Raw genomic sequence first — 57,671 nt, forward strand, 5'->3', positions numbered from 1 at the left:
TTATAATTACTTGCATAATTTTGGAGTTGGCGTTGCTACAGGGATTGACCTTTCCGGCGAGGTTGATGGCATTGTTCGCTGGCCAGAAAATAAAAGCTGGACAATGCTCGATTTCGATATGAATTCCTTTGGGCAAGCGGTAGCGGTAACACCTATACAACTGGTAACGGCTGTTTCAGCAGTTGCTAATGGCGGCAATTTGGTTAAACCCTATGTGGTTTCCAAAATATCTAGAGATGGCAAGGTAATCGAAGAGAAAAAACCGCAAGTAATAAGACAGGTAATATCGCCTGAAAGCTCTCGCTCTACCACTGGAGTGCTGGTTCAAGCGGTTACAGGTGGCGAAACGCGCCTTGTTGATGTTAAAGGCTATCGAATCGCTGGCAAAACCGGCACTGCCCAGATTGCGTTACCCACTGGCGGTTATAGCCCTGATATGTACATCGGCTCTACCGTTGCATATGCACCGGCAGACAATCCGCAATTTCTAGTATTGGTGCGGCTGGACAATATCAATACTTTTGGTTCCAATACGGCGGCGCCGGCGGTTCAAAATATTGTTGAATTTTTGTTGCATTATTACAACATACCACCGACTGAACCAATAACAACCGCCAACCAGAAACCTTAACCAGTTTCTGCTCCTTCTCCCGACAACCACCCGCCCGTAATAGGGCGGGATACATTTTATCCCGGTATTTTACCGGATTTAAAGATTATTTGTTAAAAGTAGTACCAAAGTCATGAAAAAGGGATTGACTAGAGCTTGAATCCGGGTAATAATTGGATGACAAATCCCATAGAAGCGATTTATCCCAAGATTGCACGGTCGTAGCTTATCTGTTAAAATCGGCAAGCCTTTTACTATTCACAAACAGGTTCATTTGAACCTCTTCGTTGTTTATGAGGATGCTGAATTAATAAATGAAAAAGCTACTCACATTGCTTGATTTGGTACGAGCTACGGGCGGCAAACTATATATGCCAGTACCGGGGTTGAATCAATTGGGCGGGAATCTATCTGACACTTATTTTATCGCCAACTATCCTGATACAAGCACTTTAACAAGCGAAAATTTGGCTTATTCTAAAGTTGTTTACGATAGCCGACAGGTAGTTCCCGGAGCGCTATTTGTAGCGTTATCCGGTGAAAACACCGATGGTCATAATTATATTGATGCTGCTATTACAGCAGGGGCTTCTACTTTACTGGTACGGAGTAATTGGTTGGATGCTCAGGAGAATTTGCCAGCAGTGCCTGTCGTAGCGGTAGCAGATACGCTCAAATCTTTCCAGCACCTAACTGCTGAATGGCGGGCGCAATATTCCAAGCTTAACGTAGTTGGAATCACCGGCAGCGTTGGTAAAACTAGCGCCAAAGAATTGGCTGTAGCTGTGCTTAACCAGCGATACCGCGTATTTAAATCGCCAAAAAGCTATAACAATGAATACAGTTTGATGCCGGTACTACTGGAATTGCAAGAGGAATATCAGCAAGCGGTTATTGAAATGGGTTGTGGCTGGGAATTTGGCGAATTAACTCGCGTTTGTGCCGTTGCAAAGCCCCATATTGGGGTTGAATTGGGTGTTAGCCATAGTCATGTTGGGCGAATGGGTAGCCTCGAAAACCTTGCCAAAAACAAAGCAGAGTTGGTGCAAAGCCTACCGCTGGACGGTTGGGCGGTTCTGAACGGAGATGACCCTCTTGTGAGGGCAATGGCAAGTCAAACTCAGGCTCAGGTTTTCTACTACGGGTTTGACCCTTCATTCGACCTATGGGCGAGTGAAATTCAAACCAATGGTTTAGAAGGTATTGCTTTTACTGCTAACTACAAAGGTTCAAAACGTTTTTTACAGTTACCATTTCCGGGTCGCCATAATGTGTACACTGCCTTGGCGGCTACTGCAATCGGGCTGTTGTGTGGGCTAAATTGGGATGAAATTGAACAAGGTTTGAAAGACACCAATGCCCAAATACGATTGTTGGTGAAACCTGGTCCGAACGGTTCAATCATAATTGATGATTGTTACAACGCCAGTGCTGTTTCTACAATAGCAGCTCTTGATTTACTGTCAGATATACGAACTCAAGGGCGCAAGATTGCGCTGTTGGGTGATATGCTCGAACTGGGCTATTACACCGAGGAGGCGCATCGTCTTGTAGGCAAGCGTGCCGCTCAAGTAGTGGATACACTGGCGCTAATAGGTGAGTTCTCTCGCTTTACCGCTGAAGAAGCGTTAAAAAGTGGGTTGGATAAAGCACAGGTTATTTTCGCAGAAACCAAACGCGAAGCTACTCAAATGTTACGGGACCTATTACAACAAAACGACTATTTGCTGGTAAAAGCCTCACGTGGGATAGCCCTTGAAGAGGTGATAGCCGGATTGTTAGAAGGTCATTCATGAATATGGTTAATGATTGGAGTTCGCAGGTTGGTTGGTTTCTCGGTATGCAGCAGTATGAGGTGATAGTAGGGCAAAGTAATCCGGGTAAGGGGCTTGAAACCCCTGTAATGATTATAGGCTTATTGTTGAGTGCGCTGGCATTTCTAGTTTCATGGGCAATTGGCAAGCCTTTGCTGGTGTGGCTCAAAGCTAAAAAAATTGGCAAGCGTATTCGGTTAGAAGGACCTGAGTCGCACATGGTAAAGAGCGGAACGCCAACCATGGGCGGGTTAATGATAATCGGCTCGATTTTAGTTGTTACGGTAATTTTCAACCTGCTACCTACCGGTAGGCTTTCGGTGTTACTCCCAATCGGGATGTTGATTGCTTGCGGAATACTCGGCGCAATTGATGACATGCTCAGTTTGGTCGGGCGTGAGGAAAGTAACGAACCCGTAGTGGGCGAAACTCGCTGGCAACGCCGTAAGCGAGAATGGTTGGCAAGGCGTGGCTTAACCGCTCGGTTTAAACTGGCTTGGCTGCTGTTTATGTCTTTGGTAGCGGCATTAATCCTATTTGGTCCGTTGGAATTGCAAAAGGTATATATCCCCTTCGTGCGCGAACCGCTATCGCTGGGTTGGGTGTATGTACCGATTGCAACCATCGTGATAGCCGGAATGGCAAATGCAGTTAACCTTACCGATGGGCTTGATACCCTTGCAGGCAGCACCAGCGCAACCGCTTTTGTGGCTTACGCAATTATCGGGTTCTTGCAGGAGCAGCCACAGGTAGTATTGCTTGGCTTCACCGCAGCGGGGGCTTGTCTGGGCTTTCTATGGTACAACGCTCATCCGGCGCAGGTCTTTATGGGTGATACGGGTTCGTTGACGCTGGGAGCGCTATTGGCGATTCTAGCTTTCCAGACTAACCAATGGCTATTGTTGCCTTTGATAGGTGGGATTTTCCTCTTAGAAATGGCATCGGTAGTTTTGCAGGTCGCTTATTTCAAATGGACAAACGGAAAACGCTTGTTCAAAATGGCTCCCTTACACCACCACTTTGAAAAAAGCGGTTGGTCTGAAACTCAGGTAACGATGCGGTTTTGGCTGTTTGGCTTGGTAATGGGGATGATAGGGGTAGCGTTGGCGCTATTGTGAAAATGGAACTTAAAGGCAAAAAAGCGCTGGTAATGGGCTTAGGATTACACGATGGAGGGCTAGGGGTCACGAAGTTTTTGGTGGCACAAGGCGCTGAAGTTACCGTTACCGATTTGCGTAGCCTTGAAGTGTTGCAACCAACTCTCGAAAGGTTAGAGGGACTGCCCATAAAGTATGTATTCGGTGAACACCGCGAAGAAGACTTTCGCAACGCCGAATTGGTTATAAGAAATCCGGCAGTTCCCCTCGAATCTTCCTATTTGAAGATAGCGCGAGAAGCCGGTGCCCAAATTGAGATGGAACTTACGCTCTTTTACAAACTATGTCGCTCACACAAAATTATAGGTGTGACCGGTACAAGAGGTAAAACCACTAGCACTCTATTGCTTGGCACAATTATGAAGGAATGGCGTAGCGATACAGTGGTGGCGGGTAACTTGCGAGTTTCCGCGCTCAATAAACTGGATGAAATCGGAGAAGATACTCCGGTGGCTCTGGAAATTTCGTGTTGGCAATTGGAAGGGTTTGGAGAGAAGGGTATTAGTCCTTCATATGCAGCGGTAACCAATTTATCGCCCGATCACCTGAACCGCTATCGTGATATGGCAGATTACGCTAACTCCAAGCGCTGGATTTATCGGAATCAGGCTAAAGAAGGTGTCGTATTTCTCAATCTGAATGATGCGATGGTTCGCACTTTTGCCGAAGATGCGCCCGGTAAGGTAGGTTGGTTCGCTTTTAACCCTTTGCCTGAAGATAAAGCTGGAACATTTCTAAGAGATGAGGTAATTATCTGGCGAGATTGGGACGGTAACGAAGAAGAAATCTGTTCAAGTAATGCCTTGAAACTACCCGGCGCACATAATCTGATGAATGCTCTTACGGCAACTGCGCTGGCAAAAGCGGTGGGCGTGCCTGTTGCGGCAATCCGGCGCGGTATTGAGAATTTCAAAGGCGTACCGGATAGGCTAGAGTTTGTAAGAGAAATCCACGGTGTTCGTTTTATTAACGATACCACCAGCACTTCTCCGGCGGGGGTATTGGCAGCTTTGGAGGCGATGCGGCATAGCGAAAACAGCGACATTGTATTGATAGCTGGGGGTGCGGATAAAAACCTTCAATTTGAAGGTATGGCTACTGCGATTGCCAATCCACAAAACCGGGTTAGAGCGATAGTGTTGCTTAAGGGGAGCGCGACTCCACTCTTGCAAGAAGCGTTGGCTCAGGCAGGTTTATCAGAAAAGCTTTTATATGGACCATTTGATGATTTTCCTGCGGCAGTTACGCTGTCAGGAGAACTGGCAAAAGAGGGTGGATTGGTGTTGTTATCTCCTGGTTGCGCCAGTTTTGGGCTTTTTATACATGAGTTCGAACGTGGAGAGCGATTTCGCGAAATTGTAAGAAGACTTTAAAACCAATGATTACAACTGATATAACCAAACCAAATCAAAATAGAGCTTTGGTCAAATCCCTGACCGGCGGCAGACCAGACTACTGGTTGTTGGCGTTTGTAGCGGTTATTGTAACTTGTGGGACAGTAATTATTTATAGCGCCAGCTTTGTACAAGCTGTAAATACTGGACCGGATTACAACTCTGCCGCAATATTGTTCAAGCATCTTACATGGGTTGCGGTAGGTTTGGTTGGTCTTATTGTAGCAGCAAAAATAGATTACCATTTCTGGCGCAAGTACAGTGTAGCCGCCATGTTCGGTGTGGTGTTTCTATTGCTGATGGTATTGGCATTACCGGAATATTTTGCCCCGACTACTTATGGCGCAAAGCGTTGGATAACCCCGCTTGGGGATGGCTCTACGATTCAATTCCAGCCTAGCGAGTTTGCCAAGCTAATATTGATTATCTATGCCGCACATTGGTTGAGCAGCAAAGGCGACAAGGTTCGCACGTTCTGGTATGGGCTATTTCCTTTTGTCATTTCTATTGGGATAATAATTGGGCTAGTCGCAGTCGAACCCGATTGGGGTACTTCACTAGTAATCGGCTTCATTGGTTTGGCAATGTTTTTTGTAGCGGGTGCAAACCTGCTGCACCTGATTATCGGTGGTAGTTTTGCTGGGGTCGTTATAGCTGGCATTATATACCTGATAACAATTACTTCACCTTGGCGACTAGAACGAATTAAAGACTATCTCGACCCACTCGCAGATATTACCTCCCACACTACGAAGGCGTTGATGGGTTTAGGCTCAGGTGGCATATTTGGTGTAGGTCTTGGAGCAGGTCGCAGCAAGTTTTATTGGCTGCCTACCCAATTTACAGATAGTATCTTCGTGGTGTTGGGTGAAGAATTGGGTTTGGTTGGTGCCGGGACGGTAGTAATACTGTTCGTAGCGTTGGCGTGGCGAGGTTATAGTATTGCTGTGCATGCGCCGGATGGCTTCGGACGACTAGTAGCGTTAGGTATAACTAGTTACATTGTTTTTCAGGCATTTTTAAATATTGCGGTGGTATCTAACCTTGTACCGTTTACGGGCATACCGTTGCCCTTTATCAGTTATGGCGGGTCATCGTTGGCTATCTCGATGACTGCAATCGGGCTTTTGTTGAATGTTTCTAAGCAACAGGTGGATAACCCTCATATTCTTGAAATGGCTTTGCAGCGAGAGCTTGAGCGCAAACAACGAGATTTGTTGCGTGAGCAACGCGCGGCAGCGAGAGAAAGACGCGAAGCGCAACAAAAATTGCAGCAAACGGTAATTTCTGAGCAAGAAAATCAAGACCTTGAAACAGCGCGGAAAGCTTGGGAAGCCCGTACTGCTCAGGAAAAAGCCGAAATAGCTTGGCGCGAACAACTTGAGACAGAAATGGCAAGACAGAAAGCTGCGGAGCAAGAACGCCGTGATAACCAACGGTTGGAGCAAAAGCAAAATTTGCCAACGATAGCCCGTAAATCCTTTTTGGATTTTGAATCCCAGTCTGATAAGCCGCAAATAGGGGGCGTAAAGTTGCATAAGCCCCGGCGTGATTGGGCTAAAGTTTACAATAATCTGGCGCGGCGCAATAACAGCGCTGACGACTAGGGTCTTAGGGTCCCAATTAAGATGACCGTAAGCTTTTTATGGTTAATTGTAACGGTTTTGATCGGGGTCTTTACAGTTCGAGGCTATGCACGTGGTTCCTCCCGTGAATTCGTGTGGAGCTTCGCCCTAGTGGTGACCGCTTTCATCGTGCCGGGTGTACTGGACATTTTAATAGGGATAGTAAATGTTATTGCACAATTTATCAGTGATAGGGTAAATGCAGTAGCAAAAGGTACGGGCGCTTTTCAAGCCAAGCTCGACAACAATTTCAAAACGGGTTTGCAAACCGTATTGTTCCTTTTGTTGGTCGGCTTCTCCTATCTGTATGGGCGTAAAAGACCTGTGCCGGTTCCGGGAAAACCTAATATTTTACGACCACCTAGCGAAAAAAGTTTGCTGGGGGCGGTGGTAGGGTTTTTCAACGGTTTGTTCTTTTTAACTTACATATACAGCAATATCACTAAAATTCTGGGTAAGGATTTACGGCTAACTTTTCTTGATAACGTAAAAATAGCCGTACCCCAGATTGGCGGTAACGGCGCTCCTCAGCTTGGCGGAGGCGAGATTAAGCTTAAGGAAACGGGCGAACGCTTCCCACTTCTTGCTTGGTTGGAATATCTGCCGCTTATAATGGGAGGGTTTTTGCTATTTTATCTAATCTTTGTGGTGTTTTCTAACCCGCCCACCAACAAAGAAGGCGGCATTGATTTTGTAAAACTATTTCTAGGGCTTGCAGGGGCTACTATGATACTGCTGATTGGGATAAACGTATTTTTGAGGAAATGATAACTTTGTTGGGATTAGATAAACTCGATACCAGCCATGTTTTTTTGCTTGGCATAGCAGGCGCAGGTCAGTACCCGTTGGCGGAAATGTTGCTGGATATGGGTTGTAAAATCTCAGGAAGCGATCTGAAACCGGGTGTGAGCGGTGAAAAACTGCGGCAGCGTGGCGTTACGGTATATGAAGGTCATGACCCTTCTAATCTGCAAGATGCCACCTTGCTGGTAATAACGGCGGCTTCCAATGACAATAACCCTGAACTGGTGGAAGCGCAAGCACGCGGTATTCGCACTTTAACAAATGCACAAATGGTAGCCATAGTGGTTAACTCCAAACGTTGCCTTGCTATTGCTGGTACACATGGCAAAACTACTACTACTAACCTAGTTGCCGGGTTAATGTCCAGAGCCGGGTTAGAGCCAACTTTTTACATTGGAGGCGTTTCAAGGGATTTGGGACGTTCCGGTGGAGTGGGTAAAGGCGAATTTTCGGTGGTAGAAGCGGACGAATATGCCCGTCGTTTTCTTGAGTATCACCCTGATGCTGCTCTTGTAACCAATATTGAGGCTGACCATTTAGATTATTACGGCGATTTTGAGAACCTGAAGGCGGCTTATCATAAATTTGCCACGCAAGCGCGGCGTTTGTTCTTTTGTGCCGATGAACCTAATGCTCGTTTGCTGGGTGAGCAATTCCTCAAGGAACGCGGTTCAGGGGTCTATTTTTACGGACTGGATGGAATGGCGGACTGGCGTGCTGCCAATGTTGAGCCTAATTCGTTGGGTGGAAATGATTTTACGCTATGGCAAGGCAAACAGATGCAGGCGCGGGTTTCTCTGGCATTGTCCGGTTTGCACAATGTGCGAAATGCAGTGGGCGCGTTGGCGATGTGCATAACCGTTGCGCCACATGTGCCGCCCACTAAATTTTGTGAACTGATTTCGGAGCTTCAGGGTACTGCCCGCCGCTTTGAGGTAAAGGGTGAGAAAAACGGGGTGGTAGTGGTGGATGATTACGCTCACCACCCAACCGAAATTGCGGCAACACTAGCCTCTGCTCGTCAGCGTTATAGCGGTAGGCGGTTGGTAGCTCTTTTCCAGCCACACACCTACAGCCGCACCAAAGCGTTGCTTGAAGAGTTTGCCGGCGCATTTTCACTGGCAGACCGCGTGGCTTTGATGGAAATTTTCCCTTCTAGGGAAACCGATAATCTGGGTGTTTCCAGCGTGGACATTTTAAGTCGTATGCAACATCCCGGTAAGTTGGAGCAAGTTCTTACACATCTGAATGCACATGCCGCTTTGAAAGAAATTCTCCAGCCGGGAGATGTGCTGTTGACGCTTGGGGCGGGGGATGTCTGGAAGGTTGCAGACGGGCTGTTATGAGCTTTGATTTTCAAGGCGCAAAACTGGCTCTAGAGCGAGTGTTAGGTAAGAAACTGGTATTGGGAGAGCTACTTGCCAAACATACCTCTTATCGAATCGGTGGCGCGGCGGACTTCTTCGCTCGAATCACCCGTGAAGATGATATGCTGGCGGTGTTGCGGACTTGCTGGGAACTGAGTGTTCCGTTGCTGGTGCTGGGAAACGGCAGTAATGTGCTGATAAGCGACCTAGGCTGGCGCGGGATGGTGGTTGAGAACCGAATGGCGGAAATTACTATTAACCCACAACCGGACGAAACCGCTGTACTAAAAGCCGGGAGCGGCGCATTACTGGGTAATGTAGCGCGGCGCGTGGCGAAAGAGGGTTGGGCGGGTTTTGAGTTTGCCGCTACAATTCCGGGCAGTGTAGGTGGCGGTATTGTCAGCAACGCCGGAGCGCATGGCAGCGACCTTTCAAAAGCGCTGAGGCGCGTAGAGGTTGCCACTAGGCAGGGTGAGCGTAAATTGTTTGCCCATGAAGAATTGGGAATGTCATACCGTCATACCCGCTGGCGCGAACATGTGGGTATGGATAAAGCGGCAATAGGCGAACCGGGCAACGAGTTGATTCTATGGGCGGAGTTTGAATTACGTAAAGGCGATTCAAGCAGTCTCAAAGAAATAATTGATGAAATGACGAACTGGCGGCGCGAAAAACAGCCGCAAGAGCCAAGTGCGGGAAGTGTTTTCAAGAACCCGCCTGCTCCTTTCCCGTCTTCTGGCAAAATGATTGAGGAAGTCGGACTCAAGGGTAAGATTATCGGGAAGGCGCAAATCTCGCCACGCCACGCGAATTTCATCGTCAATCTGGGTGGGGCGCAGGCTTCCGATGTAATGGCGTTGATAAGGCTGGCGCAAAAACTGGTTAAAGAGAAGTTTGGCGCAGAACTAGAACTGGAATTGGAGATATTGGGCGATTGGGACACGCCTTTAAATTAATAACATGAGCGAAGAAAAACACAAAATCAGAGTCGGTCTAATATTCGGCGGTAGGAGCGCAGAGCATGAAGTTTCGCTCAATTCTGCCAAATCTGTTGCGGCGGCTCTCGACCCTGAAAAATATGATATTACCCTGATTGGCATTACTCTTGAAGGTAACTGGCTTTATCTGGGCGAAAGAGGGGCGCGTGAGGTAAATCCTGCTCGTTTAATGGCGGAAGCCACTGCCGGAGCGTTGCCCGTTACAATCGTGGGCGACCCTACCGTAAACGGCTTGGCAACAATTGAGCAAACCACTACAGGATTGTCTGTGTCTTTCGGTAAGGCTTTATCTGGCGGTTTGGACGTGGTGATTCCTGTTTTGCATGGTCCTTATGGGGAAGATGGCACTTTACAGGGCTTGCTTGAAATGGCGAATGTGCCTTACGTGGGACCGGGGGTGCTGGCTTCAGCGGTTGGGATGGATAAAGTGGCGCAGCGCGAATTGTTCCGCTCTGCCGGGATTCCCGTCATTGATTATGTAGCGTTCAAGCGGCGCGAATGGGATAACCCTGAAAAGAAAGCCTCTCTTTTGGAGGAACTTGAAGAAAAAATCGGCTATCCCTGTTTTATAAAGCCTGTAAATATGGGTAGTAGCGTTGGTATAGGTAGAGCTACTAATAAAAGCGAATTGACGAACGCAATAGATAACGCTGCTCGCTACGACCGCAAGATTATGGTTGAAAAAGGGGTGCGCCCCCGCGAACTGGAGGTAGCGGTACTGGGTAACGATGTGCCGTTGGCTTCGGTGGTAGGCGAATTGGCACATAGCGCTGAATTTTATGACTATAAAGCCAAGTATATTGATAGTCAGGGCATGCAGTTTTTTATTCCGGCGCAAATTCCGGAAGAATTGAGCGAACGTATCCGTACTCTGGCAATAAAAGCATATCTGACGCTGGATTGTGCCGGTATGACTAGAGTGGATTTCTTTCAGGATAAGGATAGCGGACAGCTTTTTCTCAATGAGGTTAATACTATTCCCGGTTTTACCTCGCTGAGTATGTACCCGATGATGTGGGAAGCAAGCGGCTTGAGTTTTCCGCAATTGGTTGACCGTCTGGTAGAGTTGGCGATAGAACGCCACGCGGATAAAAATCGCAATGAGGTTAAACCCGGTTAGGTAAATTATGAGTTCAAGAGGATCGAGATACAGAAGCAGAGTACCGCGTGACAATAGTGAGGAGCCTTCCTATACTTCTTCACGCTATACGCGCCCACAAGTACGTATCGAGCGTCCTGTCTTTGAGGATGTAAAACCAACCCGCAATAAAAAGAAGAAGCCTGAGCGGGTTAAGCTGGGGAGTACCGTCTCAACCGGAATACGCGGTTCGCGCCGTTTTAGCGATACGCTCAAAGCCGATTTCAAGAGCGGCAGGATACCATTATTGATTGGTCTAGTTTTTGCGCTTGGTCTGGTTTACTGGATTTTGACCGCCTCGAATTTCAAGATGACTAATATTAAAGTTACCGGCAGCAAGTATCTTGATGTACAGGCTGTCATAGATACTACGGGGGCGAATCAGCAGAATTATTTCTTGCTAAAAGAAGATGATATAGCCGCTAAATTGCGCCAGAAGCCCTATATTCTTGATGTTAAAGTGACAAAGGCATTACCCAACGAATTGCGCGTTGAGGTGATAGAACGCAAAACCGGGGCTGTATGGAAAATTGGTGGGATTTACTATATGGTTGACCCTGATGGGGTCATTCTTGAATCTTCCGCGCAACCAAGAAGTGATGCCTCCAGTTTGCCTGTTATAAACAGTCTGGATACTACTCAGAAGAAGATAGGCGAAAAGGTGGAGGGGGTAGCGGTATCAAGCGCGGCTCCAATTCTTGAAAGATTGCAAACGGAGGGGATAAAAATCGCCTCGTTGGATTATTCGCCTACAACCGGCTTGATAGTGGTAGGAAATGGCAAAGCCGGGACATGGAAAGCGCTTTTTGGAACAGACGCGGAACTGGATAAGAAAGTCAATTTGCTGAAGGCTTTGCAGGCTCGAACCGATTTGAAATGGACGTTGGCAGATTTACGCTTTACCGATAAACCGGTTATAAGCTGATGTTCTTTAGTAATATTCCGGGTGTCCTTCTTGTAATGTTGGTATATGCGATAGTGGATTAAAGTATCTCAGCGCCGATTTGGTGGAGTAAACATATGGCTGTTAACCGTGAAAAACCTTTGGTAGGAATAGACATTGGCACTTCTAAAATCAGCTGCATTATCGGGCAGGTGACTAAAGATGGTCATATTGATATTACCGGCTACGGAGTAAGTCCTAGTAAAGGGCTGGCTAAAGGAGTAGTGGTAAATATCGAAGAAACCTCGCAAAGCATTGCCAGTTCGGTGGAAAAGGCTGAAAGATTAGCCGGAATTAAGGTTGGCTCGGCTAATGTTGGGGTAACGGGTAGCCATATAAGCAGCATTAATAGTCGGGGCGTGGTTGCAGTGAGCAAGCTGAATCGCGAGATAGGGCATGAGGATGTAGCAAGAGTAATGGATTCTGCTCGTGCAGTAGCAATACCTCCTCAGCGTGAAGTTTTGCATGTCATACCTCGCACCTACGTAATTGATGGGCAGGATGGGGTGCGTGACCCAATCGGTATGAGTGGCTACCGTCTTGAAGTAGAGACACATATTGTTACTGGCGCGGTCAGCATCTTGAATAACCTATACAAAGCGGTGCAGCGCGTAGGTATCGAAGTAGAAGAACTGGTACTCGAATCGCTGGCAGCCAGCGAAGCGGTGCTAGGAGAGGCGGAGAAGCGTTTGGGTGTGGTGCTGGTGGACATCGGCAGTGGCACTACGGATATTGCGATATATATTGATGGCACTATCTGGCATACGGCGGTATTACCAATCGGCGGTAATCATATTACCAACGACATTGCTATTGTATTGCGTACTCCGCTTGAAACGGCTGAACGGCTGAAAACTAAATATGGCGATGCTTCGGTAATAGGCTCTATGAAGGGTTATTACGGCGGTTATTACGGACACGATAATTGGAAATTGCGTAAAGTGGATGAGAATCCTAAAATTGAAGAACAGCCGGATGAAATGATAGAAGTGGAAGCCTTCGAGATTGGTAGTAAGCAGCGCGTTTCCAGAAAAACTTTGAATGAGGTGATTTATGCTCGCGCTCGTCAGCTTTTTGAGATGGTGCAGGGTGAGATTAAGAAAAGCGGTTACGATGCGATGATTCCCGCAGGCATTGTGCTTACGGGAGGTTCTGCTAGTTTGGCAGGTATTACTGATGCGGCGGCGCATATATTGCGAATGCCCGTTCGTGTGGGTGTGCCGCGTGGAATGAGTGGAATGGGTGGAGATGCCTTGAATAATCCAACCTACAGCGCCGGAGTGGGACTGGTTTTGTGGGGTCTTAAGAAAATGAATGGCGAAGCTATTTTGCAAGAACCACGCCGCGCCAGCAGTGGTGGCGGTGGTGTCGGCAGGAAATTTTCCGGCTGGTTGCGAAATTTTTTGCCATCACAATAGTAGTTAATCGGGACATATCGCCGGGTATTGAGTTCCAGACTGGGTTTATCAGTCGGAGATAGCGCAGTAATGGGGAGAGAGAAACCGGCAACAAGCGGGTTGCGTTAAAAGGAGATAACCCTAATGACATCAAAAAGGATGCATGATCAGCAGTTGATAAATAGCGTGGATTTAGAAAGTTTCGCGCAAATAAAGGTTGTGGGCGTAGGTGGAGGCGGTTCCAATGCGGTGAACCGTATGATTGAAAATGGTCTTACCGGTATTGAGTTTTACGTAGTGAATACCGATGCTCAAGCTCTGCTCTACAGCAAAGCCCCTACCCGTATTCGGATTGGCGATAAAGTTACCAAAGGGCTTGGCGCAGGCGGCAATCCGGTAATCGGGGCTAAGGCTGCTGAAGAAAGCAGCGAGGAATTATATGAAGCGCTAAAGGGCGCGGACATGATATTTATTACTAGCGGTATGGGCGGCGGAACAGGCACCGGAGCTTCCCCTATTATTGCTCAGATTGCTAAGGAAATCGGCGCTCTTACCGTGGGCGTAGTAACCAAGCCGTTTAGTTTTGAAGGTAATCGCCGCAAAGCTTCTGCCGAAGAGGGCATTGCCCGCTTTAAAGAGCATGTTGACACCTTGATTACCATACCTAACGATAGGCTGTTGCAGGTAGCCGATAAGAAGACCAGCATTGTAGAAGCCTTCAAAATTGCGGATGATGTGTTGCGGCAAGGTATTCAAGGTATCTCCGACCTAATCACCGTTCCGGGCTTAATCAACCTCGACTTTGCCGATGTTAAGAGCATTATGACCGATGCCGGGTCTGCTTTGATGGCAATTGGACATGGTACGGGCGATAATCGCTGTATTGATGCCGCCAAACAGGCAATTGAAAGCCCCTTGCTGGAGCTATCAATTGAAGGGGCGCGTGGGGTGCTGTTCAATATTACGGGTGGCGATGATTTGGGTATTCTCGAAGTTTACGAAGCGGCGGAGATTATTCAGCAAGCGGCTGACCCTGACGCAAATATTATAGTCGGTGCGGTGATTGACTCGCGAATGGGCAGTGAAGTGAAGCTGACGGTGATTGCAACAGGCTTTGATGCGGTACGCAAGCCGCAATTGCGCCCGGTGCAGGTTCCACACTACAACAACCCACCGATGCAGCAGCCTTCCGGCAAGCCTAGCTATCAGCCTACTGCGCCGGCTGAGCCGTATCCTTATCGCCCTGCTGCCAACGATGATTTGGATATTCCGCCGTTCCTGCGCTATCGCCAGAACCGCGGAAATCAGTAGCGCCGATTTTGAGTTAAATAACTATGGTTTTGTAAGAAAGGTCGCTCGCGTGTAACCGGGCAACTCGAAACATAAACCGAAACTCAGAATCACTTTTCAATGGACATATCTTTGTATTGACCTCTTATCCTAGACGCTACTAACGTCAATTCGGATAGGTGCGTTGATACATTCTCTTTTAACGCAAACCAAGCAGCGGTCCCCACAAGGGATCGCTTTATTTTTCATAAAATAAATACAAAGATAATTCCGCTTTTTCTCAATACAACTATTATTGACAGCTTATTGATTAATCGGCTACACTCAACACGTGGATACATCGTTGCAAAAATCACAAGAAGGGCTTGAATTGCCCGTCCGTACCTTGACCTTTGACCAGATTGACTGTGAAGTTAGTATTGAAGAGGTGGTCAGGGGTTTTGTGCCTACTCCCCGTTTTTCCCATGTTTCGTTTGAAAGCTATCACCCTGACCCGAAACAGCCTTCTCAGGCAATTGCTTTGCAAAAGTTGCGTGAATATGTGAGCAGGATACAAACAGAGGGCGGAGAGCGTGGCGGTCTTTTTAGATTTTTAAAGAAGAAAACGCTGATTGCTATGAAAGGGCTTTACCTTGATGGCGGTTATGGGGTAGGCAAAACCCATCTTCTAGCTTCTGCCTATTTGGGAGCGCCTACCCCCAAAGCATATCTTTCCTTTCAAGAACTAGCTTATGCGATTGGCGCTAAAGGGATGGCACCGGCTATAGAAGCTTTCAAACCATATCGTCTCATTTGTGTGGATGAGTTTGAACTGGATGATGTGGGAAATACTATGCTTGCTAAAACCTTCATACGCGGTGTGATGGAGGGCGGTAACACTCACATACTGACAACCTCAAATACATTACCCAGCGAATTAGGGCAAGGGCGTTTTAATGCGGATGATTTCAAGCGTGAAATCGGCATTATTGCTCAAAGTTTCGAGTCGATTAGGTTAGAGGGCGAGGATTATCGCCATCGCGCTTACGGTGAGAATGTCCTTTCGGAAGGTATATATGAGCCTGATTCCTCTGCTCTGGGCAACGCTTACGAACAATATAAGTCGCTTAAAGGCGCAAAGTTATACACCACCTTTGATGAACTGCTAAAGCATTTGGCAGCGCATCACCCCATTCGCTACTCACGCTTGCTTGCGCCACTGGAAGTAGTATTTATCGAAGGGCTTGCGCCTTTCCACGAACAGATAGACGCGCTTAGGTTCGTTCATTTCATTGACAAACTGTACGACCAGCGGGTAAAACTGGCGGCTTCGGTGAATTGTACGCTGCCTGACCTATTTTTGCCGGAATATCGTGATAAAGGGTACGCTAAAAAGTATCGCCGGTGTCTCTCTCGCTTACATGAGTTAATTTCAGAAGGAATATAAAATGCAATCTGAACCTCGCGCCTGTGTGATAATCGGAGGTGGTGTGGCAGGGCTGACTGCCGCTTTACATCTGACCGAGCGGGGATTGTTGCCGCTCGTGCTGGACGCTGAAACTGCTTTTTTAGGCGGTCGTTGGAGTACAAAACCGGCAGTTGAGCTTACTTCTGCCGATGGGCGGCTCTGGAGCTTTCCCGCCGAACATGGGATTCATGGCTTATGGTGGCAATACAAGAATCTCAAAGCGATGGCTGCTCGGCACGGTTTTATGCCGGAACTGGTTTTTGCAGACCGCCAACAATGGGTTCACGGTGAGCCGAATGGTAAAATTCTACGCTGTGAAATGGGGCGAGGCGTGCGCCGCACTATACTTTGGCCCGCGCCTTTCCATTACGGCGCCTTGTCGTTTTATCCTCCTTTCGTGCGGATGCTTACCTTCAGCGATATTTTCAAAATCCCGGTCGTGCTAGGTACTTTGCTGACTGCTACTGCGATTGACCCGTTGGTTGAAGGTGTAAGCTTAGAAGGTAAAACCGTTGCGGATTTGTGCAAAGGCTGGCCCCCGCGCATGACTGCTTTTTTGGCAACTTTGGCGCGTAGCGGATTATCGGCACATCTTGATCAGGTTCCGGCAGCGGGTTTTATTGCTTTCTTACGCTTTTATTCGCTGTTGCGGCGAGACAGTCAGCGTTTCCACTATTTGCCCACTGACCCGGAAACCGCGTTGATTGCGCCGATGGCAGAAAAAATTGTCCGGGCTGGCGCTGAGATTCGTAAGGGCGCAAGGGTAGAACGGCTTGAACGTGTGGGTGAGAAAGGGTGGGTAGTATTTCTAGAAAGTGGAGAAAAGATTGAAGCAGCGCATGTAATAGTGGCTACCGATGCGCCTGCTGCTAGCCGTATCTTTAAAAATAGCCCAACCACTGCCGTGATTACTGCTGATATGAAATGGCCCGAAGGTCGCCATACGGGAGTCTTGCGCTTCTGGTTTTCTGAATCGCCCCGCAAGCGTACTGCCGAGGCGGGTATTATCAGCGGCAATTTTATATTAGATAACTTTTTCTGGTTGCACCGTATTCTGAATTCGTTCAAAGAATGGCATACTGCAACGGGTGGTAGCGCTTTGGAAACTCATATTTACAGTCAGGAGACTCTTGCTCTGGATGATGCGACGATTATTGCTCAGGCGCGGGAAGCGGTAGAGCGGATATTTCCGAAGTTGAAGGATAAAATCATACATGTCACTCTCCAACGCAACCCTCCTTCTCACACTCTTTTTGGAATCGGTTCACTGGCTCACCATATGGGCGTGCGGACTCCTTTCCCCGGTTTAAGCTGTTGCGGCGATTGGGTGCGGAATCCCTTGCCTGCCCTGTTTCTGGAACGGGCTGTCGCTACGGCAATATTGGCGGCTAATGCGACGCTAGAAGAAAAAGGGTTGCCCGTTTTTGAATTGGAAAAATATGATAAACCGGAATTTTTCGCCCGTTTGATTAGCGGTTGGATTTCATCGGCGAGGGTTTAAATGTCAGGAAACAGGGTAGTGCTTTTCGGGGCAAGCGGGTACACGGGTAGCATTACTGCGCCTGTACTGGCTCAAAGCGGGGTTGACGTAATATTGGCAGGGCGCGACCGGGCAAGGCTGGAAGCCATGCGCCGCTTACCGGGTCTTGAGAATTGCGAAATTGTCGTTGCCAACCCGCTACAGCCCGAATCGCTTGCCGCCATTTTTGAGAATCATCCTACTTTGTTGGTTAATTGTGTTGGTCCTTTCACGCTGTATGGAGAAGCGGTAGTTAAAGCCGCACTTAAAGCGGGGGTGCATTATCTCGATATAACAGGCGAGCAAGAGTATATGGCGCGGGTGATTAATCGTTACCATGCTCTAGCTCAGGAAAAACAGGTGGCGATAATTCCCGGTTGCGGGGTGGAGTATGCGCTGGGCAATTGGGCGGCAGCCTTGGCGGCAAATGGACTTGAACCGCTGGATACAATTTCAGTGGCAAACGCGGTGGCAATGAAGGGGCGGGGCATTAGTAGCGGCTCTACGCTTTCGCTGCTGGAAGCACTACGCAAACCGGGTTTGGCTTGGCAAGATTACCAGACTCAGGTAAAGCTAATTGCTTCAGAAGGGCGGCGTTTTTGCTTTCCAGAACCGCTCGGAGTACGCCGCGCCCTTATTGCGCCTTTTGGCGAAAACTTGACCTTACCTCGTCATATCAAGTGTAACAATGTAAAAACCTATATGGCGGTAGGAAGCGGTACTTACTGGCTATCGCGGCTAACTTTCCCACTACTGCCCTTTATTGGTGAGTTAATTCGGGTTGTTGCCCGCCCATTTGTCAGAAAAGGCGGACCAAATTTACAGCAACGTGGTGCAAGTCGTTGGTCAGTAGTGACAGAGGTAGTGGGACGCAAAGGGGCGTGCCGGGTAGCCTTGAGTGGAGTGGATATGTATGGGCTAACTGCTCAGATTATTGCTTATTCCGCTACCCAAATTCTTTCTGGTGAGTTTCCGGGCAAAAGCGGCGGGGTGTTGGGGGCAGCACAGGCTTTTGAATCTCGCGCTGCGCTGAATCATCTGTCAACTAAATGTGGTGTTAAGATAGAAGTGGAATAAGGCGAGAGAGGGATTTGAATTGAGCGCGAAACTCAAACTGGCGTATTTTAGCCCGGTAAACCCGGTGCAATCCGGCATAAGCGATTACAGCGAGGAACTTTTACCCTATCTCGCTCGTTACGCCGATATTGATCTGTACCTTGACGAAAACCTGCACCCTTCAAACAAGGCATTGCTGCAACAATTCAAGACATATCCCGCTTCAAAGTTTCGCGCTCAAGCGGGTAATTATGATACGTATCTGTTTCATATGGGCAACAGCGCGGCGCATGCCTATATATATCGCAACTTGCTTGCATACGGCAAAAAGGGCGTGTTGGTGCTGCATGATTACGTGCTGCATCATTTCCTAATAGGTCAATACCTGAACAACGGTAAGGCGCAAGAATACATTCGTGAGATGAGCAGACACTACGGGACTGAAGGCGAGGCTACCGCCCGTGAGGTAATCAAGGGACGCTTGCCCGAATCTCTGTTTCGTTACCCCCTATGTGAACCAGCGATAGAAGCGGCGCAAGCGGTGTTGGTGCATAGTTCTTACGCACAGGGGCTTATTAAAGCTAGATTCCCTGAAAAGCTCATAGGTGTTGCGCGGATGGGAGTTCCATTGCCCCCGTTGGTGGAGAAGAAAGTAGCGCGAGAACGGCTTGGTTTGTCACAAGACGAGTTTATTCTAACTTCTTTGGGACATCTGAATCCCTATAAGCGGTTGGATAGCGCTCTCTGGGCTTTTCGCGCTTTCAGTCGGGAGTATCCCCAATCGCGTTTTGTGCTGGTCGGTAGTCCTTCCCCCAACTACAATGTGATGGGGATGGTAACGGCGTTAGGTTTGCAGGGCAAAGTGGAGTTGACGGGCTACGCCAGTGGTGAGAAATATGCCGATTATCTGGCGGCAGCGGATGTATGTATTAATATGCGTTACCCTACTGCCGGGGAAACTTCTGCCAGCCTTTTGCGAATAATGGGGGCGAGTCGTCCGGTTTTGGTGTCACGCACGGGCGCATTTGAAGAATTGCCGGATGACACTTGCGTAAAGGTGGATGTGGACGAAGCCGAAGAAGAATTGCTGCTGGAATACCTACGCTTGTTAGCGCGTCGTCCTGACCTTGCTGCCCAACTGGGCTTTAATGCCCGCCGTCATGTGGCGTTACAGGCGCGTCTTTCAGATGCGGCGCACGATTATTATCTGTTCTTGTGCCGGATGCTAGGGCGAGAACCGGAAATTGCGCCGGAATCTCCCATAGCTTTTGAGGAAAAGCTGCCACCGCTTTTGAGTTTTGCGCCTGTTATTCAGCCCATTATAAAAGAAGCGCTCGATGATGCTCTAACAACTCGTTTTTTGTTGGAAGAGGTAGCTCAGGCTGCTGCCGAAGTTGGGATAGCAGAGGATGACCTTGCTTTGAAGAAAATAGCGGAAAGCCTCTAACCATCCTAAAGTTATCGCTCACTCATCAATTGCTCAAGCGCAGCGGTGACTCCGTCCGGTTCGGCGGTATAGGCGTAGAACTGCTGGACGCTGGATGGTCCGGAAACCATAATCCGCAAACCTGCGTCAATAGTGGTGGCTTTTAACCCGATACCGTTTCCCTTGCGCGGTTTGATGACCCCGATAACGATTTTAGTAACCCGGCTATCGTTGCGTAAAAGTTCAATAACCGAAAAAGCTGGTGCAATTACGGTGCTATGCTTGCCGTTGAACTTTGCGCCGCGCAATAAACCGCGTGGTTTGTCTGCCACTTTATAACCTTTTCTCTTAATTGCTCATCTTTTTTATGCTGCCGCTATTTTCTATTATATCAAACCCGGGTAAGTATTATACAAATTAAATCTGCACGTCAGCAAATTTGCCATTGACAAATTATTCCAGCAAGCATAAATTTATAGCCATATTTGGTTATATACCCGCTACTGTAGAAAACAATCATAAAGGCAGATAAAAAATGACGGTACTAACGGATAATTATCGCGCTTATCTTGCTTACCCCCATTATTGTGTGCTGGCAACTATCAATAAAGATGGTACTCCCCAACTCAGCACTGTTTGGTTTGAACTGGAGGGCGATGAATTGCTTTTCAGCTTGGAAGCAGATAGCCTTAAAATCAGAAACCTAAAGCGAGACCCTCGCTGTGCTGCCAGTATTCCTAATGGTGGACGCTTTGTATCGGTCAAGGGTATGGCAACAATTATCGAGGATTATTCACAAGGCTGGAATGATTTGGTGCGACTTGGAACCCGCTATTATGGAGCGGTAGAAGGCTTGAAACAGGCTGAATTTCTGGGAGGCGGTGAAAAACACCACTACACTGTGCGGTTGCGTATCGAAAAGGCTTCATCGGTTGGTGTGGGTTAAACTGCGTATCGTATCAAAAAGTCGGGGCTTTCGGGTAAGGTAAAATATTTGTTATGTGTAGTTGTACCCATAAAAATGCCCCTTTCTAGCAATAGATAGGGGCAATTTATTTTCTGGAAACGGCTATTTTTTCTGGTTTCTGTCGCTGCCCGGAAGCTTGCCTCCGAACATGGAGGGGGGCAATTTGTATCCAATAAGACTTAACTTTGGTTCAAACTTTGGTCGCAAGCCTGTTGGTTTCAAACTTCCTGCTACCTTGCCATTACCATCGTCTCCTTCTTCTTCCCACATAAAGATGTCCTGCAATACAATATTTTCGCCTTCCATACCTTGAATTTCGGTAACAGCGGTGACTCTACGGGTTCCATCGCGCAAACGGGATTGCTGGATTATCAGGTGTATTGCGCTTGCCATCTGTTCGCGAATAACCTTGAGCGGCAAATCCATACCTGCCATCAAGCACATAGTTTCAACGCGCCGGGTGGCATCGCGAGGTGTATTGGCATGGAGGGTGGTTAGTGAGCCATCGTGACCGGTATTCATTGCTTGGAGCATGTCGAGGGCTTCCCCGCCGCGGCACTCTCCTACTACAATACGGTCAGGGCGCATACGCAAAGAGTTACGCACTAGGTCACGAATGGTAACTTCAGAACTTCCGTCCACTTCCGGCTTTTTGGTTTCTAGCCGTACAACGTGACGTTGCATTAATTGCAATTCTGCGGCATCTTCAATCGTTACGATGCGTTCGGTTTCGGGAATAAAGCTACTAAGTACGTTAAGTAAGGTAGTTTTACCGGAACCTGTACCGCCTGATACCACAATGTTCAAATGCGCTTTAACACAAGCTTCAAAAAACTTTGCCATATCCGCAGTTACAGAACCAAAATTGATCAGGTTTTCGATGGTCAGAGGCTTTTTGTTGAATTTTCGGATCGTGATACTTGGACCGTCAATAGAGCAGGGTGGGATTACTGCATTGACGCGGCTTCCATCGGGCAAACGCGCATCTACCATCGGAGATTTGCGGTCAATACGTCGCCCCAGAGGAGCAATAATGCGATTGATAATCCGCATCACATGCTCATCATTTTCGAAAGTGATATTGCTTTCCAACAACCGCCCGCGTTGTTCGATGTAAATCAACTTTGGTCCGTTCACCATAATTTCTGTGACTGACTCGTCACCTAGCAATTGCTCAAGTGGTCCAAAGCCGACCATTTCTGCCAATACTTCGTCAAAGAGGATTTTCTGCTGTTCTTGCGATAGATTAAGCTGAAGCTGATCATAAACCAGCTTGAATTTTGTAGCCAACTCGCGCGTGGTTTTATCATCACGGTTCAGCACAGTGTTTGTGCCGATGCTTGATTGAATACGGTTTACAATCTGGTTTCGGAAGTCGCGCAATCTTTCACGATCTACCACAATGGCAGCCATGCCCATTCCCGGTATCATACTACTGGAAGTCGGTGGCGGTGCTACCGAAGTTGCACCCGGTATTGTTGGATTATTCATCATATTGCCGGCGAAGGGCGGGGGTGGTGGGGTTCCTTGTGCGGGCGTGCCTGAAGGAGGCATAGCCTGTGGGGGGTTAGGCGGTAATGGAACTGATTCTCCGGGACGACCTTCCGGGGTAGGACCCCCAACTCTTTTCAAAAGCATAAATTAAAACTCCCTTACGATTTTATCTAATACCGGCAGCCGTAAGCCTTATAGTTCAACAAAATAACTCGCAACCGCTTGGTCAATTAAGTCTTTTGTCAGTGTAGGGGGCGCCCCAAGATAAGAAGAAATACCCAAAATTTGCTTTAACAGGTCGCGGGGGTGACAGTTTCTCAATTCGCGCCGGGCTTTTACGTAGTGTTCTTTCAGCAAATAAACTGCCCCTTCATCCGTGAAACCGACCTTTAGTTCCTCGCATTGGCGGCGCAAAATTTCGCGATATTCTTCATAGGTAGGATTGCGTACTTCGATTTTATTTTGGATACGGCGCAAGAACGCTTCATCTACTAGGTCTCGCGGGGCAAGGTTGGTTGAAAATACAATCAGTTCATCGAAAGGCACTTCGATTTTCTTACCAGTACGCAGGGTTAAAAAGTCCATGCGCTTTTCCAACGGCACAATCCAGCGGTTTAGGAGGTCACGGGGGCGCATTTGCTGGCGACCAAAGTCATCAATTAGGAACATCCCGTTATTGGATTTTAATTGGAAGGGAGCTTCATAGTATTTGGAGGCATCGTCCCAAATCAAGTCGAGGCTACCCAACGACAACTCACCGCCGACTACGATAACAGGTCTTTTGCATAAAACCCAGCGGGCGTCAAGTTTTTTTTCTAGGCTTGAGCTATCGTGGCTATTGCGCTGGTCTGCGGAAATTACGTGCAAGTTCTGATCATACACTTTGATAACAAATCCGTCAGCCTCTATAGCATAAGGAATATAGACATCGCCGCCCAGTAAACGCGCGATATGCTCACTTAGGAGCGTTTTGCCGTTTCCCGCCGGACCATATAAGAACATGCTACGACCGGTGTTAATGGCAGGTCCGATAGAATCCACGATATCGTTACCTACCACCATATCAATAAGCGCTTCACGCACTTGTTGCGGTCCTACATGAATATCACCAAAGGTTTGCGCCTTGATTATCTTGCGATATTGTTCCAGCGAGACGGGGGCAGGTCCTACATAGGAAGAATGGTTGATGACTTCGAGCGCACGTTGCACTCCCTTGGGGGTTAGCACATATTGGTAAGCTGACTCTCCAAGCCCTTCGCTACCGCCGATGTCAATAATTTCTGCTTTCCGCAACTGGTTTATAACAGGTTCAACTACACCAAAGTAGGGCAACTTAATTACTTCTGCCATTTTCTGAGCAGAAATGATGGTAATTTGGTAGATTAATTTAATAACTAAATCGCCGATTATACGCTGGGAAATCTCAGTTTCCTGAATAGTATTGGGTTCAGGAATTAATCTTTCAACATTTCTAAGGCGAGAGTCAAAATTTCTGATGTTATGATAGTTGCTAAGCATAGACATAAAATATGCTAACCTCCAGTTACTTCTTCAGGTTGATTGCACAGGTTGGCAACAAGTTTCCAGCGTAGTAGTTTCTGATAGGCTGTATTCTCAATTGTTGGTTATAAAGACATGTTAACTCAGACCTATAGATTTGTAAATAACCATTTTGTCGATTTCTTCAGGGATGATACCTTTGGCGAACTAAAAAGGACATTCTTTGCTAAAATAACTGGAGCAGGAAAATGTCTCTCCAACCTATGACGGTTGCAAGAAACGTTTTTAGGGCAATAACCTGCTGCACCTGTCGGAGAGAAGCTATAACAAATGTCACTTCTTTCTCGTGTAGCGAGGCTTTAGGTAGCCTCTTTACGTTTACTTAATGCTGTAGTATAACTGTTCTTATGAGAAAAGCTTTTATGTACAGGATATTTCCCAACAAACGAACCACTCGTATTCTTGAGGCAAGCCTTGAAGAATGTCGCTGGTTTTACAACGCTACTTTGGACTTTCGTAAAAAGGCGTGGGAAGACGAAAAACGTACTGCCAATTACTACGAAGCCAAACGGCGTATTCCTGAACGACAAGATTTTTGTTGCGGACTTGGCTATCAATTGAATGGCGCACAATCACTGCCTTTCCAAAAGCATTCACGATGTGGCATGGTCGGGATTTTTCAGTATGTTGTGTAGCAAAGCGGAAGAAGTTGTCTATACTAGCAAAACCTGTAGCAAATGTGGTCATAGGCTTCTGGACAAGCTCCCACTTTCTGATAGCGTATTCATTTGTCTCGGATTGTAGCCTTCATTTAGACCGTGACCTCCATGCTTACTTAAACATCAAAAGCTTGGGATTACAAGCTGTGGGTTTGTCCCTAGATGCTCACGCCTAAAAGCGTGGGGAGTAATCACTATTAAGTCTATATTTAGATTTATTAGTGGGAAGGCATACAAATGTATATTAAGAACCAACCCGGTCAAAATGGCAAACATATAGATACAAGTGCTTCTTCAAATAGTAATAAGGATGAGCTTCTCTACCGGATAGTGCGTACTGCCGCTGAAACTTTGAGAATGCCGTTTGCCTTTATTACCCGCGCTAGCCTTACTTTAAGAGCATCATATTGTAACCTTGAGACTGAAAACCCGCTCGATTTCTCTTATTGTCAGCAGGTAATTGATAGTAAAAAGCCCCTGTATATAAGTGATACACATAAAGCCCCGGCAGTTTCCCAAAACCCGCCACCCCTCTTTCGTTTCTATGGTGGCATTCCTCTTTTCAGCCATGATTATAATGTGCTTGGTGTATTATGTTTGATTGATTACAAACCACGCCGGCTAAATAATGTTCAACGACAACTGCTAGAAGACCTAGCAGCTTGGGCGGAGAACGAAATTAACCTTCTTAAGATTAAGAAAGCCAGTGCAATGGCACGGGAAAGCGATACTCGTTTCTCTAAGGTGTTCAGAGCCGCACCTATTCCAATTGCGATTAATTTTCTGGAATCCGGAGAATTTATTGAAGCGAATGATAGCTTTCTGAAGCTTACCGGTTATAATCGCGCCGAGTTGCTGAAATATACTATTGTGAAACTACTGGGCAACTCTTCCAAAGAGCATATAGACCAACTGAAAAAGTTGATTTTGGACGGCGCTTTTTATAACCACGAAATAACCTTCAAGAACAAAAATGGCGAGTTACGCGAGGTGGTTCTATCTTGCGAAGCAATAGAGATAGACGGCGAACCTAGCTTTCTGACAATGGGTCGTGACGTTACCGATGACCGCCTATCACGAGAAGCTTTACGGCGCAGCGTAGCCACAAACCGGGCTTTGTTCGATGTAATCCCCGATTTGATGCTCAGAATTAGCCAGGACGGATTAATTTTGAATTATAAACCGTCAAAAGAGTCGCTGCTTCCGGTAGCCCTTGAAAACCTGATAGGTTGCACACTATTTGATATTTTTGAGCCGGGTCTTGCCTCCGTTTATCTTTCAAATGTGCGAGAGGCGTTGAATAATCGAGAAACCCGCGTTTTCGAATATCAGCTTGTAATTGATAATAGTATTCGCGATTTTGAGGCGCGAATTGTGGTTAGCGGCGAAAATGAGACATTGGCAATTTTGCGCGATATTACCGAGAGAAAAACTGTAGAGCGCATGAAGAATGAATTTATTTCAATTGTCAGTCATGAATTGCGGACACCGCTTACTTCTATTCGGGGTTCACTGGGTTTACTTGTCGGCGGCGTGGTTGGGGAGTTGCCGGATCAAGCTAAAATGATGCTCGATATTGCTCACAAGAACAGTGAGCGTTTGGTGCGCCTGATTAATGATATTCTCGATATTGAGAAAATCGAGAGTGGTAAATCTAGTTTTAATATGAAATCGCTTGAAATTCAGGCACTGGTAGAGCAAGCTCTAGAAGCAAACCGGGGTTATGGCGAGTTGTATAACGTCAGCTTTAAACTGACCAAGAAATTGCCGGGCGTAATGGTTTATGCTGACCAAGATAGATTAATGCAGGTGCTGGCGAATCTGATTTCCAACGCCACCAAATTCTCACCTAAAGATAGTGTGGTTGAAATATCTCTAACCGGCACGCAGCATAGTGTCAGAGTGGATGTAACCGACCATGGGAACGGCATCCCTAAAGAATTCCGAAATCGCATCTTCCAGAAGTTTGCTCAAGCAGATTCTTCCGATACCCGCTCGAAGGGTGGAACTGGCTTGGGCTTGAGTATTGCAAAGGCTATTGTTGAGAAACTAGGCGGGATTATAAACTTTGAAACCGAAGAGGGTAAGGGTACTACTTTCTACTTTGTTATTCCGGTATGGCATGAAATACCTGTTACCAAAGAAAACCCCCAAGAAAATACTGCTGTGCTGATTTGCGAAGACGATGCGGAAATTGGTTTGCTGCTAAGTATGATGCTCAAACAAGCTGGGTTTGAAGCAGATATTGCCCAAACTGCGCTTCAAGCTAGGCAGTTACTTCAACTCAAGCCTTATTCCGCCATCACATTGGATGTAATGTTACCTGATCAGGATGGGCTTTCCTTGCTACGTGACCTAAAAAGCAGCGAAGCTACCATGAATATTCCGGTGGTTATGGTTTCAGCTAAAACAAGATCAAATCAGGATTTGACTCAAATTGCGACATTACAAATTGTTGACTGGATTGAAAAGCCGATTGATCAGGAAAGGCTGATTGAAGCGGTGCAACTTGCTGCCAATATTTTTTATGGCTATAAACCGAATGTGCTACATGTTGAGGATGATGCGGATGTTTCGAGCGTGGTATCTGCAATTCTCAGCAATATTGCCCACATTACAATAGCAGCAACTTTGAAGCAGGCTAGGCGCTTACTCCGAAATCAGGTGTTTGATTTAGTGATATTGGATTTGGATATGCCAGACGGATCAGGGTTAAGCCTATTACCATATTTAAATAAAGCGCCGGGTCATAAAATTCCGGTGGTGGTTTTCTCTGTTTCTGATTTGGAAGAGGCGGTTGTGGCTAAGGTTGATGCCATTTTAATTAAATCCCGTACCAGCAATGCAGCATTAATAGACACAATTAAAGCAATTATTCGAAGAACTAGGTTCAAACGCTTAGAACATAGTGTAAAATAAATATTAAATGCAGATATTAATAATTATTTATATGGTGAAAGCTTGTTGAAAGGACTAATTGCTTGATTGCCGGAAAAATGCTTGAAAAAATCTTGCTGGTCGAGGATGAAGTAGATATTCAGATTATAGTGCAAATTGCCCTTGAAAGAATCGGCGGTTTCAAATTAAAAGTCTGTAGTTCAGGCAAAGAGGCGTTGCTGGCTATTCCAGATTATATGCCAGACCTCGTTTTACTGGATGTTATGCTGCCAGAAATGGATGGTCCCACCACCCTAAAGCAAATTAGAGCTAATCCCCTAATGGCGGATATTCGGGTAATTTTTATGACAGCAAAAGTGCAACCCCAAGAAATTTCGCAATATATCAAGCTAGGCGCAATAGGCGTTATCAGCAAGCCGTTTGACCCTATGATGATTGCCGCCAATATCAAAAATATCTGGAGGGAGTGTAATGGCGAATGATAGTGAGTTGGAGATTGCGGCAGAGTTAAAGTTATTGCGTAAAGCCTACGCCGGAAGATTGCCCGGTCGAATGGATGAAATCAACAATTGTTGGCTTGAGCTTCTCTGCAATAACTGGCGAATGGATTATCTTGCGAACCTACATATGCTGGCACATAAGCTGGCAGGTTCGGGCGCTACTTACGGTTATACGCAAGTAAGTGATTCGGCTAAAACGCTGGAACAGAAATTAGAATCCCTTATATCTTCCGGTATGACACCCGATAATTCACAAATTCATGAGCTTGATCGGAATATACGGAACCTGCATAAGATTATTCAAAATACTTATCGCGCTAATCAATTTGACGATACAATACTAAATTCACCTGAAACGCCTTATCTGAGTTTGGATACCCAATTTAGGACGATTATAATTATTGAGCCTGATCCAGAGGAAGCTCAATCGCTTGCTCAACAAATCGGCTATTTTGGTTACGAAGTACATACCTTTAAGGATATAGAAGAAGCTTCCTTTCTGTTGGAGCAAAGCCGTCCGGTAGCTATTATTACCGATATAATATTTTCTGATGATGATATGTCAGGAATGCAAATGGCGGCACAGGTAATTAAAAATAAAGCCCAGGACTCCAAGCTGATTTTTCTTTCCTCGCGTTCGGATATTGCGGCGCGTTTACATGCGGTGCGTGCAGATGGGCATGCTTTCTTGACCAAGCCAGTTGATATTACCAGCTTGATTGACCACCTCGACCAATTGACAGGCACGCGCTACAAGGAACCCTATCGGGTGATGATTATTGATGATGATGTGGAAGTGGCTAACGCCATTGCTGTAACTCTTAGAACTGCCCCGAACGACCTCTTTGAAACGCTTATTCTTACCAACCCTTTGAAAATTCTAGCTCCACTTACGGAGTTTAACCCCGATTTGATTTTGCTGGATATGTATATGCCCAGAGTAAAAGGGCAAGAAATTGCCAAGATTATCCGGCAACTCGATGCTTTTGTAACAGTTCCAATTGTGTTTCTCTCTGGGGAAAGCGGCGAAGCACGCGAGCTTGAAGCGGTTACCTCTGGCGGGGATGATTTCTTGAACAAGCGAGTTCCTGCTAATCACCTAATTGATTCTATTAAAGCCAGAATTGATCGTTCACGCTCGGTTCGTTCGCTGATGGTACGTGATGGCTTGACAGGTTTGCTGAATCACACCAAAACTAAGGAACAACTTGATATTGAGGTTGCACGAACACGTCGCCGTAGCGGTATTCTGTCTATGGCAATGATTGATATTGACCACTTCAAATTGGTAAACGATACCTATGGACATCCAACCGGCGACAGGGTTCTTAAAAGCCTCTCCCGCTTATTGCAGCAACGTTTGCGCCGCACCGATATTATTGGACGCTTTGGCGGTGAAGAATTTGCAGTAATTTTACTTGATACCGATGCACAAGAGGCTTTCAAAGTAATTAATGATATTCGCGAAGGTTTCGCCCAGATTCACCATCAATTTCAAGACCACGAATTCTCGGTTACTTTTAGCTGTGGTATCGCTTCTTTTCCCGAATTCGATGACGCTTCTAGCCTGAACGATGCAGCTGATAAAGCCCTGTACGAGGCAAAAGATGACGGGCGAAACAGGGTGCGTATAGCGGAGAAATATCTTTTCTAGTCAGCGTTATTTCCCTACTTTCCCCAGAACTTGACATAATATTTACTCGTTTCTTCTCTACAATGGTTGTGCGCCGTATGCAACTGGCTATTTTTAGAGAGGATAACTAGAATCAATCATTGAAGCTTCCAGAGGCTGAAATTTATGGTAGTTCCTCTATATTTTAAAGGACTTTCGCTTGGAATAGGATGAATGAAACTAGATTAGAGACAAAGGGCTTAAGCCCTTTGCCTGAAATCACCTCTAAAGCGAAAATCCTAGAGTTACTGTAAATAGGTCAGGCTTGGGCGGTAGCTTTGCTAAGTGCAATTTGCTGCTCTACAAACTCGGTAAGGCGTGCATTGAGTTCCTCCGGTTTTTCGTCTTGGGGGCAGTGCGCCGCATCTTTCACTAGATACACCTCCGCCTGCGGAATCAGTTTTTGCCACTGCGGCAACATAATAGCAGGCTTCATTGAGCGGTCGTATTCACCCCACATAATTAGGGTGGGCAATTTCAGGTCGCCCGGTTTGAGGGGCAACTGGAAATTGATGAAATTACGAGTTACCGCAAGATAGGAAAAAGCTGCGCCGGGAGTGCGGAGAGGCGCTCGGAACTGCTCTACCAGTTGCGGAGTCACCTTCGACTTGTCCCAGTAAGCTTGTTCCAATCCGGCGCGTGCCGCCCATGCAGATGCGCTCATCGCCAGAGCCGCCGCTTCTCCCACCAACGGCGCACTCAGGGCGTTGAACATCAACATGTCGAAACTGGGGCGTTTTACCTTGCGCTCTTGGTTTAGGGCTTCCACTTCCAACTTGCCCTGATCCGGCAAACCGGAACTATCCACCAGTACCAGAGCTTGTACCTGCTCAGGATAATTCAGGGCGCATTGTATCGCTGCCATTCCGCCCATCGAATGCCCTACCAGAATCACGCGCTCTTCCTCTTTGTGCGCCACCAAAGCGCTAATCTGCTTTGCCCACAGGTTTGCGCTATAGGTTACTTTGCTGCCGGGCAGCTTCTCGCTGTAGCCAAAGCCTAGCAAATCCAGCCCATACATGCGGTAACGCCCTCGCAAACCTTTGAAAGCCTCGCGCCAGTGTTCGATAGATGCCGCGTAACCGTGAATAAAAACGAGTGCGGGCTTATCCTTGCTTTGCTGAGCCCACTCGCGCTCTTGCGGGTCGGCGGCATCAGGGCTAGGCAGTGATTCCCAGTAGCGAAACTTGCCGGGCTTCCATGCCACGAAATGTTCATTTATATAAAGTTTCTCATCTTTGGAAAGCATATGTGTTAACCTCGAATTGTGTAATCAAAAAAAGTACAAGACTCCCCTATTTTATACCTTTTATAAGTTTAAGAGATTAAGACAGTTAGAATGTTTGGCAAAGATATAGTTGGTTTTATGTTGACACTTTTATGTTTACTTGATAGCATAACTGCAATATCCAAAAATGAGCGCATGTAGCCGTAAATAACGAGTGTAGCTTCTTGCCTTATAGCTATTTTCGCGCATACATTTTTTATTTATGGGAAACATACCTGCCGCAATTGGCTTATGCAGGAGAATAGTTGGGATGATAGGTTTTTTGCTTAAAGAGAGATACCGAATCGTCAACCAGATTGGGGTTGGCGTTACTTCGACTGTGTTTGAAGCGGATGATATTCAGACTGGTAATAGGGTTGCAATAAAAGTTCTAAAGCCAGAACTAAACCAGAACCTTACCTTTTTGCAACGTTTTAGACGCGAAACTCGCACTACTCAATCCATCAATAGCCCTTACATTGTCAAGGTTTACGACTACGATATCCAAGATGGACACAATTATATTGTAATGGAATTAGTGCGCGGCAAAACTCTGCGCCAGTTGCTGGACGAAAAAAGCCCTTTGCCTATAATCCAGAGCTTGCGCTACACCATCCAGATTCTAGACGGTGCGACTGAAGCGCATCGCGCTGGTATCGTGCATCGCGACCTCAAGCCTGCCAATATAATGGTAACTAAGGATGGTACGGTGAAGGTGATGGATTTCGGTATCGCCAAAGATGCAGCGATGACTTCTATTACCTCGGACGGTTCGGTTATCGGCACACCCTACTATATGTCGCCTGAACAGGTGAAAGGTCTATCGGTAGATTCTCGCTCGGATGTGTATGCCATCGGCGCAATCCTTTACGAAATGTTGACTGGAACGCCGCCTTTTGAATCGGAGTCCACCTACGCTATCATCACGATGCACATTGAGAAGCCGCCTACTCCCTTGAATGTAGTCAATAACAATATCCCAATGCTTCTTAACGCGATGGTATTGAAAGCACTTGCTAAAAGACCGGAAGACCGTTACCAGAATGCCAGTGAAATGGCTTATGCCTTGCGACTTTATCCCGGTATTACCAGCGAAGCCTCCCGCACCGTAGATGGTCCAACTGTGCCGATACCGCATTTGTACATGCCGCATTATCAGGCGCAAACTCCTACGCCGTCCCAGTACCTCCCACCAAGCCAAACACCCCCTTTTGTGCAGGAACTAATCGGCAACGACCATACTATCCAACCGGGAATGCAATCGCTGCCGCCTACCCAAAACTATAGCCCTACGCCTTTGCCTTCCGCTTCAAACCCGCCTTATAATATGCCGCTTCCGCCGCAAAATGCTCAACAAAACCCGCAATCGCATTTTATACAAGAGTTGATTGGCAATGACCATACCATCCAACCGGGAATGCAATCGTCCGCGCAACCGCCAATTCCACCCGCGATTCAAGCTTATACTCCTACGCCACCGCCCATTCAAAACTATAATCCAACTCTGCCTCCAAACGGTCAAGCCTTTATTCCGACGGCGCCCATGCCGTTGGTGGGCTACAGCCCTACGCCGCCACCGCTGGTAGATTATACTCCTACCCCGCCAGCGCCTATACAAGGTTATAACCAGACTCCATTTCCTGCTGCTCAGTCCCCAATGCCAGCGGGAGCGCAATCGCCAATTCCACCCGCGATTCAAGCTTATACTCCTACGCCACCGCCCATGCCAAGAGCGCAGGGTTATCCTATATCACCCCAAAATAAGAAAAAACATGCTGTTTCTTTGTGGCTGGTTATCATGTTAGGGCTGTTAGCGCTTGTGGGCGCAATCGCGCTGGTAATTATGCTGGCAACCTCAAATGGCTCTACTACGGTAGCGCAGAATACTACTGCTCTGCCAGCGTCAACTGTTACCACGAGTGCGACCACTGTCGCGCAATCGGTTACTACTGCGACTACCTCTACGCAAACCGCTTTGGTTGCAACTACTGCTACTGCTAGTCTATTACCTATGCCCGATCCCGATGCTACCGCTTTTAATGCTGCTTCCGCTGCGTTGCAAGCTAAAGACTGGAAAAAAGCTATTAGCTTGCTGGAAGGGCTTGCTGCTCATAACTTCAGAACGGCTGAGGTAAATGATCGTTTGAAAATAGCGTACTGTTCTTACGGACGCGAGCAATTAGGCGTAGCCGACCCATCCGAGCTTCAAGTTCTGCTGGATAAATGCCTTGCCCTTGACCCGAATAACGCCGATGCAAAAGAGGCATTCGAGCGTATCAAAAACTACCGCGAAGGGGCAATATTCGCTTCGCAAAGTAACTGGGCAGCAGCTATACCTCCGTTTGAAAAGGTGTACGCTCTCGATGTGAACTTCCGGGATACAGGTACATTGCTGTTTAACGCTTACCGTCAGTATTTGGGCGCACTTACCGACCTAAGTAGTTATAACGATGCCTTGCTAGTGTGCGATAAAGCGAGACAAATGACTAACGGCGCCGATTACTCGCAAATTGACGCTTCCTGCAAGCGAGTCCAGCAATTAGCCGCGCCTACTGTGCCTGCGCCGACACCAAAACGAGCGCCTACTGCTACCCCTCGCACCTGTTTTAGCAATTTCTTTGCTTATAATGTTGGGCAACCCGGCGTAAACAATGTGGCTGACCTTGGTTCTAGCTCTATCATGGGGTCGGTAATCAACCGCAACAAAGGCGCACTTGCTGGGGCAACTGTGCGCGTGAGTACGGGTGGTTTTAGTTTTACCACTCAGACCGATGGGGGTGGACACTACCGCATCGGGGGGCTTGGCAAGGGTACATGGAACGTAGTGGTAATCGCTGCGCCGGGCTACTCCATTTGCACCTCTCTATCGGCAGCAGTCACGGTAAGCGGTGAACCCTCTTTTGTCGCCTCCGCTGATTTCGTAGAATCCGAGCCGTGATATAAAATACTGGCGTTTGTCTTGACGCAATTTGGGAAAAGTGTATAAGAGGTAGAATCAGGCAAGGGGCATAAAGCTCCTTGTTTTTTGTTTTTACTGAATCCGCTATTCCGCTCCCTTAGCATATTTAAAAGGCAGAGCATTTCTGAATTGTAGTATAAACTACTAAAAATGAGTGAATTTACTATATAAACTGATAAATAAGTCAATTTTTAAAAGCCCAATCGGGTGATTGGCAAATATTTTGTTTCTCAAGAGCAATTCTTTAGCTGGATTCAACACCGAGCGCGTATCTGAAAAAAACAAAGTGAGGTTAAATTGTTTATGCAAACAGGTGCTAAGGTAACATCCCAACAGGATGAAACAATGGTAAAACATGAAATTGAAACCAATTTTGAAGGAAATATTACACCGGAAATGGTTGAAGACTTCCAGAAAGAAGTTTTTGCTTGGAAAAAAGATTACTTTAAACGCCACCCCATTAAGGGAGCCTTGATTGTAACTTTCGTGACCTTGCGGATTTTCTACGGCTTGTTTTTTCTATTTGCTTTCAACCAAAAATACTCAAAGCGCTGGATGACTACTGATATTATGCAGAAACATTTCCGCCAGCGTTATCAAGAATTAAAGCCGAATTCGTTTTCGGCGCGTTATCTGAAGTTTTTTGGCATTCCCTTTTACAAACCAATTGCTTGGGTTTTGGTGCCTAGCCAATTAATAATTGCGCTGAGTATGGTTTCCGGCACTGCTACAAGGAAAAACGGGGCTTTATCACTTTTTATATTATTGAATATTGCTGCTGGAGGTTATGGCAATCCTACCTTGCCGCCTTTTATAATCAACGCCATATTTTTGTCGGTATTGCCATCCGGTCAATGGCTGGGATTTGACCAAATACTTTGCAAACGATTTCCAAATAATTCTTTGTTCGTTTAATTAGGAATTCGCTAGGTTTTGCCGATTATCGAACACCTTATTTTCCCAAACACTCCTCCATTATTACAATAATAAAGTAGAGATGGAGGCATGTTTGGGATTTTTACAGGTCTAACATTAGTGGTTTCAAAATGGCGTTTTCGTGCTGAAGTAACCAGCGTTTGCGCTCAAGTCCGCCCGCATAACCGGTAAGGTTGGCGTTTGCCCCGATTACTCTATGACATGGTATGACTATTGCGATAGGGTTAAGTGAATTTGCCAAGCCAACTGCACGTGCCGCTCCGGGTTTACCCAATTTTGCCGCCAATTCTCCATAAGAGGCAACTTTCCCTGCTGGTATATCTCGCAACGCTGTCCACACCGCTTGTTGGAAAGGTGTACCTCCGGGATTAACGAGGATTGAATTAAGACAATTAAAATCTCCTGCTAGATAGGCGCGTAATAAGCTGCTAAAACCGCAGGGGTCGGAACTTTCTTGAAGATGGGTATTTTCGTAGCGTTGTTGCAACAGTTTGAACATACGCCCCTCGTAACCAGTATAATCCAACGCGCACAAACGGTTATTATCCACTACGATTATTATTTCTCCAATTGGAGAATCTATTCGGTCAACCAGTAAATTAGGCATTACTCATATCCATACAAAATCAAAGCAAAATAGGACGCTTTGGCAGTATAAGCTATTCCTAAATGTTAGTAAAACTAGCTAAGGTTAGTTATAAGTGGCTAAAATAGCTCAAGCCGATTTGGTTTCTAGCCGTTTCTTTACTTAAATTAGTTATACAATAGCTATAACAGGCTATTTTTACAATATTTTAACCTAGTTTTACGTGGATTTAATCCTGTGAGGTTTAAAATATTAATAATTGATAAAAGAATAATTTTATTTAGGGTTTTTTTCCTCTTTATTACTTCCGTTTTGTTTGATAAGACGGAGTGCAGAGGCATGATACTGTATGCGTTAGTGGGCAAAGGCAGCCTAAATTAGCGATTTAATTCAAGCTGGCGTAAAGAATCATAGCCTTTCATGTTTAATTTTCCCCTAGGTAATAATACGCCAGTTTATTAGACATATCTATTTCAGCCTACTTCGGTGTCGAAGCGGGTTGCGTTAGTCCGCCTATCGCAACGGCGCGTTAGGTAAGTTTATCGCCACAATAATAAAACAGGGATAGTGCTAACTAGCTATCCCTTTATTTTTGAGCGGTATTTTGCTAGAAAATAAAACGAGGAGTTTTATACCCCTCGTGTTAATCGTTTATAAGGCTTGCCTGATACTTCTATTTCACTAACGTTTTTGCTTTTTCTGCGATTTGCGCTGCCACCCGTTTACCATCCGCAATACAGTCTGGAACGCCGACTCCCCTGAAAGCTGCTCCTGCCATGTACAAGCCTTCGTGCTGCGCCGTTAACCGCTCGATTTCGGCTACTCGTTCTTCATGCCCTACATCATATTGAGGGTTTCCCTTATGCCAGCGAAATACTTTGTTTAGCACGGGGGTAGCGTTAATACCCATCGAGTCACGCATTTCTTCCCGCACCATTTGCAACAAACTCGCTTCATCCTGTTCTGCCAGTTCTTCAGCGGAAGCGCCCCCTACAAAGGCGCGAACTAGCACATATTCTTCTGGGGCGCGCCAGTTGAATTTGGTAGATGACCACGCGCAAGCAATGATTTTGCGCTTTTCGCTGCGCGGCACTACGAAACCAAAGCCACTCAAGGAATGCGCTACTTCTTTACGGCGGTAGCCTAACGAAACGGTAGCAGTAGAAACATAACGAATCTCTTTCAGTTTTTTCGCCAATTTTGAATCCAACCCCTGCACAATACCGGCTGTGGCATAGGTGGGAGTGGCGAATATTACCGCATCTGCCTTTAAATGTGAGCCATCATCCAAAGTAAGGTCGTATGCTGTGCCATCATGTTGAATCGTTTCAACCTTACGATTTAGGAGCAATGATTTGGCATCAAGCTTTTCCACAATGGCTTCGGGCAACCGCTGCAAGCCTCCGCGTAGAGTCAGAAAGTTTGAATTAGGAGCTTTACTGGGAGTGTTGATGCTGGCTTGCTCTTTCTTTTTGGCGCGGGCTGCCTCAATCTTTTGGGTGATAATTCCTAGCAGTAGGCTACCGTATTTCTTTTCCATTTCAAGAAAGCGCGGAAAGGTGCTTTTCAGGCTCATGTGATCGGCATCAGCCACATAAATACCGGCTACCATCGGTCCCGCGATGCGGTCAAGCGCTTCTTTGCCAAGGCGACGACGCACGAAATCTGCTAGGCTCACGTCTGAATCGTCCTTGCGGCGCGGTATAAATAAATCCAGCCCCATGCGTAGCTTTCCGGGCCACGAAATCAATCCAGATTTCAGGAAGGGGGTGATTTTGGTAGGGATTATGAGCATAACGCCTTCAGGCATCCGGCGAAGTTTGCCGCGACTCCATACGAAAACCTTACGCGCTTCAGTGTTTGTTCCGATTAATTCTTCGTCCAGATTTAGGGAGCGGCACAAGTCAACTGCTGCCGTTTTTAGTGCATGGAACGAATCGGGCCCACCCTCGACCACAAAATTGCTTTGGCGTACCGTACTTACTTTGCCGCCGAAATGCGACGAACTTTCGATAAGTACATAGTCAATTGCACCCTGACCGAGTTGTTGCAGGTAATAGGTGGCAGATAACCCCGCCATTCCTCCTCCTATAATTGCTACTTTCATCGCCTAAACCTCGTAAATTTGCTCTTTGAAGCGGGCAACCTACCTGCAATGTCTGAGCTAAATGATTATATGTAGTTTCCGATGCTTCAAGTTTTCAGGTTCAACAGGAAAAGTAATACACACTCTATACTACCTTAATGCTGTATATCTTTACAGTATTCATGACTACAATCTGAAGGGAGTTAATTTCTGTGTTTCTTGACGGTTGTTCAGCCTCTAAACTATACTCAAATTAGGCAGGCTTGCTTGATGTAGCTTTGCTACAAAGACAAGCTGTATATATGATATTATAATCATTAAAAGCAGTTCGGACACAGGGGGTCTCTTTAGTTAGTAAATCACGTTTTTGAGGGTGGATAAGTTCAACTGTGAAAGTGCAAGAATACAGTTTGAGTAGTTCGCCTTAGTAGAGAGTGGCGTGACTCCCCGTACCTAAATCAAAAAAGCAAAGGTGGCTGAGGTCATGAAGGTAGATATCTCTGTAACTTCCCCAACACAAAACCCTGAATTAGCCGGAATCCAACCGCCCGTAAATAACCCAGTATATCGCTTAGGTAAGTTAGTTACTGGTAAGCGAGGGCGCTGGGTAGTATTGATAGTATGGATTTTACTGACGGGCTTATTGAGCAGCTTGCCGCCAAAACTGTCCAGCCTATATGATGATAATCTCGCTTCGGACATTGGCGATCAGGAATCGGTTCGAGCTTCCAAATTGTTGGAACAGGCTTTCCCTAATCGTAAAGGGCTGCCTGCGATAATCGCTTTTTACAATCCATCCGGTCTAACTGATAGTGATTTTGCCACAGCCCAGAAAGTCAGCGATTGGCTGGTTTCTGGTAATCAGCCCCCTAAAGTTGGGCAGGTACTTTCCATTTATACCGTGCCACAGTCCCGTTCGCAATTGGTTTCGGCGAATGGCACAACCATGACTATGATAGTTTCGCTGAATATTCTATCCTCCAGCGATAAAAGCTTGACCGATACAGTAAAGGCTATCCGAGAATTTACCGACCCTCTTGATGGACATGGCTCACCGCTACAGGTCAAAGTTACTGGCGCGGGTGGAGTTGCGGCAGATGCACAACTAGTTTTTGTCGGAACTGACGTAGCCTTACTACTTACTACCGTTGCGCTGGTTATGGTTTTATTAATCGTAATTTATCGCTCTCCGGTGTTGGCTTTACTGCCCTTGATTGCAGTAGGTATTACTCAAAGCGTAATCGGCGGGATACTAGCTTTAGCGGTTAAAGCCAATCTCTTCGGAATCAGTCAGATGGACAGTTCCATTATGACTATTCTGCTCTTTGGCGCGGGAACCGATTACACCATATTCCTTGTATCGCGCTACCGTGAAGAGCTACATTCTGCGCCTGACCGCCTAACAGCCCTTCGCACCGCTTATTATGGAGTGGCAAGTGCTATTTTATCAAGCGCGGGAACGGTCATAGCTGCTTTGTTAGTGCTGTTACTGGCGATAGTAGGTATCTACCATTCGCTTGGACCTTCTTTGGCGACTGCTATTGCGGTTATGCTTATTGCTGGCTTAACCCTAGTTCCGGCTCTCTTAGCGATATTGGGTAGTTTTGCTTTCTGGCCTTTTCGCCCCGACCTCAAAAAGAATAAGATTAGTACAAAACTCACTTTCTGGGGGAAACTTGCTCGACAGGTAAGCCATCATCCTTTGCAGGCAGTTCTGGGGAGTCTAGTATTCTTGCTGATACTTAGCTTGGGTAATCTTGGCGTAAATAATGTCTATAACTTCCTGACAGGGTTTCGGCAACCCACTGCCTCTGCCAGCGGTTACAAGATTTTAGCCAACAACTTTGAACCGGGCGCACTTGCTCCCTTCGATGTAGTTATACAGCTTAAAGATGGTACTAATGCTTATCAGAAATTAGTGGAAATAGACCAGATTAGTCAAGCTATTGCTACTAATTCAAGTGTGGCATTGGTGAGTGGTCCTACTCGCCCTGATGGCAAAACGCCTTCGGTTGACCCTGCCAGTTTGCAGCAGCAATTCGCAACCCTGCCACCCGCTCTTACCGAGGCAATCAGGTCTGGCAAGATGCCTACCACCGGGAGCATGCCGGGAGGAAGCTCGTTAAATCCTCAAATTATCGGGCTGTACGCCCAAACAATTTCCTATATTTCACCTAGCAACACGGTAGTTCGGTTGCAAATTACCCTAAAAAGCGACCCTTATGGAGTTCCAGCCCTTGACAGCGTTACACCTATCCGCACTATAGCCAAGCAAGCCACCCAAAAAGCCGGACTGGGCGAAAACGTTAGTTTGACCGGAATGACGGCGCAATTGGATGATACTCGCCAAGCCAGCGACCACGACAAATTGATTGTGATACCATTGGTCATATTACTAACCGGGCTTATTCTAGGTTTGCTATTGCGGAGTTTGGTAGCGCCCCTGTTCCTGCTTGCGGCGGTATTGCTCAATTTCTTTGCCGCGCTTGGCATCAGTTCGTTCTTGTTTACCACAATTCAAGGCGATGATGGTCTGTCCTACGCTACTCCGCTCTATGCCTTTATCTTTTTGGTGGCACTCGGCGCGGATTATACCATCTTCCTGATGTCTCGTGTCCGCGAAGAGGTTGCTAAATTAGGCATAGTAGAAGGCACTCAAAAAGCGGTGACCAATACCGGTGGGGTTATTACTTCGGCTGGTATAATTCTCGCCGGTACATTCCTAGTGCTTACTATTTTGCCTTTGCGGGATTTATACCAGCTTGGGATTGTGGTTGCAGTCGGTATTCTGCTGGACACTTTCATTGTACGCGGACTATTAGTGCCGGGCTTGGTATTGTTGTTAGGCGATGCCACTTGGTGGCCCAGTAAGAGATTAAAACGAGGCTAGTCGCTGTACAGCCTCAAAAACGGTAAAGCTGTACCCCTTCAGCGGAATAAACCAATTGCCAGCCCTTTGTGGCTGGCTTTAATTTGCCCAGATTTTGTTCGCGCCAAGTGTAAAGCAGGTAATTTAGCTGCCATGTTTGGATAATTTGCTGGCGAGTCGCATCTGGAGTTTCCAGCGCGAAAAATTGCTGCATAATTGCCAGCTTTTGCTCGGAATTAATTGTTTCCATTGAATGTCCGTAAAAGACATGTATTAGCAAGCGCCCGGGCAGCACATTTCCCAGTAATGGACCCGTCAGCACTACTTCCTCTGGCTTGCTATGTTGCTGTAGCCACTCTATCGCGCCAATTTCCCCCGCGCTCAAATACGGCACACGCACAGGGTCATTTAAATTATCTTGTGGTAGGTAAACCAGCGCAATTGAAATAACCACCATTACTACACTGGATAGGGCGCTTATTCCCACCAGCAACCGCCCTTTAAAATCAAACCTGAAGCGTTCTATAACCAAAAAGTAATAACCAGCAGCAGCTAGACAGCACAAGGGTAGGTGAATTCCTTCCAGAAAGCGGCGCGAAAAATTTAGCGGCAATGCCAATAGCCCTACCGTAACTAACAACCAAATCACCACCAATTGCCAGCGCCGATTTAAAAGCGAATTTTTACCAGCCAACGCGGGTAAGCGGCGGGCTATCCACCATATTTCTATAATTGACAGCGGTACTAACAGCCCGTAACCTGACAGCGAAGTGAGCGGATCAAGCGTGATGGTTTGGTTTTGGCTCATCCACGCTTTCAAGAGCGGGTCGTTTTCTGTCCCCCACCATGTCAGGAAAGGACCCGGCGTACCTGTCAGCCCCACCATTATTAGCCCAAGCATGCCCCACCAATCCGGGCGGCGGTTTGCGATAGACAACCACAACCAGTAAACCGCCAGTACCCCGGCAAGCGTAATCAGCAGGAAAGGATGTACAAATCCCAGAACCAGTGTTGCAATTGCCGCTTTCAAGTAGTGCAGCCATTGTTGTTGTTCAAGCCCCAATAGCGTTTCGGTTAACGCAAGTATTAATAACGCCGTTGCCAGCGGGAAATGGGGGTTAGCGAAAATGCTCAGAAAGGTATAACCCTCTGCCACCCAGAAATCCGGTGCATTTACGCCAAAGGCTACCAGCAACCAGCCAAAGCCGGATGCCACACAAACCAGCCGGAAAGCCAGCTTTTGCCTAACTATGTCGGTAAAAAGTAAGGTGATGAAACGATAACTAACTTCTAAAAGCAACCAGCCCGCCAGCACCCGCGCAAAATGGAATATCAGAATATTGGGGAGGTGGAGAAGTCCGGCTATCTTGCCTAATAGCAGGTAGAACACAAAGATAACTGCCCCATTGCCCCCCTGTTCACTGGTATGTGCCAAATGGAACACCCATGCGCCCTGTCGCCCTTCTTCCATTTTTGCCAGATAGGTATTGCCATCGTTGGCGTTAAAAAGCAGCCCGGTAAATTGCTGTCCTGCTGGCGTAACCACCCATGCCCAAACCAATGGCAATACGGTCAGGCTTAGCGTGAAAATTATCCAACGCCAGCGCCACCACGAATCGCTAACAGGTTGGGGCGCACTATCTTTATTGGTTGATTTTAGCGTTTGGGTACTAACTGGTTTATTCTCCCTCTTTGGGTATCAGAATCCAAGCGTAATCCTGTCCTTCGCTGCCTCGTAGGGTATCTATCAAGCGATAATGCTGGCGCACAGTTTGTTCAAAGCCTTCGGGCCAACGATACGCCCCGCTGCGTTCTTCGTGAAGTACATCGAAACCAAAGAGCATCATTTTGAAAGTATGCTGCTTTACATCTTCCACTAATAGTTGTCCATTCCGTTGTCCAACTCTGGCAAGCTGGCGAAAAATAAAGTGATCAAAAACCAGTTCGCTGCGTCCTGCTGCAAAAGTCGGACCGGTCAGTTCGATAAATAGTTTTTCGTTTGCGCTACCATATTGCTTTACATAACTAACAGCTTGTTGGAACGGCTCTCTTAGGTAATCATAATTATTGGGTTGGTACACCACCGGAATTATTGAAACCAGCAATACTATCATCTGCAATCCGGTTGCTATACGCCATAGCCATTGCCCAGTTTTGAAGGCGGATGTCGGAATTATTAAACACCCTGCCAGCACACATAGCGCGGCAATAGCCTCAAAGAAATAATAGTCTGCCGCGCCGGTTTTACCAACGGTCAGCGCAGTAGTAGCTGCCAATCCACCCCACAGTAAAGGCAGTCTCAAAGCGTTTTGATGCCGAACAATTGGCTGTGATAGCCACACCACCACTGCAATTATAGGAGCTTGTAGCAGCAGGAATAGAATCCAGTTACCTAGCATTTGGTCGAGCGCAAACGGGGTATAACGTTCCATCGCAATAAAGAAAAGATAGCGCCCCTCGGTAAGTAACGACAGCGCCAACACACCCAACCCAACCGCAAGCGCATAAACTCCGCCAAAAATAAACGCCTGCCGTCTTCGTCCTGCCAGAAACAGGTAAAGTGCCAGCGCCAACGGAGCGGCAACCAAAGATTGCTTTGTGAAAAATGCCAGCCAGAATAGCGGCAAGGGTTTAAGTAGTAACAGTTTTAAGCCCGGATTTTCTTGCGCCTTCAAGCTTTTAAGAGTGGCATATATTCCGGCAAGTATAAGGCTGATACCTAGCGCATCCACTCGTCCGATGCCGCCCCAGAAAATTACCGGATGTGTGCCTAGGAAAAGGCTGGCGGCAGTAAGGCTAACTAATCGGTCTGGGTTATATAACCGCGACAGCTTATATATGAAATAAGCAGTTAAGCACAAACCGGCAAAGGATAGCAACCGCATAGCATAAAGGGGTACGAGCCAACCGCTCACCCCCGGAACTAATGTCATAAGACGAGCTAATAGGGCAGAGAGGTAGGGAAATAGGGGCGGGTAAGCCAAAACGGTAGCAGCGTAGAAATCTGGCTTGAAATTATAAAGGGCGACAGGGTTTGGGTCTCTCAGAATTTGCTCAACGCCACCCAGCAGAAGACCTTCGCTGTAATCGAGTTGTATTGGAGCAAAAGCATTGATTATCAGATGCACTATAGTCTGACCGGCAATCAGGGTGGTAAGTATGCAAAATAGGAAATGCCATTTAAGTTGGAAAGCGCGTCTAATTTTGTTAACTTCTTTAGAAATATAAGTAACAAATTTTGACATATGATTAGCTTTTTTATTTCTTTGAGGTAAAATATACCACAAAGCTTGTAAGCCATCCTGATAAGATGCTTTGTTATAAAGATATTTGTTTTGATTTCAGCGGTAAGCCGGAAGAGAAAGAAACGGAGAGCATGCGCTTATGTTAGTTTACTCCAGCCCCGATAGATTTTTTGAAAACTGCCTAGAGCAGTGCGCTTTGCACGATAACGGGCTACGCAAAGCCCCTACTTTATCCGAAGCGAAAGCCGCTGAATCCTTGCATAGGACTCTGGTTCGCGCCCTGAACGACCTGCGTAATGGTGCGGATACAGTGTACGCACGCGGCAAACCCTCCGGTGAGGTTGCTGATTGGGAGCGGAGATGGCAAGCATGGGCTTCGGCGCGTACCACCGCTTTTTACAGTCGTGTCGCGCTGATGTTGCTGGGAGAAAAAGGCTATCTGGCTTATTTTCTTGAAATTCTGCGTACCAGTGATAACCTAGCGTTTTTGGGAGTTAGCAACGACTTGTTGCAACATGCTTCCGGCTATTATTTGTCCGGTGCAGAAGAAGATTTAATCCAAAGCCAACTCGCAGATTTTTGGCAACAGCGTGGAATATAACAATAACTCGATGGCAAGCGAAGAAGCCGCGTTGCTGACTTACTTTGAACAACATAAGTTGCCGCCGGAATTTTACAACGCCCCCACCCTTGAAGTGGCGCAACAGCTTTTGGGTATGGTACTGGTGTGTCGCACGTCCGAAGGTAGCGCGGCAGGGCTAATTGTGGAAACTGAAGGCTATGTGGGACAAGGCGACCCTGCTTGCCATGCCTATAAGGGGCGCACTCCCCGCAACGAAACTATGTGGGGCGCACCCGGTCATGCCTACGTCTATTTTACCTACGGCAATCACTGGATGTTTAATACCGTCACCGAACGCACCGATTTTCCGGCGGCTGCGTTGGTTCGCGCCTTGCAACCCGTTGCGGGTCTGGATTTGATTCGGCAGAGGCGGCGATTGGACGAGTTGAAGGTGAAGCCGGAAGAACACAATTTGGCGAACGGTCCCGGCAAATTGACTGCTGCGTTGGGAATCAATGGTACATTAAACGGGCTAGGGCTACAAAGTGAGACGCTTTTTATCGCGCAACCGCCGCCCGAAATACGCCTTCCCTCTTTCCAGATAGTAAGTACCACCCGCATCGGGATTTCGCAGGGTCAGGATTTGCCATGGCGCTACTATGTGGCAGAGAATCGTTGCGTTTCCCGAAAGTAGGGTAGCTTGACCGGAGTTTTATAATTTGTCCGAGGTAGTATAAAAATATGCGAGAAGTAGAGAAAAAGGCGCAGGATAGCGCAATTGATGTACCGCAACGTGATTTCAAACCGTCCGGAACTATGCGCCGACCCGCTGCCATACTGGTGCTGGTGCGGTTGTTGGAGGGCGAACCCAACGTTTTGTTTATCCGGCGCAGCCAGAAGGTGCGTAATCACAAAGGGCAAATCAGTTTCCCCGGAGGCAGCTTCGACCTTGAAGATGTTACTCTAGATGTTACCGCCCTGCGCGAAGCTCAGGAGGAGCTTGGGATAAACCCTGCCGACTTGAAGATTTTAGGTGCGCTTCCGGCAGCCGATACGATTGTCAGCAATTTCATGGTGCATCCCTTTGTGGCGATACCGCATAATCCGGCGCAGGTTTTGAACTTTATCCCGGACGGTTATGAAGTGGGTGAAATATTTCATGTGCCTTTGCCTGAACTGCTGCAACCTCGCGCCTTTACGTTGGAGACATGGCGGGTAGGCGGACATTCGCGCCAGATGGTTTTTTACACTTATCGCCATTACGTAATCTGGGGCGCAACCGCTTTTATCCTGCACAATTTTTTGGGGGAAATTAAGCAGGGACACTGGCAAGAATTATTTGAACTGGACAAGCTGGTTTAAGCTAAGGAGAGTATAGAGATGCCAGAGAAAAAGGCGCATATCAACGGGGTGGAGATGTTCTGGATGGAAGCGGGTTCGGGAGAGCCTTTGCTTTTGCTGCATGGCTTTCCGCTCGACCATACTATGTGGCTGTCACAGCTTGATTATTTCTCGAAAGCAGGATGGCGCGTGATTGCGCCCGATTTGCGAGGTTTTGGCAAGAGCGGAATTGCGCCTGGCGATGTGAATACAATGGAAGCATTAGCGGTGGACGTGGCAGCGTTACTCGACCATCTCAAAATAGAGAAGGCAACAATGTTGGGGCTTTCAATGGGCGGTTATATCACTTTTGCCTTCTATCGCTTGTACCCACAAAGAATCCGCGCCATGATTCTTGCCGATACCAAAGCCGAACCGGATACGTCGGAAGGGCGTAACCTGCGCTATAAATCTTTGGAAGCAGTGCGTCAGAAAGGTTCGGGGACGATTGCCGAAAGCATGATTCCGGGACTGTTCGCCACCGAAACCTACCGTGACAAGCCCGATTTGGTGGCTCAATTGGCGGGTGTAATCGAGCGTACTAATCCAGAAACGATAATTGCGACCTTGCCCGGTTTGGCGGAACGTCCGGATTCGACTCCGCTATTGTCGCAGATTAAGGTTCCGGCTCTTATTATTCACGGTATAGATGATAAGTTAATGCCTTTGGATAAGGCTAAGGCAATGGCGCAAGCTATCCCCGACTGGCAGTTCAGCGCAGTACCGCACGCCGGGCATATGGCAAATCTGGAGAACCCCGAATTTTTCAACCGGGCGTTGGCGACTTTTTTGAAGGAATTGAAATAGAGCATGAGCCGCGAAACTTATCTGGATGAGAAAGTAAAATCTCTGCCGCACAAACCCGGCGTGTATATAATGCGCGACGATGGCAATAATATTATCTATGTGGGCAAGGCGATTTCGTTACGCAACCGCGTTTCGAGCTACTTTGGTTCGCTCAGTGGGCAGACCCCCAAAGTAGAGGAGATGGTCAGGCGTATCCACGATTTTGAGTATATCGTGGTGGATACCGAGCGGGAAGCCTTAAACCTTGAGAATACCCTCATCAAACTGCATCGCCCAAAATATAACATTCTGCTCAAGGACGACAAAACCTACCCCTATATCAAGGTGACGGTAAACGAGGACTGGGCGCGTACCATTATTGTACGCAAGGTGCTGGATGATGGGGCGCGTTATTTCGGACCGTTTGCGGGTAATGGCTCTGCCTATCGCACGGTACAGGTGTTGCAAAAGCTGTTTCCTTACCGTAATTGCGACCTGCCCATTAACGGTAAGGAAGACCGCCCATGCCTCGACTATTTCATCCATCGTTGCTTAGGACCTTGCGCGGGGTTCGCCGATAAAGTCGAATATAACGGCGCTATCAATCAGGTTATCATGTTTCTAGAGGGCAAAAGCGATGAGGTGGTTCATCAATTGGAAGCAAAAATGGAAGCTGCCGCCGAGGAGTTGCATTTTGAACGCGCCGCTCGTTTCCGCGACCAATTAATCTCGATGAGGCAGGTGACAGAGCAGCAAAAGGTGGTGAGCAATAACAGCTACGATGAAGATGTAATTGCAATGGCGGTGGACGAGGGCGAGGCAGCGGTGCAAATTTTCTTTATCCGGCGCGGCAAGTTGGTAGGGCGGGAACACTTCTTTATGAAGGGTACGCAAGACGAGACACCGGGCGAAATTTTAACCAGCTTTATCACCCAATATTATAGCGAGGCAACCTATATACCAACTCGCATGCTGCTGCAAAATATTCCTTCCGATTTGGAAGTAGTGCAGGAGTGGCTGAGCGCGAAGGCGGGGAGTTCGGTGGAACTGCTAGTGCCAGATTCGGGCGACAAGCAGGCGCTGGTGCAAATGGTGGCGCAAAATGCTACGGAGGCTTTGCAACAGAACCGCCTGAAATGGCTGAATGATGAGCAGAAAACCACCTTTGCCCTGAACGAATTACAGAAGGCTTTGGGGTTGCCTGCTCGCCCACGCCGCATCGAGTGCTACGATATTTCCAATACGCAAGGTACAAACTCGGTGGCGAGCATGGTAGTGTTTGAAGATGGCAGCCCCAAAAAATCCGACTATCGCAAGTTCAAAATCAAAACGGTGGAAGGGGCAAACGACTATGCCTCGATGCAGGAAGTGTTGCGCCGGCGCTTCAAACGTGCCAAAACCGTAGAGGAAATGAACTATATGGCGAGTGAGGAGGATAAGGCAGCACTGGTAGAACTTGAAGTTGCTAACAACGCGCTTGAGCTTACCGGGCAGGAAGCAGGGTTAGAAATGCAAGACCCGCACGATGCCAATTGGGGTGTGCGTGGGCATCCCGGCAAGGAAGCGAAAAAGGGCAAGAAGTCCAAACCTGAGTTAAAAGCTAAAAGCAAGGCAGACTATAGTTGGCAGAATTTACCCGATTTGGTAATTATTGATGGCGGCAAAGGGCAATTGAGCGCGGCGGTGGAAGTTATGAAAGAATTGGAAATGGAAGATATTTCGGTGGTGGGGCTTGCCAAACAGCATGACGAAATTTTCCAGCCTGACAAACCACTCTCGGTGTATTTGCCACGCAACAGCGAGTCGCTTTATCTGGTGCAGCGCATTCGAGATGAGGCACACCGTTTCGCGATTACTTTCCACCGTCAGGTTCGCAGCAAAGCAGTTTATAAATCTACGCTGGATGAAGTTCCCGGAATCGGTCCACGCCGCAAGCAAGCTTTGCTGAAAGCGTTTGGAACCGCCGCCAAAATCAAAGAAGCCAGTGACGAGGAATTGCTTGCCCTAGACGGCATGAATAAAACGGCACTGTCTAAGCTCCGAGAATATTTATAAGAAATATGAAAAGCTAAAGTTATAAAACCTGTAATTAATAGGGGGGGCGGGCAATAACAATAACCCCGCCCAATTTTATAACTTCAGGCTACCGATAGCGTGGCCACTGATTCAGAGGACGCTGACCGGGTGTAATGAAATTAAAGAATGTGTCATTATAAAGGTTCGCAAAAATAAGGAATGTTACCAGCAACAGCGAAAATGCAAACAACGCCAGTAGCAGATAACGTTGCAGGTTTCTTGTATCCTGTTTGTCATCCATAATCAAATAGCCTCTCTTCTAGTTAATACCTTATTGGGTAAATCTATAGAGGTGAACTTTCCGGTTGTACAGATGTGCAAGTCAAAATTGAGGACAGTCAGTGAATATCATGTAATTTAATTATAACCTTGTTAACACAGGTGTCAATATCTGTGCTACATTAATTCAAGGAATTTTTGCTCATTTAGAAAATCAAGATGGTCTAAATGGTGATTACACACATTTATGGGAGAAAGGAAAAGGATAGCAAAAATCCGCTTTTGCATGGTAAAAAAAAGAGACAAAACAACCTATACCAAAAAGTGCGGATTATAGCAATTCAAGAGGTAAATAGACAAGCTTCAAAAAAACTTGACTTTAGCAAGCCAAAGGTGTAACATACTCAATGCGTCATCCGGCAGGAGCCTGTGAACCCGGTCAGGACTGGAAAGTAGCAGCCGTAAGCTGTGCGTAATGGGTGGGTGGCGCATATTTTTTTGTCCTTTTTCAGCCAGATTTGGTTGGGGTGGGTGGCAAGGTCTGACTCCGAGTAGCGGGAACAGTCGTTAGCGTCGCAGGGCGCGGGGTAGTAGGGGTTTGCACCGGCGCCGAACCACTCGATATGGCGGGGTTTGTAAGTCCGGGATAAAGCGTTCCCGGTTGTGCAGTTGGAGATAAATCCGGCGGTGGCGTGGCAGTCGGCGCAACAAAGGGTAGGCAAGGCTGTGTCGGCGGCGGCAATCTGTTATTTTTAATTCCCCAATCCTTCAATTCCGGTGGATAGTTAAAGAATATTCTTTCCTCAACCGCGTCAGGCGGGTAAGTATCTCCGGCAACACAGTAATTCGGATCATCTGCTTTTATATCACCCGAACTTGGCGTAACATTTCCAGAAGGGGTCGCAGTTGGAAGCGGGGTCGTAACACCCTGCGGCAATTGCTTCTTGGGAATTTTTACACGTTGATGCAAGGTTGATTTTGTTTTGGGAACAAATTCAACCGGGAAAATCTCATCACGCTTGTCCGGGCAATCATAAACCGGATTATCATTTGGCAAAAGACCACTATCCACACAGATTTTTACGGTGGCAAGTCCGGTGGGCTTATCGAAATTTAGCTTTAGCGGCTTGTCTTTTTGCTCGATTGCGGCTTTGAGTTCGGGCGTGCCATATACCGTTTCCATGAAATCATGCCAAACATAGCCCCCGCCAATACTACCGGCAACCGCTAACATGGAACTATTATCATTATTGCCAATCCAAACCCCTACCGTAAGGTCTGGAGTATAACCAACTGTCCAACTATCTTTAAAATCGTTGGTAGTACCCGTTTTTGCAGCGGCAGGGCGCGATAATGTCAATGGGTTGGAACGTGAGAAAACTAGCAAGCGGGCTTCATTATCGCTCAAAATATTGGTAATAACGTAAGAGATTTGCGGAGAGAGAATCTGGCGAGGTTTAACATCCTCCGGCTTGAATTCATATACCAGCTTATCGCGTTTCATAATTTTAAGAACAAATACAGGGTCAACCTTTTTCCCGGCATTGGCAAACACTGAGTAAGCGCCTGTTAAATCCAGCAAGCGCACCTCCCCCCCCCCAAGCGTTAAGGTAAGCCCGTAAAATTCAGGACCTTTCTGGAACTGCACTCCCATATCTTTGGCAAGATCCATCATATATTGGATGCCATCAAACTGAAGGGTTTTAACTGCCGGAACATTCAAGGAAGAGCCAAGAGCATTGCGAAGTGGCACAGTACCTAGAAACTTACCATTAGAATTAACCGGTGAGTAAGCCTGCCCATTGCCTGATGGGAAATTCGTCTGTATATCGGCGATTACAGTTGCTGCCGTCCAGCCTTTGGTCATCGCTGCGGCATAAGTTACAGGCTTTATTGATGAGCCGGGCTGGCGGTACGAAACTGCTGCATTAAATTGTCCGTTTATTGTATTGTTATAAAAATCAATGCTGCCTACCATTGAAAGCACTTCTCCGGTAGAAGGGCGCATTGCTACCAACGCGGCATTGCTGGCTTTTTGCTGTTTAAGTTCATCAACTCGTTTTCGAGCAATTTTCTCGGCTTCATCCACCAAACGCACATCTATAGTGGTGTAAATATCAAAACCGCCAAGCTCCCAATCTTCTGGACTGATTAGAACGCCCGCATCGGTCAATTGTTTCATGCCCGTATCGCTGGAAAGTTCGGCGAGAATATAATTTACGAAGTGTGGCGCTCTCATAGTATCGGATTTGGAGCGGCGGTCTTGCAGGTGCGCTTTTATATCATAAGCATACGCATCTGCCGCTTCCTGAACGGTGATTTTTTCATATTTAACCATTAATTCAAGCACCCGCTTTTGCCGCAGACGTGCCAAATCATAATTAATTGTTGGGTCATATTGGCTTGGTAATTGAGGCAACCCTGCCAGCATACTAGCTTCTGCTAACGTCAGTTCTTTTGCTGTTTTACCAAAGTAACCATCAGAGGCGGCTTCAATTCCGTAAGCAAGGTTGCCGTAGTAAATATTATTCAGATACTTTTCCAGAACCTGCTCTTTGGTAAATTTCTCCGTAATCATTGTCGCCAGAATAAGCTCCCGAAATTTGCGCTCAAAAGTGGGAGTATAGCGCTCTGCCGGTGGTAGATACAGCAAACGTGCTACCTGTTGGGTAATAGTGCTGGCTCCAGAACTACCTTGCTTTGAAAGATTTATATAAACTGCTCTTAGAATTGCATACATATCAACCCCTTGATTTTCAAAGAAAGTGGGGTCTTCAGCAGCAACGGTAGCATCTACCAAAACTTTAGGAACTTCTTTAAATGAAATAAAATCACGCGCTCCGGCTTCCGGTTGTTTCTCAAAAAGTAAAACACCGTTGCGGTCGTAAATCCGAGTTGTCTCAAAGGTTAGAGCATATTCTTTGTCAAGGCTTAAACCTTTGGCATAAGAGGAGTAGGTTAGAATTGCCGCGCCACTTCCCAACCCGGCTATAGCTAAAAATAACCCAATGGAGAGAAGAAAGCCAAAAGCCAACGTTAATATAAGTGCTAGAACAGTAATTTTGCCTCCGCTAGGTGGGAGGCGTTTATTTTTTCTTATTATCCAAGCGGGAACACGATTTGAGGAATAAATACCATAGAAAGGATAAGCCGGTTTAGTTCGGCTACGACCAGAAACCGAGTGCGGTGCAGGGGGATTTATTTTGGTGGGAATAGCGTTGCCTTTTACGCCATTTTGGTGGGAGCGGTTGTTTCCATTTGAGGACTGGTCCATAGTATTACCAGCTTTTTACACTTGAGAATTACTTACTCCACAGCCCAGATTATAACATATATGTTCGATTACTGTGCAACTCCAAATATTTTGATAAAGGCGGGTTTTAGCATTATTGTGACCCCTAACGCATACCGAACTTGCAACAGCCCCCAGTAAATAATTGTCATTCCCCAATATAAGTGGTACGATAAATCCATTAGACATCTTTATTAAGGAGAATTTGTAACACTATGTCTATTTTCAAGGCAGGTATTATTGGCTACGGACTTTCGGGCGCAGTTTTTCATGCTCCCCTGATTTCGCGCCTCAAAGAATTTGAGCTTTACAAAATAGCATCTTCAAACCCTGATAAAGCACATAAAGATTATCCAGAAGCGTTGGTAGTTTCCAGTCCCGAAGAGTTGATAAATGACCCGCAAGTTGATTTGGTAGTAGTTTGTACCCCGAACACCAGCCATTTTTCTCTGACAAGTCAGGCTCTTAATGCCGGTAAGAATGTAGTGTTGGAAAAACCATTCGTTAACCGGCTTGAGGAGGGCGAGGAATTAATTCGCCTTGCTGAAAAAAATAAGCGGTTATTGAGCGTGTATCAGAATCGGCGCTGGGATGGAGATTTCCTAACTATAAAAAAGTTGATTGAGAGCGATGTGTTGGGCGAAATTTACACTTACGAATCCCATTTTGATCGCTTTCGGCTCGAAGTAGGCAACAAGTGGCGCGAACAAGCGTTAGAGGGTTCGGGTATTCTATTCGATTTGGGCGCACACCTGATTGATCAGGCATTGCAGTTGTTCGGCAAGCCTCAAACAATCTGGGCGGATGCTTTCCCACAACGTCCCGGCGCAAATACAATTGATTATTTCCACCTTATCTTCGGTTATGAACGATTACGGGTAATACTCCATTCTGGTAGCGTCAATAAAAAACCCGGTCCTCGTTTTCAGGTACACGGTAGCAAAGGCAGTTATATTAAATACGGGCTTGACCCACAAGAAGATGCGCTTAAAAGGGGTATGCGTCCCGGCGATTCAGGTTGGGGAAAAGAGAGTTCGGAATTATACGGCGAGCTTTTTACAGAAGCAGGAGAACTAACTCTAAGCGGTAAAAGCGAAACCTTACCCGGTTCTTATGAAACCTTCTATAAAGGCATATACGCCACTCTAACTGATGGTACACCTCCGCCAGTTACAGCGCAAGAAGCATTAGAAGTAATCAAGTTTATCCATTTGGCAGAGCAGAGCAGCCGCGAAAAACGAGTGTTGATAGTAGAGTAGAGAGGAATAAATTCATGGAAGACTTAAATAAATTGCTGCAAGAGTTACAACAGCAAGAGGATTTAATCCAATTTACCGAATTCACCAATGATAATGCCTACGAAATTGGAACATGGCTGGTGGATATTGGCAGACGAGAAGGCAAGAACTTCACGGTGGATATTTGCCGGAACGGGCATCAACTATACCACTACGCCCTGCCCGGTACTACCCCTGACAATGACGAATGGATCAAGCGCAAAAATCGGGTGGTGAACCGCTTTAATCATAGCTCTTATTTTATGGGAATTTACTACAAAAGCCGCAACACCACCATTGAGGAAAAGCATTTTCTAAATCCCGAAGAATATGCTCCTCACGGGGGTTCATTTCCTATAATTATCAAAAACGTAGGGGTGATAGGTACAGTTACAGTTTCAGGGCTACCGCAAGAAGAAGACCATCGTTTAGTGGTACAGGTGCTTATGGAATTTCTCGGCTTATAAATTCAGGAAACCGAAGAAATACTCCTACTAACTCAGCCGCTTAGAAATAAGCGGTTTTTGAATAGCACTCCAATACTTTTCCAATGTTTATCTACTACTATACTAGAGCAAAGGGGAATAAGCCCAATAAAATTAATTAGAACTTATAGAGGATCAGTAGATAAAATGAAAGCTCCAATATTTCAAATAAACCGCGGCGTAGATTTACACACCCATACTTTTGCCAGCGATGGGGTATGGTCGCCTAGAAGTTTGGTGGAGGCAGCAGTAGCGAAAAAAATCGGAATCTTGAGCGTGTGTGACCACGAAACTCTCAGTAGTTTGAAAATGGTTGGAATCTATGCGAAAAAAAATGGAATACAATTTATCCCCGGTGTGGAAATAGCAATTGAACACAAAGGCTCAGTCTATCACTTGCTGATGTATGGGTTCGACCCTGAAAACGCTGAAATAAATGCGTTGCTGGAAGAAACCAGATTGAAGCATTGGCACAAAAAACAAATAATGCGTGAAAGACTGGAAATGCGTGGCTATAAAATAGCAGAATCGCCCTTAGATGCAATTACCGAATCCATCTCACCAATTTATGAACTGGCTTGCTCATTGGAAAATGATGAATTGAATTTCAACCAAGCGTGGGCTATTTGCCGGGAAGTTGAGCCGAAATACAAAATAGCGCAACCTGCCAAGAAGGTTTTGGACATTGCCAGAAATGCAGGCGCTATAACTATTCTGGCGCATCCGGGACGTGGCGGCGCAGAAATAGCCTACGCCAGCAACCGGATTATACTTGAGCTTGTAAAACTTGGCTTGGAAGGGGTAGAAGCCTACTACCACGCGCACGACACTTCCGAAGAAGAGCGATTAGTCGAATTAGCCACCCGCCATAAGCTATTGGTAACTTGTGGCTCGGACAGTCACGATACCAAACGAAAGCCTATAGCGTGGAATCCGGCATTATGCAACCAATTCCTAGAAAGGCTGAACATCAAACCTTTTTCAGCCGCAGCATGAGGTTGAACATTCGCCTCAAAAGGTTTTCAGACAGGGGGCGTATAAGCTTTTTATCTCTGTACTAAAATTACTCCTCGCCCCTTAATTTCAGCAATTTTCGATTTATATTCTGAAAGAGATGCGACAGCATACGGCTTTCATCTCTGCGCGGAGCGGCACGTAACAGGATTGCCCTTAAACGACTCATCGAATAGGACAGTCTCTCATCCGTAGTATAGGGGTGTAAGGTTAGAAGCAATTCGGAAAGTGCCGTAAATATCGCTTCCCTGTCGGTTCCGTTGGCAAGCTTTATATCTTCAACAAGAGCATTCTGAAGCGCCAGCATCACACTAGCAGGGTCTCCCCAACGCGGCGGAGCGCCTTCGGTATGCACATGAGCTATGGGTAGCGCAGGGTGCAAACTCTCGATTTGTGGATTTGCCGCCAGCCATAATTCATAGGCTATTACCAATGCTGCTTGAGCAAGATTCAGGGAAGCATTAAAATCATCGGTGGGAATAGTCACTAGCGCATGGCAATAATCTAACGCTTCATTTGGCAAGCCATCATCCTCGCGCCCCAAAAGTACCGCGCTCAAATTTTGCGGGTCAATCCGATTTGCCTGTAACAGCGTATTTGCCGCATTACGTGGGGTAAGCTGTTCCCGCTTGACACCGCGTGAGCGGGCGGTAGCTCCAAGCACAAAGCCGCAATCGGCAATAGCTTCTTCTAATGATGGAACTCGTTCTATCGTTTCTATCACCGGAGCAGTATGGTGGGCGATACCCTCAATTCGGTAGGGGTCATAAGCCGCAGGTTCAACCAAGCGCAAGCGGCGCAACCCAAAATTGCTCATCACCCGTACCACTGCACCTACATTTATTACATCCTGCGGCTGGTATAAAACCAGCACCACATTATCCAGCAATTCTTTCATTCAAACATCCCTGAGCCTAAAAATTCGAGCGTAATTATAACATACCATTGACAGGCTAAACATAGGGACATATAATTCGTGTAGACATAACATGATTTTTCAAACCATATCAGGTGCTTGTGCAAGGAAAGCGGCAAATGCGTAAATCAGGTAGCCGGACTATTACAGGATTTCAGATTGGGGCAGCAATGTTGGCGGAGATGCTTTTATTTATTACCGCCTTGAGTATGGTCAGCGGTGTAGCAGTAGCGCAACAAACCTCGCCTATTCAGGTGAAATGGGAAGTGGAAAACGCTCCAACCGAAGGACGGGTAGGCGCAAGATTAACCTTCCCACGCTTGAAACTTACCAATAGCGGTACTGTCGCATGGGCAGCTTCCGGCGCAAGCGAGCTTAAAGTAGGCTATCGCTGGTTTTATGGATATGGCGCTCCCGTTGCCAAAAACAACTATGAAGAGGTACGCGCTAACCTACCGCAAGATATGCCGCCGGGCGGTTCGCTTGTTTACCCTAACTTTCAGGTGGCAGTTCCCAATCTGACCGGAGATTTTGTGCTTCACATTGATTTGGTGCAACCTAACGATGTGTGGTTGCAAACCAAAGGGGTCAAAGATTTGACGCTTAATGTGAGTATCAAAGCAAAAGACTCATCGGTTTTATCGGTTGCGGTTAATACTCTTCCGCTATTCAGTAACTCCAACGTAATCAATCTTTCATGGGTTGGTAAGGAAGAAGGCGGTAATGCCGGAATTGCTGGCTACGATTTACAATATAAAGCCTCATCTGACAACGATTGGTCAAATCTTCTTAGCAATACAAACCTTACCACTACTCAATTCCGAGGCGATAACGGCAAAACCTATCAATTCCGGGTTAAAGCAACTGGCAAATCTGGCATTACCAGCACACCACCGATTACCGGGCAGGTTTTTACTCGTATAGATACGCTGTCTCCTAGCAGCAATGTGGATTCACTTCCCACGCTTAGCCCAACCGCTTTTCTGGTGCGTTGGTCAAGTTTCGATAATGTGGACGGACCTAACACTTCCCTATTCGATGTACAATATCGCGAAAGCAACGGTGATTGGACTAATTGGTTAAGCGGTACGCCGGGAATCGCTGCCTTATTTCAAGGTCAGGCTGGTAAAACCTACCAATTCCGGGTGCGAGCAATGGATTACGCCGGGAATCGCGGCGAATACCCCACAAACCCCCAAGCCTCCACTACCACTAGCGTCAGCCTTGATAGCCTTGCCGGGATTAAAGCTAACGCAACTTCCGCAACCCCCTCCAGCGGTGCGGTAAATCTATTGTTCCCGCTGGCAGTTAAAAATGGTGACAACAGCAGCGGAACTATGGGCTTTGTAATCTCGAACCCCACCGATAAACCTGCCGATGTGTTCATCCGCTTTAACAACTGGTCTGGCGCTCCCAATACCAAAAAAGTGGGCGATAAAGAGGTAGCGATAGATGATAACGAGGCTACCGACACGGCACGAGTGGTAACGCTACTTGAAACTGTGCCAGCAAAAGGTACTAAAACAGTGTGGGCTGGCAACCTGTATCTTCCGGTCTATAACGGTTGGGCAGCAATTGTTAGTAGCGCACCTGTAACCGCTACCGCAGTTCGTTTGGCTTCTGACGGCAAAACTATTGAATATAATTCGGCAGAAACAGGCAATAAACTTTATCTGCCCTTCATCAAAAAGCAAGATGCCGATACTTCCAGCTATATTTCGCTGGTAAATCCCAGTACCAAAACCGTAACCGTAGAGATAACCTATTACAACGATGCTGGAACAGTAATCTTCACCGAAAAGCGCGATATGGCGCGATTGTCTAGTCAGCGGTTCAGCCTTGCTTCCCTGAAACTGGCTGACCCTAACTCTCGCTTCAACGGCAGCGCGGTTATTTTGGCGCCCTCTTCGGTTGCCGCTACCATAGAAAATAGGCTTGAGGACGGTTCGATTATAACCTACCCTGCACAGGTAAAAACCAC

The 57,671-nt window shown here is 46.8% G+C and carries 44 protein-coding genes and 1 other RNA gene (2 of these 45 running past the window's edge); 34 read left to right on the top strand and 11 right to left on the bottom strand.

The genetic code is table 11. The annotated features are described in order from the left end of the window. From WCK19_RS02735 to WCK19_RS02810, 16 genes are all read left to right on the top strand, one after another. Positions 1 to 631 carry the final stretch of a penicillin-binding protein 2 gene (locus WCK19_RS02735; protein ID WP_342395818.1) on the top strand. It extends 1,235 nt beyond the left edge of the window, so only the last 631 of its 1,866 coding nucleotides appear in the window; its start codon lies off the left edge, out of view; the stop codon is at positions 629 to 631. A gap of 293 nt (positions 632 to 924) precedes the next feature. Then, entirely contained in the window at positions 925 to 2,406 is a 1,482-nt protein-coding gene (gene murF / locus WCK19_RS02740; RefSeq protein WP_342395819.1) for a UDP-N-acetylmuramoyl-tripeptide--D-alanyl-D-alanine ligase, read from the top strand. After that, a complete protein-coding gene (gene mraY / locus WCK19_RS02745) occupies positions 2,403 to 3,542 on the top strand; it encodes a phospho-N-acetylmuramoyl-pentapeptide-transferase (RefSeq protein ID WP_342395820.1) in 1,140 nt (379 codons plus the stop codon). The genes murF and mraY overlap by 4 nt, the downstream gene beginning before the upstream one ends. Beyond that, positions 3,488 to 4,954 carry a UDP-N-acetylmuramoyl-L-alanine--D-glutamate ligase gene (murD, locus tag WCK19_RS02750; protein ID WP_342395821.1) on the top strand — a complete coding sequence of 489 codons (1,467 nt, stop codon included), beginning with the start codon at positions 3,488 to 3,490 and terminating at the stop codon, positions 4,952 to 4,954. The genes mraY and murD overlap by 55 nt, the downstream gene beginning before the upstream one ends. 5 nt (positions 4,955 to 4,959) lie before the next feature. Further along, positions 4,960 to 6,582, top strand: a complete 1,623-nt coding sequence (locus WCK19_RS02755) for an FtsW/RodA/SpoVE family cell cycle protein (RefSeq protein ID WP_342395822.1) — start codon at positions 4,960 to 4,962, stop codon at positions 6,580 to 6,582. 21 nt (positions 6,583 to 6,603) lie between these two features. After that, positions 6,604 to 7,368, top strand: a complete 765-nt coding sequence (locus tag WCK19_RS02760) for a hypothetical protein (protein ID WP_342395823.1) — start codon at positions 6,604 to 6,606, stop codon at positions 7,366 to 7,368. Positions 7,369 to 7,376: 8 nt separating this feature from the next. Next, positions 7,377 to 8,750 (top strand): UDP-N-acetylmuramate--L-alanine ligase, encoded by a 1,374-nt coding sequence (murC, locus tag WCK19_RS02765; protein WP_342395824.1) that lies wholly within the window; start codon positions 7,377 to 7,379, stop codon positions 8,748 to 8,750. Beyond that, positions 8,747 to 9,727, top strand: a complete 981-nt coding sequence (gene murB / locus WCK19_RS02770) for a UDP-N-acetylmuramate dehydrogenase (RefSeq protein ID WP_342395825.1) — start codon at positions 8,747 to 8,749, stop codon at positions 9,725 to 9,727. Before murC ends, murB begins: the two co-directional genes overlap by 4 nt. A 4-nt stretch (positions 9,728 to 9,731) precedes the next feature. Then, the gene (locus WCK19_RS02775) at positions 9,732 to 10,889 is read left to right on the top strand and encodes a D-alanine--D-alanine ligase family protein (RefSeq protein WP_342395826.1); all 1,158 of its coding nucleotides are present in this window, start codon (positions 9,732 to 9,734) and stop codon (positions 10,887 to 10,889) included. A gap of 7 nt (positions 10,890 to 10,896) precedes the next feature. After that, complete coding sequence (locus WCK19_RS02780) at positions 10,897 to 11,832, top strand: FtsQ-type POTRA domain-containing protein (RefSeq protein WP_342395827.1); 936 nt, start codon at positions 10,897 to 10,899, stop codon at positions 11,830 to 11,832. A 95-nt stretch (positions 11,833 to 11,927) separates the two neighbouring features. After that, positions 11,928 to 13,268, top strand: coding sequence for a cell division protein FtsA (gene ftsA / locus WCK19_RS02785; RefSeq protein WP_342395828.1), 1,341 nt, complete (start codon positions 11,928 to 11,930; stop codon positions 13,266 to 13,268). Between the two features lie 123 nt (positions 13,269 to 13,391). After that, a complete protein-coding gene (gene ftsZ, locus WCK19_RS02790; RefSeq protein WP_342395829.1) occupies positions 13,392 to 14,558 on the top strand; it encodes a cell division protein FtsZ in 1,167 nt (388 codons plus the stop codon). A gap of 322 nt (positions 14,559 to 14,880) precedes the next feature. Further along, positions 14,881 to 15,963, top strand: coding sequence for a cell division protein ZapE (gene zapE / locus WCK19_RS02795; RefSeq protein WP_342395830.1), 1,083 nt, complete (start codon positions 14,881 to 14,883; stop codon positions 15,961 to 15,963). Position 15,964: 1 nt separating this feature from the next. Next, entirely contained in the window at positions 15,965 to 17,485 is a 1,521-nt protein-coding gene (locus WCK19_RS02800; RefSeq protein WP_342395831.1) for an FAD-dependent oxidoreductase, read from the top strand. Next, a complete protein-coding gene (locus tag WCK19_RS02805; RefSeq protein WP_342395832.1) occupies positions 17,486 to 18,580 on the top strand; it encodes a saccharopine dehydrogenase NADP-binding domain-containing protein in 1,095 nt (364 codons plus the stop codon). Between the two features lie 19 nt (positions 18,581 to 18,599). Then, positions 18,600 to 20,006 (top strand): glycosyltransferase family 4 protein, encoded by a 1,407-nt coding sequence (locus tag WCK19_RS02810; RefSeq protein ID WP_342395833.1) that lies wholly within the window; start codon positions 18,600 to 18,602, stop codon positions 20,004 to 20,006. Between the two features lie 11 nt (positions 20,007 to 20,017). Here WCK19_RS02810 and WCK19_RS02815 read toward each other — a convergent pair whose 3' ends face one another. Continuing rightward, positions 20,018 to 20,317 (bottom strand): DUF2103 domain-containing protein, encoded by a 300-nt coding sequence (locus WCK19_RS02815; protein ID WP_342395834.1) that lies wholly within the window; start codon positions 20,315 to 20,317, stop codon positions 20,018 to 20,020. Positions 20,318 to 20,520: 203 nt separating this feature from the next. Between WCK19_RS02815 and WCK19_RS02820 the strand changes: the two genes are divergently transcribed. Next, positions 20,521 to 20,931: a PPOX class F420-dependent oxidoreductase gene (locus tag WCK19_RS02820; protein WP_342395835.1), complete on the top strand. Its 411-nt coding sequence runs from the start codon at positions 20,521 to 20,523 to the stop codon at positions 20,929 to 20,931. A 123-nt stretch (positions 20,932 to 21,054) separates the two neighbouring features. Here WCK19_RS02820 and WCK19_RS02825 read toward each other — a convergent pair whose 3' ends face one another. Together WCK19_RS02825 and WCK19_RS02830 are read right to left on the bottom strand one after the other, a co-directional pair. After that, positions 21,055 to 22,590, bottom strand: coding sequence for a CpaF family protein (locus WCK19_RS02825; RefSeq protein ID WP_342395836.1), 1,536 nt, complete (start codon positions 22,588 to 22,590; stop codon positions 21,055 to 21,057). Between the two features lie 48 nt (positions 22,591 to 22,638). After that, positions 22,639 to 23,970 carry a hypothetical protein gene (locus WCK19_RS02830; RefSeq protein ID WP_342395837.1) on the bottom strand — a complete coding sequence of 444 codons (1,332 nt, stop codon included), beginning with the start codon at positions 23,968 to 23,970 and terminating at the stop codon, positions 22,639 to 22,641. A 383-nt stretch (positions 23,971 to 24,353) separates the two neighbouring features. Here WCK19_RS02830 and WCK19_RS02835 point away from each other — a divergent pair, with 383 nt between their 5' ends. The 4 genes from WCK19_RS02835 (at position 24,354) to WCK19_RS02850 (ending at position 29,717) form a co-directional block, all read left to right on the top strand. Then, positions 24,354 to 24,641, top strand: a complete 288-nt coding sequence (locus WCK19_RS02835) for a helix-turn-helix domain-containing protein (protein ID WP_342395838.1) — start codon at positions 24,354 to 24,356, stop codon at positions 24,639 to 24,641. A 261-nt stretch (positions 24,642 to 24,902) separates the two neighbouring features. Next, the gene (locus WCK19_RS02840) at positions 24,903 to 27,584 is read left to right on the top strand and encodes a response regulator (protein WP_342395839.1); all 2,682 of its coding nucleotides are present in this window, start codon (positions 24,903 to 24,905) and stop codon (positions 27,582 to 27,584) included. Positions 27,585 to 27,661: 77 nt separating this feature from the next. Beyond that, entirely contained in the window at positions 27,662 to 28,045 is a 384-nt protein-coding gene (locus WCK19_RS02845) for a response regulator (RefSeq protein ID WP_342395840.1), read from the top strand. Continuing rightward, positions 28,035 to 29,717, top strand: coding sequence for a diguanylate cyclase (locus tag WCK19_RS02850; RefSeq protein ID WP_342395841.1), 1,683 nt, complete (start codon positions 28,035 to 28,037; stop codon positions 29,715 to 29,717). Before WCK19_RS02845 ends, WCK19_RS02850 begins: the two co-directional genes overlap by 11 nt. 277 nt (positions 29,718 to 29,994) lie before the next feature. Here the strand turns inward: WCK19_RS02850 and WCK19_RS02855 are convergent, their stop codons facing one another. Then, entirely contained in the window at positions 29,995 to 30,984 is a 990-nt protein-coding gene (locus WCK19_RS02855; RefSeq protein WP_342395842.1) for an alpha/beta hydrolase, read from the bottom strand. Between the two features lie 289 nt (positions 30,985 to 31,273). On the opposite strand from WCK19_RS02855, the gene WCK19_RS02860 reads away from it, so the two are divergent. Together WCK19_RS02860 and WCK19_RS02865 are read left to right on the top strand one after the other, a co-directional pair. Continuing rightward, positions 31,274 to 33,940, top strand: coding sequence for a protein kinase (locus WCK19_RS02860; protein WP_342395843.1), 2,667 nt, complete (start codon positions 31,274 to 31,276; stop codon positions 33,938 to 33,940). 324 nt (positions 33,941 to 34,264) lie between these two features. Next, positions 34,265 to 34,876, top strand: coding sequence for a hypothetical protein (locus WCK19_RS02865; protein WP_342395844.1), 612 nt, complete (start codon positions 34,265 to 34,267; stop codon positions 34,874 to 34,876). A gap of 103 nt (positions 34,877 to 34,979) precedes the next feature. Here WCK19_RS02865 and WCK19_RS02870 read toward each other — a convergent pair whose 3' ends face one another. Together WCK19_RS02870 and hemG are read right to left on the bottom strand one after the other, a co-directional pair. Continuing rightward, complete coding sequence (locus WCK19_RS02870; protein ID WP_342395845.1) at positions 34,980 to 35,504, bottom strand: methylated-DNA--[protein]-cysteine S-methyltransferase; 525 nt, start codon at positions 35,502 to 35,504, stop codon at positions 34,980 to 34,982. Between the two features lie 652 nt (positions 35,505 to 36,156). After that, complete coding sequence (gene hemG / locus WCK19_RS02875; protein WP_342395846.1) at positions 36,157 to 37,590, bottom strand: protoporphyrinogen oxidase; 1,434 nt, start codon at positions 37,588 to 37,590, stop codon at positions 36,157 to 36,159. A 463-nt stretch (positions 37,591 to 38,053) separates the two neighbouring features. Here hemG and WCK19_RS02880 point away from each other — a divergent pair, with 463 nt between their 5' ends. Then, complete coding sequence (locus WCK19_RS02880; RefSeq protein WP_342395847.1) at positions 38,054 to 40,459, top strand: MMPL family transporter; 2,406 nt, start codon at positions 38,054 to 38,056, stop codon at positions 40,457 to 40,459. A gap of 13 nt (positions 40,460 to 40,472) precedes the next feature. Here the strand turns inward: WCK19_RS02880 and WCK19_RS02885 are convergent, their stop codons facing one another. Further along, on the bottom strand, positions 40,473 to 42,005 hold the full coding sequence (locus WCK19_RS02885) for a hypothetical protein (protein ID WP_342395848.1): 1,533 nt from the start codon (positions 42,003 to 42,005) through the stop codon (positions 40,473 to 40,475). 112 nt (positions 42,006 to 42,117) lie between these two features. Next, positions 42,118 to 43,683 (bottom strand): hypothetical protein, encoded by a 1,566-nt coding sequence (locus WCK19_RS02890; RefSeq protein WP_342395849.1) that lies wholly within the window; start codon positions 43,681 to 43,683, stop codon positions 42,118 to 42,120. A 139-nt stretch (positions 43,684 to 43,822) separates the two neighbouring features. On the opposite strand from WCK19_RS02890, the gene WCK19_RS02895 reads away from it, so the two are divergent. From WCK19_RS02895 to uvrC, 5 genes are read left to right on the top strand one after another with little or no spacing between them, the layout of a single operon-like run. Beyond that, a complete protein-coding gene (locus WCK19_RS02895) occupies positions 43,823 to 44,284 on the top strand; it encodes a hypothetical protein (protein ID WP_342395850.1) in 462 nt (153 codons plus the stop codon). Next, the gene (locus tag WCK19_RS02900) at positions 44,274 to 44,939 is read left to right on the top strand and encodes a DNA-3-methyladenine glycosylase (RefSeq protein WP_342395851.1); all 666 of its coding nucleotides are present in this window, start codon (positions 44,274 to 44,276) and stop codon (positions 44,937 to 44,939) included. Before WCK19_RS02895 ends, WCK19_RS02900 begins: the two co-directional genes overlap by 11 nt. Positions 44,940 to 44,986: 47 nt before the next feature. Continuing rightward, positions 44,987 to 45,607, top strand: coding sequence for a CoA pyrophosphatase (locus WCK19_RS02905; protein WP_342395852.1), 621 nt, complete (start codon positions 44,987 to 44,989; stop codon positions 45,605 to 45,607). Positions 45,608 to 45,625: 18 nt separating this feature from the next. Next, a complete protein-coding gene (locus WCK19_RS02910; RefSeq protein ID WP_342395853.1) occupies positions 45,626 to 46,432 on the top strand; it encodes an alpha/beta fold hydrolase in 807 nt (268 codons plus the stop codon). A 3-nt stretch (positions 46,433 to 46,435) separates the two neighbouring features. Continuing rightward, positions 46,436 to 48,466, top strand: coding sequence for an excinuclease ABC subunit UvrC (gene uvrC / locus WCK19_RS02915; protein ID WP_342395854.1), 2,031 nt, complete (start codon positions 46,436 to 46,438; stop codon positions 48,464 to 48,466). An 88-nt stretch (positions 48,467 to 48,554) separates the two neighbouring features. Here the strand turns inward: uvrC and WCK19_RS02920 are convergent, their stop codons facing one another. Further along, positions 48,555 to 48,728: a hypothetical protein gene (locus WCK19_RS02920; protein ID WP_342395855.1), complete on the bottom strand. Its 174-nt coding sequence runs from the start codon at positions 48,726 to 48,728 to the stop codon at positions 48,555 to 48,557. 382 nt (positions 48,729 to 49,110) lie between these two features. Between WCK19_RS02920 and ffs the strand changes: the two genes are divergently transcribed. Beyond that, positions 49,111 to 49,204: signal recognition particle sRNA small type (gene ffs / locus WCK19_RS02925), an RNA gene on the top strand. 10 nt (positions 49,205 to 49,214) lie between these two features. Here ffs and WCK19_RS02930 read toward each other — a convergent pair. Then, complete coding sequence (locus tag WCK19_RS02930; protein ID WP_342395856.1) at positions 49,215 to 51,980, bottom strand: transglycosylase domain-containing protein; 2,766 nt, start codon at positions 51,978 to 51,980, stop codon at positions 49,215 to 49,217. Positions 51,981 to 52,213: 233 nt separating this feature from the next. Here WCK19_RS02930 and WCK19_RS02935 point away from each other — a divergent pair, with 233 nt between their 5' ends. The 3 genes from WCK19_RS02935 to WCK19_RS02945 all read left to right on the top strand — a co-directional run bounded on the left by WCK19_RS02935 (position 52,214) and on the right by WCK19_RS02945 (position 54,756). Further along, complete coding sequence (locus tag WCK19_RS02935; protein ID WP_342395857.1) at positions 52,214 to 53,257, top strand: oxidoreductase; 1,044 nt, start codon at positions 52,214 to 52,216, stop codon at positions 53,255 to 53,257. A gap of 14 nt (positions 53,258 to 53,271) precedes the next feature. Beyond that, the gene (locus tag WCK19_RS02940) at positions 53,272 to 53,742 is read left to right on the top strand and encodes a heme-degrading domain-containing protein (protein ID WP_342395858.1); all 471 of its coding nucleotides are present in this window, start codon (positions 53,272 to 53,274) and stop codon (positions 53,740 to 53,742) included. A gap of 165 nt (positions 53,743 to 53,907) precedes the next feature. Then, positions 53,908 to 54,756 (top strand): PHP domain-containing protein, encoded by an 849-nt coding sequence (locus WCK19_RS02945; RefSeq protein WP_342395859.1) that lies wholly within the window; start codon positions 53,908 to 53,910, stop codon positions 54,754 to 54,756. Between the two features lie 67 nt (positions 54,757 to 54,823). Here the strand turns inward: WCK19_RS02945 and WCK19_RS02950 are convergent, their stop codons facing one another. Beyond that, positions 54,824 to 55,672: an RNA methyltransferase gene (locus WCK19_RS02950; protein WP_342395860.1), complete on the bottom strand. Its 849-nt coding sequence runs from the start codon at positions 55,670 to 55,672 to the stop codon at positions 54,824 to 54,826. Positions 55,673 to 55,809: 137 nt separating this feature from the next. On the opposite strand from WCK19_RS02950, the gene WCK19_RS02955 reads away from it, so the two are divergent. Further along, positions 55,810 to 57,671 carry the 5' portion of a fibronectin type III domain-containing protein gene (locus tag WCK19_RS02955; protein ID WP_342395861.1) on the top strand. Its footprint extends 301 nt past the window's final position, so 1,862 of the gene's 2,163 nt are visible here — the first part of the coding sequence; it begins with the start codon at positions 55,810 to 55,812; the stop codon falls past the right edge of the window.

This window comes from Candidatus Chlorohelix sp., from assembly GCF_037138995.1.
Classification (GTDB): domain Bacteria; phylum Chloroflexota; class Chloroflexia; order Chloroheliales; family Chloroheliaceae; genus Chlorohelix.

Coding starts and splice junctions, on each gene's coding strand:
- ftsA (WP_342395828.1), top strand. CDS start 11,928: ATGGCTGTTAACCGTGAAAAACCTTTGGTAGGAATAGACATTGGCACT.
- WCK19_RS02755 (WP_342395822.1), top strand. CDS start 4,960: ATGATTACAACTGATATAACCAAACCAAATCAAAATAGAGCTTTGGTC.
- WCK19_RS02820 (WP_342395835.1), top strand. CDS start 20,521: ATGACGGTACTAACGGATAATTATCGCGCTTATCTTGCTTACCCCCAT.
- WCK19_RS02950 (WP_342395860.1), bottom strand. CDS start 55,672: ATGAAAGAATTGCTGGATAATGTGGTGCTGGTTTTATACCAGCCGCAG.
- WCK19_RS02840 (WP_342395839.1), top strand. CDS start 24,903: ATGTATATTAAGAACCAACCCGGTCAAAATGGCAAACATATAGATACA.
- WCK19_RS02920 (WP_342395855.1), bottom strand. CDS start 48,728: ATGGATGACAAACAGGATACAAGAAACCTGCAACGTTATCTGCTACTG.
- WCK19_RS02865 (WP_342395844.1), top strand. CDS start 34,265: ATGCAAACAGGTGCTAAGGTAACATCCCAACAGGATGAAACAATGGTA.
- WCK19_RS02860 (WP_342395843.1), top strand. CDS start 31,274: ATGATAGGTTTTTTGCTTAAAGAGAGATACCGAATCGTCAACCAGATT.
- WCK19_RS02780 (WP_342395827.1), top strand. CDS start 10,897: ATGAGTTCAAGAGGATCGAGATACAGAAGCAGAGTACCGCGTGACAAT.
- WCK19_RS02845 (WP_342395840.1), top strand. CDS start 27,662: ATGCTTGAAAAAATCTTGCTGGTCGAGGATGAAGTAGATATTCAGATT.
- ftsZ (WP_342395829.1), top strand. CDS start 13,392: ATGACATCAAAAAGGATGCATGATCAGCAGTTGATAAATAGCGTGGAT.
- WCK19_RS02940 (WP_342395858.1), top strand. CDS start 53,272: ATGGAAGACTTAAATAAATTGCTGCAAGAGTTACAACAGCAAGAGGAT.
- WCK19_RS02825 (WP_342395836.1), bottom strand. CDS start 22,590: ATGCTTTTGAAAAGAGTTGGGGGTCCTACCCCGGAAGGTCGTCCCGGA.
- WCK19_RS02910 (WP_342395853.1), top strand. CDS start 45,626: ATGCCAGAGAAAAAGGCGCATATCAACGGGGTGGAGATGTTCTGGATG.
- WCK19_RS02805 (WP_342395832.1), top strand. CDS start 17,486: ATGTCAGGAAACAGGGTAGTGCTTTTCGGGGCAAGCGGGTACACGGGT.
- WCK19_RS02830 (WP_342395837.1), bottom strand. CDS start 23,970: ATGTCTATGCTTAGCAACTATCATAACATCAGAAATTTTGACTCTCGC.
- hemG (WP_342395846.1), bottom strand. CDS start 37,590: ATGAAAGTAGCAATTATAGGAGGAGGAATGGCGGGGTTATCTGCCACC.
- WCK19_RS02905 (WP_342395852.1), top strand. CDS start 44,987: ATGCGAGAAGTAGAGAAAAAGGCGCAGGATAGCGCAATTGATGTACCG.
- uvrC (WP_342395854.1), top strand. CDS start 46,436: ATGAGCCGCGAAACTTATCTGGATGAGAAAGTAAAATCTCTGCCGCAC.
- WCK19_RS02800 (WP_342395831.1), top strand. CDS start 15,965: ATGCAATCTGAACCTCGCGCCTGTGTGATAATCGGAGGTGGTGTGGCA.
- WCK19_RS02760 (WP_342395823.1), top strand. CDS start 6,604: ATGACCGTAAGCTTTTTATGGTTAATTGTAACGGTTTTGATCGGGGTC.
- WCK19_RS02870 (WP_342395845.1), bottom strand. CDS start 35,504: ATGCCTAATTTACTGGTTGACCGAATAGATTCTCCAATTGGAGAAATA.
- murB (WP_342395825.1), top strand. CDS start 8,747: ATGAGCTTTGATTTTCAAGGCGCAAAACTGGCTCTAGAGCGAGTGTTA.
- murF (WP_342395819.1), top strand. CDS start 925: ATGAAAAAGCTACTCACATTGCTTGATTTGGTACGAGCTACGGGCGGC.
- WCK19_RS02890 (WP_342395849.1), bottom strand. CDS start 43,683: ATGTCAAAATTTGTTACTTATATTTCTAAAGAAGTTAACAAAATTAGA.
- mraY (WP_342395820.1), top strand. CDS start 2,403: ATGAATATGGTTAATGATTGGAGTTCGCAGGTTGGTTGGTTTCTCGGT.
- WCK19_RS02855 (WP_342395842.1), bottom strand. CDS start 30,984: ATGCTTTCCAAAGATGAGAAACTTTATATAAATGAACATTTCGTGGCA.
- WCK19_RS02945 (WP_342395859.1), top strand. CDS start 53,908: ATGAAAGCTCCAATATTTCAAATAAACCGCGGCGTAGATTTACACACC.
- WCK19_RS02895 (WP_342395850.1), top strand. CDS start 43,823: ATGTTAGTTTACTCCAGCCCCGATAGATTTTTTGAAAACTGCCTAGAG.
- WCK19_RS02935 (WP_342395857.1), top strand. CDS start 52,214: ATGTCTATTTTCAAGGCAGGTATTATTGGCTACGGACTTTCGGGCGCA.
- WCK19_RS02835 (WP_342395838.1), top strand. CDS start 24,354: ATGAGAAAAGCTTTTATGTACAGGATATTTCCCAACAAACGAACCACT.
- WCK19_RS02850 (WP_342395841.1), top strand. CDS start 28,035: ATGGCGAATGATAGTGAGTTGGAGATTGCGGCAGAGTTAAAGTTATTG.
- WCK19_RS02775 (WP_342395826.1), top strand. CDS start 9,732: ATGAGCGAAGAAAAACACAAAATCAGAGTCGGTCTAATATTCGGCGGT.
- WCK19_RS02880 (WP_342395847.1), top strand. CDS start 38,054: ATGAAGGTAGATATCTCTGTAACTTCCCCAACACAAAACCCTGAATTA.
- WCK19_RS02930 (WP_342395856.1), bottom strand. CDS start 51,980: ATGGACCAGTCCTCAAATGGAAACAACCGCTCCCACCAAAATGGCGTA.